We start from the raw sequence: 56811 nt of genomic DNA, 5'->3' as shown, positions 1-56811 counted from the left end.
TCCGAGATACCAGACGCCCTGCGGCGGACTCGGCAGATAGGCCAGAACGGACGCAGTAGATGTCACGAGTGCACGTTAGCGGAGCGAACGCCCTTCGCGAGATCCCGAGTCAGTGCGAGCAACGCGTCGGGCCCTTCGGCGACGGCGGAGACCAGCGCCGAACCGACGATCACGCCGTCGGCGTAGCCCGCGATCTCCGCGGCCTGGGCACCGTTGCGCACACCGAGACCGACACCGACCGGGATGTCGGAGTGCGTGCGCACCCGGGCGACGATCTCCGGCGCGCGGTTGTCGACGCTGTCGCGGGCGCCGGTGACACCCATGGTCGAGGTGGCGTAGACGAAGCCGCGGCACTTGTCGAGGGTGGTCGCGAGGCGCTCGTTGGTCGACGACGGTGCGACCAGGAAGATCCTGCCGAGTCCGTACTTGTCGGCCGCGGCGATCCATTCCTCCGCCTCGTCCGGGACGAGGTCGGGGGTGATGATGCCGAGTCCACCCGCGGCCGCGAGGTCGCGCGCGAAGTTCTCGACACCGTACTTGAGCACGAGGTTCCAGTAGGTCATCACGACCGCGGCGCCGCCGGCGGCGGTGATCGCCTCGACGGCCGGGAAGACGTCGCGGACCCGGACGCCGTTGGCGATCGCTTCGAACGCCGCGTTCTGGATGGTGGTGCCGTCCATGACCGGGTCGCTGTACGGGATGCCGACCTCGATGAGATCGCAGCCGCCCTCGACGAGCGTCTTCATCGCCTCGACGGAGCGCTCGACGGTGGGATAGCCGACCGGCAGGTAACCGACCAGTGCGGCGCGGTTCTCGGCGCGGCAGGTCGCGAAGATCTCGGTCAGGCGTTCGTGCGGGGCGCTCACTGGGCTGCTCCTTCGGGGCCGGTCCGGTCGGCGGACTCGTCGGTCGGCAGGTAACCGAACCACTTGGCGGCGGTGTCGACGTCCTTGTCCCCGCGGCCGGAGAGGTTGACCAGGACGATGGCGCCCTTGCCGAGTTCGGGGCCGAGCTCGACGGCACCGGCGACGGCGTGGGCCGACTCGATAGCGGGGATGATGCCCTCGGTGCGGCACAACAACGCGAAGGCCTCCATGGCCTCACTGTCGGTGACGGCGCGGTACTCGGCCCGGCCGGTGTCGGCGAGCCAAGCGTGTTCGGGGCCGACGCCGGGATAGTCGAGCCCCGCGGAGATCGAATGCGATTCGATGGTCTGGCCGTCCTCGTTCTGCAACAGGTACGAGAACGCGCCGTGCAGAGCACCGTGAGTGCCGCCGCCGATGGTGGCGGCGTGCCGTCCGGTCTCCACCCCGTCTCCCCCGGCCTCGCAGCCGACGAGCTTGACGGACGGGTCGTCGATGAACGGGTGGAAGATGCCGATCGCGTTCGATCCGCCGCCGACGCAGGCGACGACGGCGTCGGGCAGGCGACCGGTGAGTTCGCGGATCTGTGCGCGGGCCTCGAGGCCGATGATGCGCTGGAAGTCGCGGACCATCGCCGGGAAGGGGTGCGGGCCGGCGGCGGTGCCGAAGCAGTAGTAGGTGTTGTCGGCGTTGGTGACCCAGTCGCGCATCGCCTCGTTGATCGCGTCCTTGAGGGTGCGCGAGCCGGTCTTGGCGGCGATGACCTCGGAGCCGAGCAGACGCATGCGCGCGACGTTGAGGGCCTGCCGTTCGGTGTCGACCTCGCCCATGTAGACGCGGCATTCGAGACCGAGCAGCGCGCATGCGGTGGCGGTGGCGACGCCGTGCTGGCCGGCGCCGGTCTCGGCGATCACGCGGGTCTTGCCCATGCGCTTGGCGAGCAGCACCTGCCCGAGCACGTTGTTGATCTTGTGCGAGCCGGTGTGGTTGAGATCCTCGCGCTTGAGGAAGATGCGCGCTCCGCCGGCGTGTTCGCTCAAGCGGGTGGCCTCGTAGACCGGGGACGGGCGGCCGGTGTAGTCGCGCTGCAGGCGGTCGAGTTCCGCGAGGAAGCCCGGATCGACGCGTTCCTTCTCGTAGGCAGCGGTGACCTCCTCGATCACCGCCATGAGCGCCTCGGGCACATAGCGGCCACCGAAGACTCCGAAATGGCCGCGGACGTCGGGTTCGTGCGCGGTCGGAGTGGCGAGGGCTTCGCTCATCGAGGGAAGCCCTCGGCCTTTGGCGGAAAGTGCGGAATCGTCTGCAGTCACGCGTCCAGTCTGCCCCACCACGCGATGCGGATCACGTGGGGGTCCGGACCGGCCGGGACGGTCAGCGTGCGGGCTTGGGGCACGACGGATGCGTGCCCACCGTCACCAGTTCGGCGACTGCCTGGCGCGGATCCCCACTGGTCACCAGTCCCTCTCCGACGAGCACCGCGTCGGCGCCGGCACCCGCGTACGCGAGCAGATCGGCCGGGCCGCGGACACCGGATTCGGCGATCTTGAGCACGTTGCTGGGCAGGCCCGGCGCGATGCGCGAGAAGGTCGTCTTGTCGACCTCGAGGGTCTTGAGGTTGCGGGCGTTGATGCCGATGACGGTGGCGCCGGCCTCGAGGGCACGGTCGGCCTCCTCCTCGGTGTGCGCCTCGACCAGCGCGGTCATGCCGAGCGACTCGACGCGGTCGATCAGCGCCGTCAGGACGGTCTGCTCGAGGGCCGCGACGATGAGGAGCACGATGTCGGCGCCGTGTGCCCGCGCCTCGTGGATCTGGTAGGGACCGACCACGAAATCCTTGCGCAGTACGGGAATACGGACAGCGCGACGGACGGCGTCGAGGTCGGCGAGGCTGCCGTGGAATCGGCGTTCCTCGGTGAGAACGCTGATGGCGCGAGCGCCTCCGGACTCGTACGCTGCTGCGAGCTCGGCAGGATCGGCGATGTCGGCGAGAGCACCCTTCGAGGGGCTGGCACGCTTCACTTCGGCGATGACCGCGATGCCCGGTTCGCGCAGCGCGGCCTTGGCGTCGATCGGTGGGGGCGCGGCTGCGGCGGCAGCCTTGACGGACGCGAGATCGAGGGCCGCCTCACGGGCGGCGACGTCTGCTCGCACTCCTTCGAGAATCGAATCGAGAACTGTCATCGTGGCTCGAGTCCTTTCCCACCCTGCTCAATCCCGATGTGATCAAGCTCATCGGATCTGTCCAGAAGAGTAGTGAAGTGGTTTACAGCGGTCACCGGCGGGTGCCCGTATCACCCTCGCCACCGTCGTCGGTGGGATCCTCACCTGCGTCCAGTGCGTCCCACAGACCGCGTTCGGACAGGGGTTCGTCGTTCTCGGCGCGCCGGGCGGCCGCCTCGCGACGTGCTGCCGGGGCGTCGTACTTCGACGACAGTCCGGCCGCCTCGCGCGGGGTGCGCCACAGCGTCACCGCCGCGGCGAGGGCCGCGACGGCGCCGACGATCGCAAGGACGGCGGGCAACGGATAGGTCTCGACGGCGGTCACGGTCGCGCGGTCGGGCAGCGCGGCGACACCGGCCGCGGTCTCGGGGTCTGCGTCGCCGGTGAGCAACCGGACGGCGGGGATCGCGGCGGCGACGGCGACGGCCGCGACCACGAGCGAGACGAGACGCAGCGCGAGTCCGCGCACCGCGAAGACGGCGGCGACCGCCGCGAGCAGCACGAGAGCGAGCGGGGTCAGTGCCGCCGCCCAGCGGCCACCCTCGAGGTCGTCGACGCGGTCGATCCCGAGTCCGTCGGACGAGACCGCGGTGACCCATGTCATTCGGCTCGACGCCCAGAGCAGGGCCGCACCGACCCCGAGCAGCAGGGCGGCGATCACGGTCGGCCGGCGCCGGCGTCCGGTGGTGGGGCCGGCGTCCGGCGTCTCCGCGGTCACCGTGCGTCACCGCCGTAGGTGGTGAGGGTGGACGCGGCGGCCACTGCGGCGAGGGCGGACATGGCCTTGTTGCGGGCCTCGGTGTCCTCGGCCTCCGGATCGGAGTCGGCGACGATGCCGGCACCCGCCTGCACGTAGGCGACGCCGTCCTTGACGAGCGCGGAGCGGATCGCGATGGCGGTGTCGGCGTCGCCCGCGAAGTCGAGATAGCCGACGATGCCGCCGTAGATGCCGCGGCGGGTGGGTTCGAGTTCCTCGATCAGTTCCATCGCGCGCACCTTCGGCGCCCCCGACAGGGTCCCGGCGGGGAAACACGCCGTGACAGCGTCGAGGGCGTGCTTGCCCTCCGCGAGTCGCCCGGTGACCGTGGAGACGAGGTGCATCACGTGGCTGTACCGCTCGATGTGGCGGTAGTCGTGCACCTCGACGGTGCCCGGCGTGCACACCCGGCCGAGGTCGTTGCGGCCGAGATCGACGAGCATGAGGTGCTCGGCGTTCTCCTTCTCGTCGTGGACGAGGTCCTTCTCGAGCAGGATGTCCTCCTCCTCGTTCGCGCCGCGCCACCGGGTCCCTGCGATGGGATGGGTGGTGGCCACCCCGTCCGAAACCGTCACGAGCGCCTCCGGGCTCGATCCGACGATCGAGAAGGCCGTCTCACCGTCCGGGCCGGGGATGTGGAGCAGAAACATGTACGGGCTGGGGTTGGACGCGCGGAGCATCCGGTAGACGTCGATCGGCTCTGCGTCGCAGTCGATCTCGAAGCGCTGCGAGAGCACCACCTGGAAGGCCTCACCGGCCTCGATGTCGCCGATCAGTTTGCGGACGTCCGTGCAGAACGACTCGGTGGTGCGCTGGCGGCGGTAGTCGGGTTCGGGCCGCGAGTAGGTCGCGACGGTGGCCGGTGCGGGCGCGGCGAGGGCCGCGGTCATCCGGTCGAGGCGGGCGACGGCGTCGTCGTAGGCTTCGTCGACGCGCTCGTCGGAGCCGTCCCAGTTCACGGCGTTGGCGATGAGCCAGATCATGCCCTCGTGGTGGTCGACGGCCGCGAGGTCGGTGGCCAGCAGCATCACCATTTCGGGGATCTGCAGATCGTCCTCGGCGAGCGTCGGCAGCTTCTCGAGATGGCGGACGACGTCGTAGCCGAGATAACCGACCATGCCGCTGGTCAGGGGCGGCAGTCCGTGGATGCGGTCGGTGTGGAGCAACTGGAGGGTCTCGCCGAGGACGTCGACGGGGTTGCCACCCGTGGGCGCGCCGGCCGGGACGTTGCCGTACCAGGCAGCGTCGCCATCGACGACGGTCAGCGCGGCCGGGCTCCCGGCGCCGATGAACGACCACCGCGACCACGACCGGCCGTTCTCCGCCGACTCGAGCAGGAAGGTTCCGGGGCGGTCGGCCGCGAGCTTGCGGTAGGCCGACAGCGGGGTCTCCGCGTCCGCGAGCACCTTGCGGGTCACCGGGACCACGCGGTGCTCGGCGGCCAGCTGGCGGAACTGCTCGCGGGTGGTCGTCGAATCGGAACGGCCGCCACCCGAGGAGTCGGTGGTGGCTGCGGGAATGGTGGTGGGCTCGCCGGACATGCGCCCCATCATCCCAGGGACCTCGTCCGGCTCTGCAGCCGCCGTCAGGCGACCTGGAACGAGCGCTTGGCCAGGCCCATCCAGAAGCCGTCGACGACCTGGTCGATGCCGCGGCCGGGGGCATCGGAGGCGCCGAGGGTGACGAACAGCGGAGCGAAGTGCTCGACCGACGGATGCGCGTAGGGCATGCCCGGTGCGCGGTGCCGGAAGTCCAGCAGAGCGTCGACGTCGCCGCGCGCGAGTTGCTCGGCGGTCCAGTGGTCGAACTCCGACGACCAGCCCGGCGCGGCGGCCTCGGGCCGCGGGTCGCGCAGGAAGGGCAGACCGTGCGTGGTGAACCCGGACCCGATGATGAGTACGCCCTGCTCACGCAGCGGACGCAGCCGGGCGCCGAGGTGCAACAGCCGTTCCGGGTCGAGGGTGGGCAGGGAGATCTGCAGCACCGGGATGTCGGCGTCCGGGTACATGACGGTCAGCGGTACGTAGGCACCGTGGTCGAGTCCTCGGTTCGGCTGCTGCACCACCGGTTCGTCGTCGGGCATCAGTGCCGCGACCTGCCGGGCCAGTTCGGGCGCGCCGGGGCTGGTGTAGGTCACCTCGTAGAAGCGGCGCGGGAAGCCGCCGAAGTCGTACACGAGCGGGGTGCCGGTGATCGTCGACCCGATGGTCAGCGGAGCGGATTCCCAGTGCGCCGAGACCACGAGGATCGCTGTGGGTCGCGGCAGGTCGGCCGCCCAACGCTGCAGCTGCGAGACCCACAGTTCGCTGTCGACGAGCGGCGGGGCGCCGTGACTGAGGAACAGGGCGGGCGTGGTCGCGGAATCGATGGTCATGACATCCCCTCAAGTTGAAGCTTCAAGTATCATAGAGGAGAACCCGTCGCGCGGCCATTCCCATTCCCCGACCGGGTGCGACAGCGAAACCGAACGAGCGAGGAGCAGGCATGAGCAACGAGGACCCGCAGTGGCTCGATGCGGCGCAGCAGAACGCCTGGCGAGCGCTCGTCTCCGTTGTCACGCGCCTGCCGGCCGCGCTCGACACCCAGATGCAACGCGACTCCGACATGACGCACTTCGAGTACTTCGTCCTCGCACTGCTCTCCGAGAACCCCGAGCGTCGACTGCGTCTCAACGCCCTCGCCGCCGAGGCCAACGCGTCGCTGTCGCGGCTCTCGCACGTCGTCACGCGCCTCGAGAAGCGCGGCTGGATTCGACGCGAACCCGTTCCGGGCAGTCGCGGTTCGTACGCAGTGCTCACCGATGCCGGCTACGACACAGTAGTCGAAGCGGCACCGAGCCACGTGAAGGCGGTGCGCAGGCTCGTGTTCGACGGCCTCGACGACAACCAGGTCCGCGCGCTCGCGCGCCTGGGCTCCGCCCTGGTCGAGCAGATCGACGAAGGTATCGCCGGCGGTATCGGCAAGGCCTGAGCCGCCGCTCGACGACCCTCCCGCGCGTGTTCGTAGGTCACGCCGATCCCGTCGTGGATCCGGATGCAGTCCTGCACCAACTCGCTGCCGTACTGCCCGATGTAGGCCTTTGCGGCACAGAAGAGTTCGTCCGCATCGGGGCTCGATGTCGCGACCGCACGCCCCTTCACCCCGTCGTCAGAAGACAGCACTCTCAATACAGAGAACACTAGTCTCATCGGATAAGAAACGGGTACGCGAGGACGGACTCGGGTGGACCGAGTCGGTTCAGCCGAGCGGAGTTCCGCCCACGCCCCAGTTCTCGCGGGGCACCTCGGTGATCGTCACCCACACCGACGACGGATTCTTGCCCGAGGCCTCGGCGTACGCGCGGGTGACCGCGGAGATCACCTCGGCCTTCTGCTCGTCGGACAGGCCCGGCGTCTGACTGATCTGGATGAGAGGCATGCGGGCATTGTTGCAGCCCGTCGCACGACCCGCTGATCGGTCCTGCGCCGTGTCCGTCACGGTACGATCCGGACCTCCGTCGTCCGCGGATGCTCGACGAGCGCAACCATCGCATCGACGAACGGGACACCGTCGACCACCGGCGTCGAATAGTGCTGGCGCAGAGCGCAATAGCCCTCGATGCGGCCCGCGGCGCCCGTGGGATCCGACAGCGGATCGACCATGTCGCACACGGCGTCGCCGGCGGCGCACAGGGTGGCCACCGGAACGTCCCCGAAGCCCGCTCGCGCCCCGCTCGGCGAGATACCGGGCAGGGCGGCGGGCACCACGACCTCCGCGCCGGTCCCGGACGTCCGCGCATCGGCGATGAGCAGACCGGAGAGATCGGCCGGTCGGTCGGAGGCGTGCGCGAGGTCGGCGAGGACGTCACCGGCCACAGCGGCGCCCTGCGAGAAACCGACGATGCGCACCGCGGCCTCAGGGCACTCCGTGTGCGCCCGCGCGACCTGCCGGTGGAGTTCGGCGACCGGCTACTCGGCGATCTGCGGTGCCTCGAGCAGGACGTCGGTGTCGAAGCAGGTGTGCGTGCCGGTGTGGCAGGCGGCGCCGACCTGGTCGACGACGAGCAGCACCGTGTCGCCGTCGCAGTCGAGACGCACCTCGTGCACGTACTGGGTGTGCCCGGACGTCTCGCCCTTGACCCAGTACTGCTGCCGCGACCGCGAGTAGTAGGTGGCCTTGCGGGTCGCGAGGGTGCGGGCGAGCGCCTCGTCGTCCATCCACGCCATCATCAGCACGGCGCCGGTGGCCCGCTCCTGCACGACGGCAGCGAACAGGCCGTCGTCGTTGCGCTCGAGCCGGGCGGCGATCGCCGGATTCAGGATGCCGCTCATCGGACCGTGATCCCTTCCACGCGCATCGCGTCCTTGACCTGACCGATGGTCAGCTCCCGGAAGTGGAAGACGCTCGCGGCGAGCACCGCGTCGGCACCGGCCTGCACCGCGGGCGCGAAGTGCTCGACGGCGCCGGCACCACCGGAGGCGATGACGGGCACGTGCACGTCCTTGCGCACGGCCTCGATCATCTTCAGGTCGAAACCGTTCTTGGTGCCGTCGGCGTCCATCGAGTTGAGCAGGATCTCGCCGACGCCCAGTTCCTCGCCGCGGCGGGCCCACTCGACCGCGTCGATGCCCGTCCCGCGACGACCACCGTGCGTGGTGACCTCCCAGCCGCTCGGCGTGGGTTCCTGTCCTGCGGGCACGGTGCGCGCGTCGACCGAGAGCACGATGCACTGCGAGCCGAACCGCTCGGACATCTCGCGCAGCACCTCGGGCCGGGCGATGGCCGCGGTGTTCACCGAAACCTTGTCGGCGCCGGCGCGCAGCAGACGATCGACGTCCTCGACGGTGCGGACGCCGCCTCCGACCGTGAGCGGGATGAACACCTGCTCGGCGGTGCGCGTGACGACGTCGAGCATGGTGCCGCGGTCACCGCTCGACGCGGTGACGTCGAGGAAGGTCAGTTCGTCGGCGCCCTGTTCGTTGTAGAGGGCGGCGAGCTCCACCGGATCACCCGCATCGCGCAGGTTCTCGAAGTTGACACCCTTGACCACCCGCCCCGCGTCCACGTCGAGGCACGGGATGACCCGCACGGCCAGCGTCATGTTCGATCTCCTTCGGAACCCAACTGCTCGGCCACGGACCGTTCCGTCGCCGACTGCACAATCTTCAGTATCTCGCCGTGCACTCCGGGCGCTGCAGCGACCACCGATCCGGACCCGATCCGCCAGGGCCGGCCCGCGAAGTCGGTGGCGATGCCACCGGCGGCCCGCACGAGTGCGACACCAGCGGCGTTGTCCCAGGGGTGGTGGCCGAACACGACGGCACCGCCGATCGCGCCTCCCGCGGTGAACGCGAGGTCGGCACCGGTGGAGCCGTGCATCCGCAGCCGGGCGACGCGCCGGCTCAGCTCGGTGATGACGGCGAGACGCCGGGTGCCGGGCACCCGACCGCGACTGTCGATGTCGAAACTGCCGACCGCGATCATCACGTCCTCGAGCCGCGCCGGTTGCAGCGGTTCGGTGGGCTCGCCGTTCACGAGCAGCGGCCCGTCGGCGATTCCCGCGAAGCGCTGATTCGTCAGCGGCAGCCACGTGAGGCCGAGGACCGGTTCGCCGTCCTCGACGAGAGCGAGGAGGATCCCGGCCATCGGCAGCCCGGCGGAGTAGTTGATGGTGCCGTCGATCGGGTCGAGCAACCAGACGGTGCCCTCCCCCGCGGACGGGCCGCCGAACTCCTCACCGTGCACGGGGATACCGGTGCGCTCGGCGAGGGCACCGGAGATCCGCCGCTCGAGTTCGAGATCGAGGTCGGTCGCGAAGTCGTTCGGCCCCTTGTCGACGGAACGCGGCGCACCGTGCCCGGCGACGAACCGTTCCGCGACCTCGTCGAGTACACCGCTCGCGACGGCGAGCAGCCGGTTCAGGTCTGCGGGATCGGTCATCGGTCAGCGCGAGACGGCGTCGAGCGCCTCGGTCAGCGTGAATCGGCCCGCGTACAGCGCCTTTCCGATGATGGCACCTTCGACACCCTCGTCGACGAGCGTCGCGATGGCACGCAGGTCGTCGACGGTCGAGACGCCACCGGAGGCGACGACCGGCGATTCGGTGGCCGCGCACACCTCGCGGAGCAGGTCGAGATTGGGGCCGGAGAGGGTGCCGTCCTTGGTGACGTCGGTGACGACGTAGCGCGAGCAGCCGTCGCGTTCGAGGCGTTCGAGCACCTCCCACAGGTCGCCGCCGTCGGAGACCCAGCCGCGGCCGCGCAGCCGCCACTGGCCGTCGAGGAGCTTGACGTCGAGGCCCACGGCGATGCGGTCGCCGAACTCGCCGATGACGCGCGAGCACCACTCGGGATTCTCGATCGCGGCGGTGCCGAGGTTGACGCGGGCGCAACCGGTCGCGAGGGCGGCGGCGAGGGTCTCGTCGTCACGGATGCCGCCCGACAGCTCGACCTTCACGTCGAGTTCGCCGATGACCTCGGCGAGGAGGGCGCGGTTGTCGCCGCGACCGAACGCCGCGTCGAGGTCGACCATGTGCACCCATTCGGCTCCGGCGTTCTGCCATTCGAGGGCGGCGTCGCGGGGCGAACCGTAGCCGGTCTCGCTGCCCGCCTCTCCCTGAACGAGGCGAACTGCTTCACCGTTGACGACGTCGACTGCGGGCAAAAGGACCAGGCTCACTGCGTACACATTAGTGCCTGTACCTGTGACATCGCCAAACGCGTGGCCGGGGCGCCGGGAAAGCGCCGTGCGTCATGCCGACCGTGCTGCGTCGAGGGTCCGGCAGGTCGGGGTCGGACGGCCGGTGTACTCGTCGACGGACCCCTCGTACAGCACGGTGCCGCCGTGCCGTCCCGGTCCCGGCCCGAGGTCGACGATGTGGTCGGCGTGGCGCATCACGTCGAGGTGGTGCTCGATGACGACGACCGTGTGCCCTCGGTCGACGAGGCCGTCGAAGACGTGCAGGAGGGTGCCGACGTCCTCGGCGTGCAGGCCGGTGGTCGGCTCGTCGAGGACGTAGAGGGTCGGCGTCTTCACTCGTCCGAGTTCCTTGGCGATCTTCACCCGTTGGCACTCGCCACCCGAGAGCGTGTCGAGCGACTGCCCGAGGCGGAGGTAGTCGAGACCCACCCCGGCGAGCGCACTCAGTCGGCGCGCGATCTCCGGGTGCGGCAGTTCCTCGAGGGCGCGACCGACAGTGAGGTCGTCGACATCGGCGATCGACAGGCCGTTCACGGTGTGCCCGAGCACCTCGGCGGTGAACCGGCGGCCATGGCAGGTGTCGCAGACGATCTCGTGTCCGTCCATGAAGGCGAGGTCGATGTACACGACACCGGACCCCGTGCAGGTCGGGCACGCACCCGCCGAGTTCGCGCTGAACAGGCTCGCCGGCACACCGTTGTGTTCGGCGAACATCCGCCGCAGGGCGGGTGCGATGCCGGCGTAGGTGATCGGGGTGGAGCGGCGATTGGTGCTCACCGGCCGCTGGTCGATCACCGTGGCGTCGTACTGGTCGACGAGTTCGGCTGCGAGACTGGACTTTCCCGATCCGGCGACGCCGGTGAACACGGTGAGCACCCCGGTGGGGATCCGCACCGTCAGGTCGCGGAGGTTGTTGCGACACGCATCGGCGATCGTGAGACGACCGGTCGCCTCGCGGGCGGGGCCACCGCGGCCGATGTCGCGCCGCAGCGATCGGCCGGTGGGGGTGTCGGCCGTTCGCAACCGGTCGAAGGTGCCCTGGAAGACGAGGCGACCACCGGACGAGCCCGCACCGGGACCGATCTCGATCACCTGGTCGGCACGGGCCATCACGGCCGGGTCGTGTTCGACGACGAGGACGGTGTTGCCGCTGTCGCGGAGACGTTCGAGGAGGTCGATCATCGACTCCACATCGGCGGGATGCAGACCGACCGTCGGTTCGTCGACGACATAGGTCATCTCCGTCAGGCTCGACCCGAGGTGCCGGACCATCTTGATCCGTTGCGATTCGCCGCCCGAGAGCGTGGTGGTCGCCCGGGCGAGCACGAGATAGCCGAGGCCGATCGTCACCATCGCCTCGAGCCGGCCCACCAGTGCGGACACCACAGGTGCGGCGCGCTCGTCGTCGATCGTGCGCACGAACTCGAGCAGTTCGGTGATCTCGAGGCGGGACAGCTCCCCGATCGTGCGGCCGCGCACGGTGACCGCCCGCGCGGCCGCGTTCAGTCGTTCTCCGGCGCAGTCCGGGCACGTCTCGGCGCGGGTGAAGCGCCGGATGACGTCCTGTTTGCGTTCGGAGAGGTTGTCGGAGGTGTGCAGGTGGATGCGCTCGAACCTCTCGACGACACCCTCGTAGCCGTCCGGCGGTTTATGGCCCAGCGCCGCGGCGGCCTCGCCGCCGTAGAGCAGTGCCTCCCGCTCGGCGGGTCTCCACTCGCGCAGGGGTGTGTCCGCGTCGAAGGAACCGATGTCGGCGTACTGGGAGTACCAGTACCCGCCGTTGCCGAAGCCGGGCACCAGGATCGCGCCCTCGGCGAGGGACCTGTCGAGATCGAGGAACCGCTCGACAGCGCTGACGACGATCTCGCCGAGCCCGGAGCAGGCCGGGCACATCCCGGTGGGGTCGTTGAACGAGAAGCGGTTCGACTCCCCGAGGACGGGTGTGCCCACCCGGGAGTACAGCAGCCGCAGATAGGTCCAGGTGTCGGTGATGGTGCCGACCGTCGATCGGGCGTTGCCGCCGAGCCGACGCTGGTCGACGACGATCACCGGCGTCAGACCGTCGATATGGTCGACGTCGGGTCGTGTCCACTTCGGCAACCGATTGCGCGTGAACGGCGGGTACGTCTCGTTGAGCTGGTAGCCGGCCTCCGCGGCGATCGTGTCGAAGACGAGCGACGACTTCCCGGAGCCGGACACCCCGACGATCACCACGAGCCGGTTGCGCGGAACGGTCAGATCGACGTCGGCCAGGTTGTGGGTGCGGGCGCGGCGGATCGTGATCGCGCAGCCTCGCACTGCCGCCTCGGTGGTCGTGACGGTGGTGGTCATGGGTTCGACGCTACGACCGGTTGCGGCCGGATCCTGACCGCAACCGGTGGGAGGATGACGGCATGGCGGACGTCACCGAGCGGATGCTCGCGTTGTTGTCGATCCTGCAGACCGGACGCGCGATCGGCGGGGACGAACTGGCCCGGCGGCTGCAGGTGAGCCGCCGGACGCTCCGCCGCGACGTCGACCGTCTGCGCGGCTACGGGTATCCCGTCGAAACCCGTTCCGGGCCCGGCGGTTTCTATCGCCTCTCGTCGGGACGCTCGATGCCGCCGCTGGTGCTCGACGACGACGAGGCCGTCGCGGTGCTGCTGGGGCTCGGCGCTCTCGCTGCGACCGGACCGACCGAAGGTGGACTGGACGACGCCGCGACCCGCGCCTACGGCAAGCTCGACCAGTTCCTGCCCGCGCGGCTGCGCCCGCGAGTCGCGGCCGTCCGCAGCGCGGTGGAGACGAGTGCGCTGCAGGCTCCCAGCGTGTCGGCGGAGCTGCTCGGCACCGTCGCGGAGGCAATCGCACGGTGCGACACGCTCACCTTCGACTACGTCGACGCGCAGGGCTCGCCCACCTCTCGCCGGGTCGAGCCGTACAGGCAGGTGCACCACCTGCTGCGGTGGTACCTCCTCGGATGGGACGTCGACCGCGAGGACTGGCGTGTCTTCCGCCTCGACCGTGTGCGCGACCTGCTCCTCACCGGCAGCCGGTTCGCACCCCGCCCGCTTCCCGCCGGGTCCGCCACGGAATACCTGCGGCAAGGACTCCGGCAGGGGCGGACACCGGTACATCTGGACGTGGCGGCCTCGGCCACGCACGTCGCCGACGCGCTGAAGCACCAGGACGCCGAGATCCGCCCGACGGGTGACGACCGGACCGAGGTACACCTCGCGGTCGAGTCGTGGCAGTGGCTCGTCCTCGCGCTCGCCACCCTCGACGCCGACATCCGAATGCGCGCGGACCCGGAGATCGTGCGGTCCTGCGCGGTGTTCGCCGATCGTCTGCGCGCGGCGGCGCAGGACGCCGTCGTCCCCTCCGAGGACGGCGCGAGGTGAATCTGGGCGCGGCAGATCGATTTCGAGTCTGCACAGCTGCGTTACCGAACACCTCGCGCGCCCAACCGGGGTTCGCTACCGCAACACGCCGGGCGAAATCCGGTTCGGCGCGTCAGCTTCCGGGGCGGTCGTCCTCGGCGGGACCGAAGGCGCGGCGGGCCGACCGCGTCGACACGACACCCATCGCCACGACGGCCACCACGATGCCGACGAGTGCGATGACGAGCCCGACGACCGGCGTGGGCCGGACCGCCACCACGACGATCGCGGTGACGAGCAGGACGACGGTCGCCGCGCCGACGGACATCAGCGCGTGACGGCCGAAGGAGAACTCTCCGCTCGGCCGTCCGCGCCGCGGCTCGGTCACAACGAGCTGACCCAGTTCTGCAGCAACTGTGCGCCGGCGTCGCCGGACTTCTCCGGGTGGAACTGGGTGGCCGAGAGCGGACCGTTCTCGACGGCAGCGACGAAGCGGCTGCCGTGCTCGGCCCAGGTCACCTTCGGCGGGGCGAGACGCTCGGGAGCGTCGAGTTCCCACTTGCGGGCGGCGTAGGTGTGGACGAAGTAGAAGCGGGTGTCGGCGTCCATGCCGGCGAAGAGCACCGAATCGGCGGGAGCCTCGACGGTGTTCCAGCCCATGTGCGGCAGCACCGGCGCGTCCAGACGCTCGACCGTGCCCGGCCACTCGCCGCAGCCCTCGGTCTCGATGCCGTGCTCGACGCCGCGTTCGAACAGGATCTGCATGCCGACGCAGATGCCGAGCACCGGGCGTCCGCCGGCGAGGCGGGTGCCGATGATCTTGTCTCCGCCGACGCTGCGCAGGCCCTTCATGCACGCGTCGAAGGCACCGACGCCGGGGACGACGAGTCCGTCGGCGGCGAGCGCGATCTTCGGGTCGGCGGTGACCTCCACGTGCACGCCGGTACGGGCGACTGCCCGCGTGGCGGAGTGGAGATTGCCCGAGCCGTAGTCGAGGACGGCGACCGTGGTTGCGCTCATGATGTCGATTCTATGTGGTGGGACGGGGACGTTCCGACGGCCCGGCCAGTCGGGCCAGCAACGGCAGCGCCGGAACCAGGACGGCGGCCGCGGCGAAGGCCGCGGAGTATCCGGCCACGGCTGCCACCGCGCCGAGGGCGAACGAACCGGCGCCGGTGCCCGCATCGAAGCCGATGTTCCAGGCGGCGCTCGCCGAGCCGGTGTTGCCGGCCCCGGCGCGACTGAACGCGACGAGCAGCGCCTCGTTCTGCACGACACCGAAGCCGAAGCCGAAGGCGATCGCGGCGACGATCAGCAGTATCGCTCCCCCTCGGTCGTCGGCGACGAGTGCGAAGGGAATCATCGCCAGCCCCGCCAGGCCGAGACCGACGGGCAGCAATTTGCCGGCGCCGATCCGGTCGGCGACCGAACCGGCCGCGTACCGTCCGATCAGCGAGGCCGCGCTGAGCACGGCCAACGCCGCCGCGACGGGCAGACCGGCGACCGCGATACGCAACAGCGAGGTGAGACCGCCGTAGGCGATCGCACCCGCGCCGACCGCGACCAGCGGGAACAACAGCACGACCGGAGGCACTCGTCGCGCCGTCCGGGATTGTTTCGCGGTCAGCCGTGGCAGACGGATCGCGGCGAGCAGACCGGCGGACGAGATGATCGCGCCGAGCACGAACACCGGCGTGGTGGAGAACCGCTCGGCGATCGCCAGCCCGGCGGGCAGACCGATCGTCTGGGACGCGGCGATGGCGATGCCGAGCATGCCGGTGGCCCGGCCGAGCAATCGCGGCGGCGCGAGTTCGCCGATGAGGGCGGCCGCCGCCACGGTGATCATGCCGAAGCCGATACCGCGCAGCGCGGAGATTCCGAGCACGGCCGCCGGGGCCATCGACACGAGGAACAGCAGCGACGGCGGCCCCAGGAACAGGCAGCCGGCCACGAGCGTCGCGCGGTGACCGAACGCGCGCAACAGTCGCGGCATCGCGAGCTGGGTGAGGACGGTGGTGAACATGAACACCGCCGTCACCGACCCGGCGAGCATGTCGCTGCCGCCGGCCTCGGCGATCGCCCACGGCACGACCGGCAGCAGCAGCGAGAAGCCGCCGAAGGCCGCAGCGGACGTCGACCACGCCGGGATCAGACCACGAACGGTGAACAGTCCTTGTTGTTCCGCCACGTCAGAGCAGCCGGAAGACGCCCGCGGCGGCGGCCAGCACGGTCAGAGCCAGCAGCACACCCGCGAACAACGTGTTGCGCGCCTTCCACATCGACCACGTTCCGCCTGCCGCGAATCCGGCCACGATGAAGCACAGGTAGGTGAGGACGACATCCATATGTCAGAGACTGCCCTTCGTCGACGGGATGCCGGTCACACGCGGGTCGGGTTCGACGGCCTCGCGCAGCGCGCGGGCGACCGCTTTGAACTCGGCCTCGGTGATGTGGTGCGGGTCGCGGCCGTAGAGCACCCGCACGTGCAGGGCGATGCGGGCGTGGAAGGCGAACGACTCGAACACGTGCCGGTTGATCACCGTCGAGTAGGGCACGCCGGGATATCCCCCGATCACCGAGTGCACCATGTAGTCGGGTTCACCGGTGAACACGCAGTAGGGACGGCCGGAGACGTCGACCGACGCGTGCGCGAGGGTCTCGTCCATCGGAATGAAGCAGTCGCCGAAGCGCCGGATGCCGCGCTTGTCGCCGAGGGCCTGACCGAAGGCTTGGCCGAGGACGATGGCGGTGTCCTCGACGGTGTGGTGGGCCTCGATCTCGATGTCGCCCTGCGCCTGCACGGTGAGATCGAACGAACCGTGCTGGCCGAGCGCGGTGAGCATGTGGTCGTAGAACGGGATCCCCGTGGAGATCTCGGTGCGGCCGGTCCCGTCGAGGTCGATCTCGACGGTGATGCTCGATTCCTTGGTGGTGCGTTCGACGCGCGCGATGCGGTCGCTCATCGGGTTTCCTCGATTTCCGTGGCCGCGAGCTTCTCGCTCACTCGCAGCAACTCGTCGTTCTCGTGGGTCAGGCCGATCGTGGTGCGCAGGTAGCCGGGGATCCCGACGTCGCGGATGAGTACACCCTCGTCGAGATACCGCTGCCAGGTGGCAGGGGCGTCCGCGAAGCGGCCGAACAGGATGAAGTTGGCGTCGGAGGGGATCACGTCGTAGCCGAACCGGGCGAGTTCGGCGGCGACGCGGTCGCGCTGGGCGGCCAGTTCCGCAACCGACGCGAGAGTTTCGGCGGCGTGCCGCAGGGCCGCACGCGCGGCGGCCTGGGTGATGACCGACAGGTGGTAGGGCAGGCGCACGAGCAGCAGCGCGTCGATCATCGCGGGGGCTGCGGCGAGATAGCCGAGCCGTCCACCGGCGAAGGCGAACGCCTTGCTCATCGTCCGCGAGACGACGATCTTCGTCGGGTACTCGTCGATCAGCGACAGAGCGCTCGGCTGCGAGGAGAACTCGACGTACGCCTCGTCGACGATCACGATGCCGGGGGCGGCGTCGAGGATCACCCGCAACTGGTCGAGCGGGATGCTGTGTCCCGTCGGGTTGTTGGGGCTGGTGACGAAGACGACGTCGGGCCGCCGCTCGCGCACGGCGGCGGCGGATGCGTCGACGTCGAGGGTGAAGTCGTCGCGCCGGTAGGTGGCCAGCCACTCGGTCTGGGTGCCGTCGGCGATGATCGGGTGCATCGAGTACGACGGCACGAAGCCCATCGACGTGCGCCCGGGGCCACCGAAGGCCTGCAGGAGCTGCTGCAGGATCTCGTTGGAACCGTTCGCGGCCCAGACGTTCTCGACGCCGAGGGGAACACCGGACGCCTTCGTCAGATAAGCGGCGAGGTCGGTGCGCAGCGCGACCGCGTCGCGGTCGGGATAGCGGTGCAGCTGCGTCGCCGCCTCACGCACGGCCTCGGCGACGTCGTCGACGAGCGCCTGCGTGGGCGGGTGCGGGTTCTCGTTGGTGTTGAGCTGGACGGGCACCGTCAGCTGCGGTGCACCGTAGGGCGACTTGCCGCGCAGATTCTCGCGCAACGGCAGGTCGGCGAGGGTGATGCGGGAGCCGGGGATCTGGGTCACTTCAGCGCCTCGAATCGCAGACGGACGGCTTCACCGTGGGCGGGCAGGTCCTCGGCGTTCGCGAGGGTGATGACGTGACCGGAGACGTCCTTCAGGGCCGCCTCGGTGTACTCGACGACGTGGATGCCGCGCAGGAAGGTCTGCACGCTCAGGCCCGACGAGTGCCGGGCGCAGCCGGCGGTGGGCAGCACGTGGTTCGATCCGGCGCAGTAGTCGCCGAGGGAGACCGGTGCCCACGGCCCGACGAAGATCGCGCCCGCCGACCGGACACGCGCGGCGACCTCGGAGGCGTTCTCGGTCTGGATCTCGAGGTGCTCGGCGGCGTAGGCGTTGACGACCTTCAGGCCCTGCTCGATGTCGTCGACGAGGACGATGCCGGACTGGCTGCCGGACAGCGCGGTGGTGACGCGCTCGCGGTGCTCGGTGAGCTCGAGCTGCGCGGCGAGCGCGGTATCGACGGCGTCGGCGAGGTCGGTGCTGGTGGTGACGAGCACCGAGGCGGCCATGACGTCGTGCTCGGCCTGACTGATCAGGTCGGCGGCGACGTGCACCGCGTCGGCGGTGTGGTCGGCGAGGATCGCGATCTCGGTGGGACCGGCCTCGGCGTCGATGCCGACGACCGCGCGGCACAGCCGCTTGGCGGCGGTGACGTAGATGTTGCCGGGGCCGGTGATCATGTCGACCGGGGCGAGTTCGGCGCCGTCGGTGTCGGTGCCGCCGTAGGACAGTAGTGCGACACCCTGTGCGCCGCCGACGGCCCACACCTCCTCGACGCCGAGCAGGGCCGCGGCGGCGAGGATCGTCGGGTGCGGCAGTCCGCCGAAGTTCTTCTGCGGCGGCGAGGCGATGACGAGCGATTCGACGCCGGCGGCCTGCGCCGGCACGACGTTCATCACGACCGACGACGGGTAGACCGCGTTGCCACCCGGCACGTAGAGGCCGACGCGTTCGACCGGCACCCAGCGTTCGGTGACGGTACCGCCGGGGACGACCTCGGTGGTGACGTCGGTGCGGCGCTGGGCCGCGTGCACGACGCGCGTGCGCGCGATGGCCTCCTCGAGAGCGGCACGGACGGCGGGGGCGAGTTCGGCCAGCGCGCGGCCGAGTTCCGCGGCGGGAACACGTACCGAGGCGGGGCGGACCCCGTCGAACTTCTCGCAGTAGTCGAGCGCGGCCTCGGCGCCGCGATCGCGGATGTCGTCGACGACGGGACGGACCTGATGGAGCACCGCGTCCACATCCACTCCGCCGCGGGGCAGTGCGCCCCTGAGCTCCGCAGTGGTGGGAGTACGACCGCGCAGGTCGGTGCGGGCAAGCATGAGGTGTCCTCTCTCGTCGAACAGGGGTCACCTTCTACTATCTCGCATCGAGTGGTGACGTTCGAAGTCGCGCCCGCGTGAGGATGCTCTCGACACGGATCACCGTGCTTATGCTGACGGCATGGACGAGGACGAGTCGCGCCCGAGCACGTTGGGCGAATTGATCCGCCGCCAGCGTGAGCTCGCAGAACTGCCCATGCGTCAACTCGCGGCGATGGTGGGCATTTCGAATCCGTACCTGTCGCAGATCGAGCGGAACCTGCGGGCGCCGAGCGAGCGTGTGCTGCAAGCGATCGCCGAACAGTTGCACCTGTCAGCGGACACCCTCGCGACCCACGCGCAGACCGACGACGGAGCGGAGTCCGCGGTCCTGCGGGCGATCCGCGAGGATCCCGACCTGACCAATCCCCAACGGCGTTCGCTCGAGGAGATGTACGAGGCGTTCCGTGAGGTCACCGTCGGGCGCCGTCGGCGTGGTGGAGGACGCGAACCCGACGAGAAGTGAGCATTCTCACAATCGGTACCGAGTGCGTTCGTGCGCCACCCAGCGTCCGAGGTCAGCCCGATTTCGTCGCCTCATCGACGAACATGCAGGTAGCACGTACCTGGGGGTAAGGTGCGCACCTTTCTCGGCGACGTCACCATCGGCTCCGGACCATTCACCCAGTTCTGGAGTTGCTCGGTGCTCAACCATCTGCAGAAGAAGCTCACCTCCTCCCTCGACCCGATCGGGTGGGGACCGGCCGTCGCATCCGTCGCCGGCCGTGCAGTGAAGAATCCGCGGGCCGTGGCCGGCGCGACCACGGAGTACGCCACCCGCCTGGCGAACATCCCGGCAGCGGCGACACGCGTGTGGAACGCCGTCGATCCGCAGCCCCCGGTGCAGCTGGATTCGAAGGACCGCCGGTTCTCCGATGCCGCCTGGAAGGAGAACCCGGCCTACTTCTCGCTGCTGCAGAGCTATCTCGCCACCCGCGAGTACGTCGAGGATCTCGCCGACGCCGGCTCGGGCGATCCCGTGCAGGACGGCAAGGCCCGCCAGTTCGCGAACTTGATGTTCGACGCACTCGCCCCCTCGAACTTCCTCATCAACCCGGGTGTGCTCGTGCGCGCGCTCGACACCGGTGGCGCGAGCCTGTTCCGCGGCGCGAAGTACGCCATCGAGGACGTCGTGCACCGGAAGGGCCTGCCGCTCAAGGTCGACCGCGAGGCGTTCACCCTCGGCGAGAACATGGCCGCGACCCCCGGCAAGGTCGTCTTCCGCAACGACCTCATCGAGGTCATCCAGTACGCCCCCCAGACCGGTGAGGTGCACGAGATCCCGATCCTGGCGGCGCCACCGTGGATCAACAAGTACTACATCCTCGATCTCGCGCCGCAGCGCAGCCTCATCGAGTGGGCCGTGCAGCACAACCGCACCGTGTTCGCGATCTCGTACCGCAACCCGGACGAGTCGATGCACGAGATCACGATGGACGACTACTACCGGCAGGGTGTCGCGGCAGCTCTCGACGCCGTCGAGGAGATCACCGGATCCTCGCGTATCGAGGTGCTGTCGATCTGCCTGGGCGGCGCGATGGCGGCGATGGCCGCGGCCCGCATGGGCAGGCTGGGCGACAAGCGGATCAGCGCGTTCACGATGCTCAACACACTCCTGGACTACAGCGAGGTCGGCGAGCTGGCACTGCTGACCGACCCGGCCACACTCGACCGCGTCGAGTTCCGGATGAGCAAGCAGGGCTTCCTCTCCGGCAACGAGATGGCCGGCAGCTTCGACATGATCCGCGCGCGCGATCTGATCTTCAACTACTGGGTGTCGCGGTGGATGAAGGGCGAGAAGCCCGCCGCCTTCGACATCCTCGCGTGGAACGAGGACAGCACCCGCATGCCGGCGAAGATGCACTCGCACTACCTGCGGTCGCTGTACGGCCGCAACGAGCTCGCGCGCGGCGTGTACGAGCTCGACGGCGAGGTCCTCGACCTGTCGGACATCACGTGCGACACCTATGTGGTGGGCGCGATCAACGACCACATCGTGCCGTGGACGTCATCGTATAAGGCCACGGGCCTGCTCGGCGGGTCGGTCCGGTACGTCCTGACCAGCGGCGGCCATGTGGCCGGCGCGGTCAATCCCCCCAACCCGAAGGCTTGGTTCGAGGCCGTCGGCGCGCCCGACGGCGAGAAGATGCCGACGCTGCCCGAGGACCCGAAGGCGTGGTCGGAGAAGGCCACTCGCACCGCCGGGTCGTGGTGGGAGGACTGGACCGCATGGTCGACGAAGCGCGCCGGTGAGCTGGTCGCTCCCCCGGCGATGGGCAGCGCGCAGCATCCGCCGCTGTGCGATGCCCCGGGAACCTATGTCTTCGAGTGACGTTGCGCGTTAGCTATCATATTGCTAACCTGCTAACAGCGCTGATCCGAGCGCACCCCACAGGGGAAGCCCCGCTCCTGTCACGAGCGCCCACGGAAGGTACACACCATGACCGCACCGACCAAGACCACCGCCGCCAAGGCCACCGATGCCGCGGCAAAGGCGACCGAAGCCGCCACGAAGGCCGCCGCCGAGGCCACCGCAACGGCCCAGCAGTCGGCCGAAAAGCTGACCTCGACGGCCGCTGCGGTTGCCGACAAGGCCGCGACCGAGTTCACCAAGACCGTCGACGAGGCCACCGAGCGCTTCCAGGAGTTCAACGCGAAGTTCGTCGACGCCGCGAAGCAGAGCGGAAACCTCGGTGTCGACACCTACGAGAAGGCTGTCTCGAGCCTCCTGGATCTGCAGGAGAAGGTCGCCGACGCCACCCCCGTCGAGTGGGTCGCCGATCTCGCCAAGGCGCAGGTCTCCTTCGCTCGCGAGCTCACCACCACCGTCACGAGCACCGCTCGCGACCTGCTGAAGTAATCGTCGACTCACTCGATGCAGTCGATACCGAACACCGCATCAGCGGACGTTCTCCGGTGCAGTGCATGCTGACACTGACACCAGCCCGGATCGCCGCGGCCCCGTTTCGTCTCGGGACCGCGGCGATCGCCGGCTGGAGCGGCTATCTCGCCGGCCTCGTACGACGCGGCGCCACGCCGTGCACGCTGATTTCCGACGCGAACCGGTACAGCCGCGCCCTGACATCGGCCACGCCGCCGCGCTGGACCACGGACTGGCCGGTCGTGCGCCGGTGGCCCCTCGGAGGTCTGCGTGATTGCAGCACCTCCGACCCCGCACGCGACGAGATCCCGACGCTGCTGTTGCCGCCGCAGGCGGGCACCCATTCGTGCATCGTCGACCATTCCGCCGACCGCAGTCAGGTCGAAGCCCTCCGAGCCGGTGGCCTGACCCGCCTGCACTGTCTCGACTGGGCGCCCGCGACCCTCGCGACGGACGGCTGCTCGATCGACGATCACCTGGCGGTCGTCGCCGAGGCCGTCGACCATCTCGGTGGCCGGGTGAACCTGATCGGCGACAGCCAGGGCGGGTGGCTCGGCACGGTCTACGCGGCGTTGCATCCCGAGCGCGTGCACTCGCTGACCGTGGCGGGAGCACCCATCGACTTCCACGTCGACCAGCCGGCGTTGTCGGTGCTGGCCCGCGCGCCCCACGGTGCCGCGGCCACAACGATCGACTTCTGGTACGGGGCGGCTCGGGCCGTCGGAGTGCCGACCACCGATCCGATCGGTGAGATCGAACGAGCGATGACGCTGCTCGCCCTGCTCCACGATCCCGACGAAGTGGCGCGCTGGGAGGCCGAACGGCATTGGTTCACGTGGAAGCAGGAGATCCCTTCGGCCTTCCGCGCGTGGATCATGCGCCACCTGTTCGTGGGCAACGAACTCGTCGCCGGCAGCCTGAAGGCCGAAGGACGCGTCGTCGATCTCGCGGCCATCGACTGCCCGGTCCATCTGATCGCCGGCTCCGCCGACCCGATCGCGACTCCCCGGCAGGTCACCACGCTCGCGGAGTACGTATCGACCCCGCCGCAGAGGATCACCACCACCGTCGCCGACGCCGGTCACATCGGGCTGTTCATCGGCCGCCGCACCCTCACCGAAGTGTGGACGCCGCACGCCCGCCGTGTGGCGGCGACGTCCTGACTCATCCCGGGCCGTTCGGCGATGCGGCGCGCCGATTCTCGAAACGGCACGGTCAGTCGTTCCCGGCGTCGTCCTCCCCGCTCTCCTCGTCGTCGACCTCCACCCGGACGCCGAGGGCGGATTCCAGCGCCTCGAGTTCCTCGTCGAAGCGATCGAGCAGCCAGACGAGATCCGGGACCGTGCGACCGCACGCCGTGAGACCGAAGGCGATCTCGTCGTCGGTGCTCGTGCACGTGATGTTCAGCGCCTGCCCGTCGACGGGCACCGACAGCGGATACAACGCGTCGACGCGCGCACCGTTCCAGTACAACGGCGCATCGGGACCCGGCACGTTCGAGACGATCACGTTGAACGGCGGCCGCGGCAGCGCCCGGTTGCCGGTGAGTACTCCCACCGCCAGAGGCGCCACACCCACCGCGCTCGTCGCGAGACGACCGAGCTTCGACATCGAGTTCATCGCGTGCTTGCCCTCGATCATCGAACCACGCACGCGCGCAAGACGTTCCACCGGATCCACGCACTGCGTCCCGAGCGTGCACATGAGAATGCCGATCTCGTTGCCCGACGAGCTCCTGCTCTGACGCAACGAAACCGGGACCATCGCCACCAGCGAATCCTCCGGCAACGCATCGTGTTCGGAGAGATACGCCCGCAACGCCCCACCGGACAGTTCGAGGACGACGTCGTTGAGCGTCGCGTCGGCCGCCTTGGCCGCCATTCGCAGTCGCTCGATCGGCCAGGACCGGGCCGCGAATCTGCGCGATCCGGAGATCTTCCGGTTGAGGATCGTGTTCGGAGCGCCCAGCGACAACGAACCACCGCGATTGTGCAGGGCACGGTCGACGGTGCCGACGAGCGCCGGAACCAGAGCGACCGCCTCGGACACGACGTTCACTGCATCGTTCACCGCACCGGTCGCCGCGCGGACGACGGCGCCGGGGAACCCGATCGCGGTACCCATCACCGAGCGGCTCGACGACTGCGCGTCTGCGACCGCCCACGGGGCCGGCATGTCGGTGCGGCCCGGGTCGGTGCTGAGCACACGGCGCAGCAGGCGCATCGCCCCCACCCCGTCGGCGACCGCGTGGTGGATCTTCACGTAGAGGGCGTAGCGACCGTCGGCCAGCCCTTCGATCAGGTGCATCTCCCACAACGGGCGGGTGCGGTCGAGCAGCGACGCGTGCAGGCGGGAGACGAGTTCCCACAGATCGTCCATCGTGCCCGGGGACGGCAGCGCGTTGAACCGGACGTGGTAGTCGATCGAGAAGCGCGGATCGTCCTCCCAGGCCCACTGCCCGAGGGTGAACAGCGAGCGGGTGGGCCGCTTGCGCCACAGCGGCCCGGCGGGTTCCTCCCGGGCGAGCGCCTCGGCGAACATCGACTTCAGGTCACTCGCGTCCTTGCCCTCCGGCGGCTGGAACAGCAGGAGACCGCCGACATGCATCGGGTGGTCGCGCGACTCGCCGAGCAGGAACATCGAGTCGGTCGGTGACATCGGTAACCGCATCGTGTTCTGTCTTCCTCCCCCACCCGGCACCGGCGACAACCGGAGCACCGCCCCTACGTGACCGGTACCGGCACGTCGATGTGCTGTCAGTTCTACCCCAGAAAGCGCACGTGCGGGGACCGTCTCACCGACGGATGTTCCGGTGGCGCGTCCGATTCATCCGTGCCGCGACCTGCGACCTACACGCTCACATGTCGAGGCCGAAGTCCAGGACGGTCACAGAGTGGGTGAGCGCACCCACCGCGAGGAAGTCGACGCCCGTGCGCGCGTAGTCCGCGGCGACGTCGAGGGACAGGCCGCCGGAGGATTCGAGTCGTGTCTGCGGCGCATGGGTGTTGCGCCGCTGCACCGCGATCTGCGTCTGCCACAGCGGGAAGTTGTCGAGCAGGATCGATTCCACGTTCTCGGCGAGCACCTCGTCGAACTGTTCGAGGGTGTCGACCTCCACCTCGCACGCGATGTCGGGGGCATGCTCGCGGACGGCTCGCAGCGCCGCGACCACCGAACCGGCCGCCGCGACATGGTTGTCCTTGATCAGCGCCTCGTCGCCGAGCCCCATTCGGTGGTTGACGCCGCCACCCATCCGCACCGCGTACTTCTGCAGCGCGCGCATTCCCGGCAGTGTCTTGCGGCTGTCGCGGATCTTCGCCTCGGTGCCCGTCACCGCATCGACCCAGTGCGAGGTCGCCGTCGCGATGCCCGACAGGTGACACAGGAGATTGAGCATCGTGCGCTCGGCGGTGAGCAGGCCGCGGGTCGGCGCCTCGACGGTCAGGACCGAATCGCCGGGCAGCACCCGCTCCCCGTCGGACCTGCGATCGAGCACGCCGTAATGATCGGCACCGATGACCTCGTCGAGGACGAGCAGACCGACGTCCAGACCGGCGAGGGTGCCGGCCTGCCGCGCGACCACCGAGGCGGTGGCGACAGCGTCGGCGGGCACGGTGGCGTCGGTGGTGACGTCCGGTCCGTAGCGCAGATCCTCGTCGAGCGCCTTCCGGACCAGCTCGCGGGTCTCGGCGAGGTCGAGTCCGTCGGGCAGGGCGGTGGTCATCTCAGTTGACTCCTGTCAGTTCCGGTGTGGTGAAGGACAACTCGCCGTCATCGTCGATACGCAACTCCAGGCTGCGAGCCTGCGCCGGGTCGGTGTCCGGATGATCGCTGCGGGTGTGGCATCCCCGCGATTCGGTGCGGCGCTGCGCCGCGAGCAGCAGGGCCCGCGCGGTGACGGTGAGCGCCGCGTCCTCGAGCCGCTCCGCGTCGGCACACGCCGTGGCGACGCTCGCGCCGTCGAGTTCGACTGCGGCAGCGGACAATCCGTCGGCGTCGCGCACGACCAGCGCGTGCCGGGTCATGAGTTGCTGCAGCACCGTCCGATCGCAGACGGTCGGGGCGACGACGGGAATGCCGTCGGTCTCGACACGCGTTCCGGTCCGTTCGATCGCTGCGGCCACCCCGGCGCGCTCGCCGAGGACGAGCCCTTCGAGAAGGCTGTTGGAGGCGAGCCGGTTCGCGCCGTGCAGGCCGGTACGTGCCACCTCACCGGCCGCGTACAGACCGGGAATGCGGGTGCGGCCGTGCACATCGGTGACGACACCGCCGCACGAATAGTGCGCGGCGGGAGCGACCGGAAGCAGATCACGGGCCGGATCGAGACCGGCGTCGGCACACATCGCCGTGATGGTCGGAAAACGCGTGGCAAAGCCGTCGAGGTGACGGGCGTCGAGGTACACGTGATCCTCACCGAGTGCAGTGAGTCGCTCGGCGATGGCCCGCGAGACGACGTCGCGGGGTGCGAGGTCGCCGAGCGGATGCACACCCTCGGTGATCGATCGGCCGCGGGAGTCGACCAATCGTGCTCCCTCCCCGCGCACTGCTTCGCTGATGAGCGGCCGACGTCCGGTGCCCCCTTCCGCGAACAGCACGGTCGGGTGGAACTGGACGAATTCGAGGTCGGCGACACCGGCGCCGGCAGCCAGGGCCAGCGCGATGCCGTCGGCGGTGGCGCCGGGCGGATTCGTGCTGCACGCGTACAGCTGCCCGAGGCCACCGGTCGCGAGCAACACGGCCGGGGTGTGGACGACGCCGTACCCGCGCTCGTCGAGGACGAGCAGTCCGGTGACGCCCCGCGCATCGGTGAGGATCCGGGCGGCAGCGGCGCCGAACAGGACGGGCAAGCCCGCCTCGCCGAGGGCGCGCTGAACTTCGGCGCCGGTCGCGTCGCCACCGGCGTGAATGATGCGGCGGGTGCTGTGCCCACCCTCGCGGGTGCGGGCGATGTCGCCGTCTCCGGCGGTGTCGAACACCGCGCCGAGATCGCGCAGAGCGGTGACGGCATCGGGGCCGGCGGTGACGATCGAGCGCACCGCGTCCTCGTCGCACAGTCCCCCGCCCGCCGCGAGGGTGTCGGCGACGTGGGCGTCGACGCTGTCGCCCACGGGCGCCACCACGGCGATACCGCCCTGGGCGTACTGGGTGGCCGTGTCGGTGGGGCCCCCTTTGCTCACCGTGAGCACCCGCGCGCCGCGCCGGGAGGCGGCGCGCGCGGCCGTGAGACCGGCGACGCCACCCCCGACGACCACCAGGTCGGCGTGGTCCTCCCACGCGACCGTGATGGCGGTGGTCACTCGCCGCTGCCCGGGTTGCCGATGGCGATCATGCGCTGCACCGACAGGCGGGCCCGCTCGGCGACGTCGGCGGCGACGTGGACCTCGTCGCGTCCCTCCTGCAGGCAGCGCAGCAGCGCGGCGGGCGTGATCATCTTCATGTAGGGGCACGACGCCCGGTCGTTGACCGCCTGGAAGTCGATGCCGGGCGCGGCCTTGCGGAGCTGGTGCAGCATGCCGACCTCGGTGGCGACGAGGACCTGCTTCGCGCCGGTCTCCCGCGCGGCGTCGATCATGCCGCCGGTGGACAGGATTCTGACCTTGTCGTCGGGCACGAAGCCCTCCCCGGCGAGGTAGAGCGCCGAGGTGGCGCAGCCGCACTCGGGGTGGACGAACAGGTCGGCGTCGGGGTGCGCCTTGGCCTGCGCGGCGAGCTCGTCGCCGTTGATGCCCGCGTGCACGTGGCACTCCCCGGCCCAGATGTGCATGTTCTCGCGGCCGGTGACGCGCTTGACGTGGGCGCCGAGGAACTGGTCGGGCAGGAACAGCACCTCGCGGTCGGGGTCGATGGACGCGACGACGTCGACGGCGTTCGACGAGGTGCAGCAGATGTCGGTCAGGCCTTTGACCTCGGCGGTGGTGTTGACGTACGAGACGACCACGGCGTCGGGGTGGTCGGCCTTCCACTCGCGCAGCTGGTCGGCGGTGATCGAATCGGCGAGCGAGCAGCCGGCGCGCTCGTCGGGGATGAGCACCGTCTTGTTCGGGCTGAGGATCTTCGCGGTCTCGGCCATGAAGTGCACGCCGCAGAAGACGATGGTGTCCTCCTCGGCCTCGGCGGCGATACGCGAGAGCGCGAGCGAGTCGCCGACGTGGTCGGCGACGTCCTGGATCGCGGGAAGCTGGTAGTTGTGCGCGAGCAGCGTGGCGTTGCGCTCACGGGCCAACCGGCGGACCTCCTCGGCCCACTCCGGCGTCGCCTCGACGCCCGTGTATCCGCCGGGGCCGTCGACGATGGTGGCGGCTCCCGCCCACTCGGTCGTGGTCATGGCCTAGCTCCTTCGAGGGTGTCATCCCGGCGGGTTCTACCGGAATTGCCGTATTCGAGGTTTTCGACTTAGGATCGAAAACATGACACATGGTAACACCCGTCACGAAGTGCTCATCGCCGTGTTCCAGGTTCGCCGCTTCCCGGACGCCTCGGGAGCCCTCCGCGAGGAGCCCGAACTCGGGGTGCTGCTGTGGCAGCGGGCCCTCGATCCGCAGGTCGGCACGTGGTCGCTCCCCGGCGGCCAACTACGCAACGACGAGGACCTCACGACGTCGGCGAGGCGGCAACTGGCGGAGAAGGTCGACGTCCGCGAGGTCGCGCACCTCGAACAGCTGTCGGTCTTCTCCGCCCCGGATCGGGTGCCGGGACCGCGCACGATCGCGTCGACCTATCTCGGTCTGATCCCCCTCACCTCGGATCCCCAACTGCCGTCCGATACGGCCTGGCATCCGGTCTCGGACCTTCCCGCGATGTCCTTCGACCACGGGGTGATGGTGGCGAACGCCCATGCGCGCCTTGCCGCGAAGCTGTCGTACACGAACATCGCATTCGGCCTCGCACCGGCGGAGTTCTCGATGTCCACGCTGCGCGACATCTATTGCGCTGCATTGGGTTACGAGGTGGATGCCACCAATCTCCAACGGGTGCTGGCGCGCCGGAACGTGCTCACCCGCACCGGCAACACCGCACCGTCCGGCAAAGCGGGAGGTCGCCCCCCGGCGCTCTACCGCTTCACCGATTCCAGGCTGCGCGTGACGGACGAATTCGCCGCCCTGCGACCGCCGGTGTGAACCTCCCGGAGGAGATCAGAAAGGCCGTCCCATGATGACCTCGAGCAACTGCAGCGGCATCGTCAGGAAGGCCGACCCGACGAACAGCGCCGAGCGCAGCGGGTCGCCCGCCAGATAACCTTCGCGGATCCATTCCAGAACATCGACCGAACCCATGCTGCCTCTCCCCTGATCGTCATGTGATTCCGACGTGTGTGTCGGGCAGGAGGAGTCGTACGTTACAGATCGGCGGACCGGTCGCCCTCGGACGGACGCGTCAGGCCGGAGAGAACGGTCTCGACCAGAGTGCGGACATAGTCGTCCGACGGGGGCTCGCCGGCGGTCGACCACTTCTGAGCGACAGGCGCGAACAACATGTCCACGGCGACATCGAGATCGAGGTCGTCCGGCAGTTGCCCCGCACTCTGCGCGGCCCGTAGTCTGGCCTTCTTCATCTCCCGCATCGGCGCGTCGAGGCGGTGTTCGTATTCCGCTGCGAGCCCGGGGTCTTCGAGTACCGCCACGGTCAACGCACGCAGCGGGACGGCGAACGTCGGATCACGCAGCTCCGCCACGGTGGCCTGCAGCACCGCGACGAGGTCCGCGCGGAGATCGCCGGTGTCGGGCAGCGAGGCCTCGTCCCCGGCATCGCCCTGCGTATGTGCCAGATACGCGTCGAGGAGCACGGCTCCTTTCGACGGCCACCAGCGATAGATCGTCTGCTTCCCCACGCCGGCCCGGGCGGCGATCGCCTCGATACCGAGTTTCGAGTAGCCGACCTCGGTGACCAGGTCGAAAGCGGCATCGAGGATCGCTTTCCGCGAGGCGGGGTTCCGCCGGGAGTGTCCGGTTTCGGGACGTGGGGGCATGGGACGACGATATCTCATCGAGACGAGACGTTGCGTCTTGACAGGCGCCCTCCGGAGGGTCATCCTCAAATGAACGAGACGGACCGTCTCGTCTCACTCAGGAGGTATGCATTGAAGACCCAACCGACGACCGCGCCCCCCGCCACCCCCGGCGTCCGTCCCCGCACTTGGTTGATCACCGGCGCGAGCCGCGGTCTGGGCAGGGAGTTCGCCCGTGCGGCGCTGTCGAGAGGCGACAACGTCGTGGCCGTCTCCCGATCGATCGAATCGGCCGATCTCCCCCGGGATCCGGAACGTCTCCTCCGACTCCCGGCCGACGTCACCGACCGCACGGCGGTGTTCGCCGCTTTCGACACCGCCCGCGAGCATTTCGGAGGCCTCGACATCGTCGTCGACAACGCGGGCACCATGGCCTACGGATTCGTCGAGGAGTTCACCGAGGAGCAGGCGCGTGCACAGTTCGAGACGAACTTCTTCGGAGCGATGTGGGTCAGCCAGGCCGCCATGGCGGCCTTCCGGAGCCGAGGACGCGGGCATCTCGTGCAGATCTCGAGCATCGGGGGCGTACTGAGCGGGCCCGGCACAGGGCTGTACAGCGCGAGCAAGTTCGCCCTCGAAGGACTCAGTGAAGCCCTGGCGGTCGAGGCCGCGCATTTCGGCATCGACGTGACGATCGTCGAGCCGGGCGGCTACTGGACCGACCTCTACACCACCATGACGGTGAGCACTCCGCGATCGGACTACGATTCGCTGCGAGCCGAGATCGAGGAGCAGAGCGCGTCCACGAGCATCGACAGCCACCCCGCCCTGGCCGCGCGGGCACTCCTCGAGGTCGTCGATGCCGACCGACCGCCGCGACGCATCGTCCTGGGCAGCGCCGTCCTGGATGCGGCCGTTGCCGCCACCCGGGAGAAGGTCGACACCTGGCTCGAGTGGGAGTCGGTGAGCCGTGCCGCGGAAGATGCCGTACCGGCACCGGAATCCTCGGGTGGGGCACGATCCGCGATCTAGAATGGGTGGATCGTGTGTCGGGCGGAGCACAGGTCGGGTGATCCCATGAACGTCGACGACATCTGGAACACCATCGACGAGCAGCGCGCACGAACTGCTGACCTGCTGGAACAACTGACCGAGGACGAGTGGAGCCGGCCGTCGCTGTGCGAGGGCTGGACCGTGCGCGACGTCGCGGCCCACCTCACGCTACAGCAGCTCACCGTGGTCGACCTCGTTCGGATGGCGCTGCGTCATCCCGGTGGCGTGAACACGATCATCCGTGAGTCCTCCCGGCACCGCGCCCGACAGCCGACGGCCGAGTTGATCGCCGACCTCCGGGGAATGATCGGCTCCCGCCGGCACAACGTGGGCATCCTCCCGCTCGAGACGATGATCGATCTGCTCGTCCACGGCCAGGACATCGCGATACCCCTGCAGCGCGACCTGCCGATGCCGCCGGACGCCGCAACAGCGGGCGCCACTCGGTTGTGGTCCACCCGCGGGACCGGGAAGGCCCGGGTCTTCGCCGACCTCCCGCTCGACGGATTCCGTCTCACCGCAACCGATGCCGAGTGGTCCTCCGGTTCCGGACCCGAGGTGCGGGGACCGATCTCCGCGATCCTGCTGCTGCTCTCGGGCCGTCGCGCGGGGTTGTCCCGATTGGAGGGCGACGGCGCCGGCGAACTGCGCCGCCGGCTGGCGCACGCGTGATGGCACGATGGGAGGCATGAGTGCCGACACCCGCGTCCTGTGGACCATCGGCCACTGGACGTGCCCGCAATCGGTCCTGCTCGACACGCTGGCCTCGGCCGACATCGAACTCGTCGTCGACGTGCGGAAGATGCCCGGTTCGCGCCGCAGCCCGCAGTTCGACGCCGACGAGATGCCCTCCTGGCTCGACAGCGCCGGGATCGGCTATCTGCACCTCACCGAACTCGGTGGCAGGCGCCCCAAGCAGAAGGGCATCGATCCGGCCGTCAACGCGGGCTGGAAGAACGCGAGTTTCAAGAACTACGCCGACTACACCCTCACCGACGACTTCGAGGCCGGATTGGAGCGCCTTACCGAACTGGCCGAGCATCGGCACGTCGCGATCATGTGCGGCGAGCCGATGCCGTGGCGCTGTCACCGACTGTTGATCGCGAACACCCTCGCCGCACGGGGATGGACCGTCGTGCATCTCGTCAACAACGCGAAGCCGCGACAGCACGAACTGGGACAGTGGGGCGCGACGCCGTCGGTGGGTTCCGACGGGATCGTGACCTATCCTGCCGAAGAACGTGAGCTCCCGTAGCGTTCCGAGCCTCGCAGAGGCCCGCGTGCTCGCCCCGCCCGGGAGACAGCGACAACACGCATCATCCGAGATCCCGTGAGTAGTGCACGGCGAGGGCTTCCGCCCCCGACGGAGTGACGGTCCGAGTTCGGTCACCGCGGATGTAACCACACCGCTCGAGCACGCGCTGTGATGCTTCGTTCTCGGGGAGGGTGCGCGCGGTCAGGCGAAGTAATCCGCTGCGCCGCGCGAGCTCGGCCGCAAGTTCGAGTGCATCGGCAGCGAGCCCTTTCCCACGACCGTGCGGATGCAACCAGAATCCGACTTCTGCCTCCTCGTCGACGATGTCGAACAACACCAGGCTGCCGGCGAAGCGATCGGTCTCCGGATCGACGATCGTCAGTACGGCCAGATCTCCGCGCTCCAGCCCGTGCCGAATCTCGCCGTCTATCAACGCTGCGACGGACGCTTCCGTATACGCCGGTTCGGGCAGGTGCGCGTACCGGCGCACGAGTGGATCTGCCGTCCCGGCGGCGTAGGCGGCCGCGTCGTCGCCGATCATCGCCCGCAGCTGTGCTCGGTCGTTGCGTAACGGCAGCAGTCGAGTATTCAGCATGCACACGAAGTTACATCCTTCGGTCGCCGTAACTTTCGCGAATCGGTCGCGCAGTCGGCCCGGCACGATCCGAGACGCGCCACGGTAGGTCAGCGTTGTTCGCTCATCACCGAGTCGACGGTCCCGTGGCGCGAGCACCGTGCCCACCACCCGTCCGGCGCGATCTGGACGATCATCCGGCGACCGCACTGCGCGCAGAAGCGTGGCGGTTCGAGTCCGAGTTGCACTGCTGCGGAATGGGTTCGGACCGTCCCGTCGACGATCGCTTCGCCGGTGAACGGATCGAACATCAGATCGTCTCGCCGAGGGCCTTGATCGGCATCTTGAGTTCGCCGAGCAGATCGAGGTCGGTCTCTGCCGGTCGGCCGAGCGTGGTGAGGTAGTTGCCGACGATGACGGCGTTGATCCCGCCGAGGATCCCCTTCTGCGCGCCGAGGTCGCCGAGCGTGATCTCGCGGCCACCGGCGAACCGGAGGATGGTGCGCGGCAACGCCAATCGGAAGGCCGCCACCGCCTTGAGCGCCTCGGTGGCGGGCAGCACCTCGAGATCGCCGAAAGGGGTGCCGGGGCGCGGATTGAGGAAGTTCAGCGGCACCTCGTCGGGTTCGAGCGCCGCGAGGTCGGCTGCGAATTCGGCTCGCTGCTCGACGGTTTCACCCATTCCGAGGATGCCTCCGCAGCACACCTCCATACCCGCCTCGCGGACCATGCGCAGCGTCTCGAAGCGCTCCTCCCAGGTGTGGGTGGTGACGACATTCGGGAAGTGCGAGCGGGCGGTCTCGAGGTTGTGGTTGTAGCGGTGCACACCCATCGCGACGAGTCGGTCGACCTGTTCCTGGGTGAGCATGCCGAGCGAGCACGCGATCTGGATGTCGACCTCGTTGCGGATCGCCTCGATACCGGCCGCGACCTGCGCGAGGAGGCGTTCGTCGGGTCCGCGCACGGCCGCGACGATGCAGAACTCGGTTGCTCCGGTCTTGGCGGTCTGCTTCGCGGCCTCGACGAGCGACGGGATGTCGAGCCGGGCGGCCCGCACCGGGGAGGCGAACAGGCCGGACTGCGAGCAGAAATGGCAGTCCTCGGGGCAGCCACCGGTCTTGAGGCTGATGATCCCCTCGACCTCGACCTCCGGTCCGCACCACGCCATGCGCACGTCGTGGGCGACCGCCAGCAGGTCGTCGATGCGATCGTCCGGCAGCTGCAGGACCTCGAGGGTCTGGTCGCGGTCGAAACCGATGCCGCGACGGAGCACCTGGTCGCGAGCGATGTCGAGGATGTCGGTACGGGCGGGCGCCTGGGTCACTGCCGTCTCCTGGGGTGGCGAGAACTTGAACATCGTTCAATTGAACAGCGTTCAGGTTAGGGCGAAGCGTCCGATAGTGTCAAAGGCACGAATCCTTCGGTTCGGATCCCCGGTGGCGCGGTACCGCCGCGGGCAGTGGGAGAAGCGGGAGCAGAAGAGCAGTGCAGTTGCGACGCGGCGACGTCCTCGACGGCGCCATGGCGATCCTCGACGAGTACGGGCTCGGCGACCTGACGATGCGCAAGCTCGCGTCGTCGCTCGGCGTCCAGCCCGGTGCGTTGTACTGGCACTTCCCGAACAAGCAGACCCTGCTCGGCGCCATGGCGGACCGCATCCTCGATGGTGTCGACGAGCCGCCCGCGAGCGATGCCTGGGACGACGCCCTCTCCGAGCTGGCGCACCGTTTCCGCGCCGCGCTGCTCGCCCATCGCGACGGCGCCGAACTCGTCGCCTCGAGCTACGCCTCCCGGCTGACCACTTCCAGGGCCCGCGACGCCTTCGTGGCCACCGCCGAACGCGCGGGTCTGTCCCGGGCGTACGCAGAACTGACCGGCTACGCGCTGCTGCACTACGTGCTCGGCCACACCGTCGACGAGCAGTCCCGCGCGCAACTCGAGCAACTCGGTGCGCTCACGCGCGCACCTCTCTCCCCCGATGTCGCGACCGAACAGCCGGCCGAGGCCGACGACGACCTGCTCGACGGCGACCCCGCCGTCCGGTTCGAATTCGGTCTGCGGTTGTTCGTCGACGGCATCCGCGCACGTCTGGAGACCCGTGCGACATCCTGATCCCGCCGTTCCTGTCGGACCCGTCTCCTACCTTCGACGCTCGTGACCGCCCCCTGGACCCTCCAGCAGATCAACGCCGTCGCGCCCGATCCGTCCTCGATGACGGCTGCGCGCGGCGTCGCCTCCGCATGGCTCGAGACCGGTCACGACACCACCGCCCTGTGGGGACTGTGCCGCGGACGCGGCACCACGCCGTACCGCACGGCGATCGACCCGAGCGCTCCCGCCTACACGTGCACGTGCCCGAGCCGGAAGCTGCCCTGCAAGCACGCCCTGTCACTGCTCGTGCGCTGGTCCGAGGGTGCCGTGCCGGCCGCGCAGGCGCCCGACTTCGTGACCGGATGGCGCGCCGCCCGCATCGCGTCCACCACACTGCCCGCACCGGCGGACGAGCCGGTCAAGGCGCCCGACCCTGCGACCGCCCGGCGTCGCGCCGAGCGGGTCGCGGCAGGACTCGACGACCTCGACCGCTGGCTCACCGACCGCATCCGGCACGGCCTCGGGGCGGTGGATCACGGCTACGACATCTACGAGGCGATCGCTGCCCGCATGGTGGATGCCCAGGCTCCCGGCGCGGCGTCGGCACTGCGCGCTCTGGCCGCCGTCGTGAACGACGAAAACGATTGGCCCGCCAGGCTTCTCGAAGAGTATGCGCGCCTGCACCTCATGGCCGTGGCGTACCGGCAGCGCGACGAGCTGCCGAGGCCGCTCCTGCGTGCGCTGCAGACCCATCTCGGTTTCGGCACCCGCAGCGAGGAGGTCCGCGCCGAACCGGCTGTGCGCGACCGCTGGCAGGTCCTCGCCGTGCGCGTCACCGAGGAGAGCCGGATGTTCGCCCGCAAGACGTGGCTTCGGGGGAGGCCGAGCGGACGCTGGGCGATCCTGCTCGACTTCGCTCACGGCACAGCGCGTTTCGCCACGCCCCTCCCCTTCCCCGGTTCGCTGGTCGACGCCGATCTGCACTTCTACCCCGGCGCGGCCCCACTGCGAGCCGTACTCGGCCGGCAGCACGGGGAGACGGAGCCGTTCACGACCCTGCCCGCCACCGGACTCGACGCTGCGCTGGACGAGTACGCCCGCATGCGCGGAGCAGATCCGTGGTTGCGCACCTGGCCCGTCCTGCTCGACGCGGTCACTCCCACCGACAGCGAGGACGGCTGGTACGTCGTCGACCCGTCCGGACGGGCACTGCCGCTGGCCGGTGACGACGACAGCCGCTGGCGGCTGCACGCCGTCGCGGGAGGCCGTCCCGTGACGGTCTGCGGCGACTGGGACGGAACCGCTCTCACTCCCGTCTCACTGTTCACCGGAGGACAGGTGATGACCTGGTGACCGCCTTGCCCGAATCGCTGACGGCCGCAGCACTTCTCGGAACGGCACGCTCCGCTCCGGAGTTCGGCGCGCTGCACACGGCCGGTGCCGCGGGCGAACTCGCCGGAGACCCCGCCGCGACACTGCTCGCCGCTGCCGCCCTGGAGGCGACCTTCCTCACCGCCGCGACCGTGCCGGTGATCCGCGAGCTGCCGTCGCCGGCCCCGGACGACGACCGTCCCGTCCTGCCCGGCGCGGCTGCCGAACGCCTGCGCGCGCTGCTCGCCGTCCGCTCCCCGCTACTCGACGAATGGTTCGAGGTGGCGGCCCGGCTCCGCGCGTCGCACGACATCGTGGTCGACCTGTTGATCGTCGCGACCACCGACGCGGTGCACCGCGACCGGCTGATCGCTCTCACCGGCGCCCGCGGGCGCTGGGTGGCCGCGCGCCACCCGGAATGGGCCGATCTGCTGCCACCCGACCCGCTCGACGACACGCCCTGGCACGTCGGTCCGCCCGCCCGGCGACGCCGATGGTTGGAGGTGCTCCGCGCGCACGATCCGGCCGCGGCGACAGCCACGCTCGCGGCGTCATGGGGTGCGCAGACCGCCGCCCAGCGGGCCGAGCTCGTCGCCCTGCTCGCGGTCGGTCTCGGCCCGCACGACGAAGACCTGCTCGAGCGCGCCCTCGACGACCGTAGCCGCAAGGTTCGCGCCGTCGCGCTCGACCTTCTTCCCCGCCTCCCCGACTCCGCGTTCGCGCGACGCATGGCCGAACGAGTGCGGCAATGGCTGCTCGTCGACGGCTCGACCGTCACCCTCGCCGTCCCCGAACGGCCGGACGAGAGCGCACTCCGCGACGGTCTCTCCGACGGTCCGGCCCGCGATCTGCTGGTGGCGGCAGTCGCGGCCGCTCCGCTGTCGGTGTGGCGCGAGCACGTCGGAGACGGGGTGCTGCCGGAGTTCGACGTCGACGACGCCCTCCGCACGGCACTGACGGACGCGTGGGGCCGCGCGGCGGTCCGGCAACGCGACAGCGGATGGGCCGCGGCGTTGCTGCGACGCGACGGCACCGGCGACACATCGGTCGCCCGGGTCGTACCTCGTGACATCCTGCTCACGCACCTGCGCGAGGCGTCGCCGCCCGCGGTTCTCGACGACGCGTTGCTCGCCGCGCTCCCGGCGCCGTGGCCGCGCGATGTCGCCGAGAAGGTGCTCACCGCGCTGTACACGAAGCTGACGACCACCCGTCTGGTGCGCGACGTCCTGACGCTGCTCGCCCACCGGGCACCGTTCGAGCTGGCCGATCTGCTGGCCGACGCCGCGAACCGCACCGACGATCTCGGTCGCCTGCACCTGTTCGCGAGCGCAGCCGACACCCTGACCCTCCGCAAGACGATCCACGAGGAGCTGAGTTGACCGACTTCGAGTCGACCCCTGCAGTTGTCGGCACCGACGAGGCCGCGATGCCCGAGACGGGCACGTCCGAGACCGCCGGGTCCGGCACCGACCTGCTGCGCCCACACGCCGAGCAGCAGTACGCGCACGAACTCGCGGCGCTCGCGCGACTCGACGACCGGCCGCGCCCGCCGTCGTGGCAGCTGTCGCCGTGGGCGGTGGTGACCTACCTGCTCGGCGGCGAACTGTCCGACGGCACCGTCATCACCCCGAAGTACGTCGGCCCGCGCCGTTTGATGGAGGTCGCCGTCGCGACCCTGGCGACCGACCGGGCACTGTTGCTGCTCGGTGTGCCGGGTACCGCGAAGACCTGGGTGTCGGAGCATCTCGCCGCCGCGATCAGCGGTTCGTCGACCCGGCTCGTGCAGGGAACAGCGGGCACGACCGAGGAGTCGGTGCGCTACGGCTGGAACTACGCGCGGCTGCTCGCCGAAGGGCCGAGCTCCGCCGCGCTGGTCGCCTCCCCGGTCATGACGGCGATGCGCGACGGCGCCGTGGCACGTATCGAGGAACTCACCCGCATTCCCGCGGACGTGCAGGACGCGCTGATCACCATCCTGTCGGAGAAGACTCTGCCCGTCCCCGAACTCGGCACCGAGGTGCAGGCGACGAAGGGGTTCAACGTCATCGCCACCGCCAACGATCGCGACCGCGGGGTCAACGACCTGTCGTCCGCGCTGCGCCGACGGTTCAACACCGTCGTGTTGCCGTTGCCGGCGAGCGAGGAGGACGAGGTCGCGATCGTCACCCGCCGCGTCGAACAACTCGGCGCCGCACTCGAACTGCCCGCCGTGCCCGCGGCCGCGGAGGAGATCCGCCGCGTCGTCACGGTGTTCCGCGAGCTGCGCAGCGGCGTCACCACCGACGGCCGCACCAAGCTGAAGTCCCCGTCGGGCACGCTGTCCACCGCCGAGGCGATCTCGGTCGTGACGGGTGGTCTGGCACTGTCGGCGCACTTCGGCGACGGCGTGCTGCGTCCGTCCGATGTCGCGGCCGGCATCCTCGGTTCGGTGGTCAAGGACCCGGTTTCCGATCGCGTCGTCTGGAACGAATATCTCGAGGCCGTCGTCCGGGAACGCGGAGACTGGACCGACTTCTACCGGGCGTGCCGGGAGATCACCGGGTGACCGACGCTCTCTTCGACCGCGCGGATGCGCCCGCGGAGATCCGGGTCTTCGGCATCCGGCACCACGGGCCGGGTTCGGCGCGCGCGGTCCTGCAGGCACTCGCAGAGTTCGAACCCGACACCGTCCTCATCGAGGGTCCGTCGGACGCCGATCCGGTACTTGCGCTCGCCGCGGCCGACGACATGGTTCCGCCGGTCGCACTGCTGGCCTACGCTCGCGACGAACCGGCGCGGGCGGCGTTCTGGCCGGTCGCGGCCTTCTCGCCCGAGTGGCAGGCGTTGCGCTGGGCGTATCTGCACGATGCCGACGTGCGGTTCTGCGACCTTCCGGCGGCGATGTCGCTCGCCGCCGAACGCGAGGTCGGCGACCGCGCGACCGACGATCTGCTCGGCATGCTCGCCCGCGCCGGCGGCTACGCGGACTTCGAGCAGTGGTGGGACGCCGTGGTCGAGCACGGCACCGCACAGGCCTTCGACGAGATCACCGACGCGATGCGGACGCTGCGAGAGGACGTCGGGATCGACGACCACACCGCGCGACGCGAGGCGTACATGCGGCAGGTGCTGCGCGCGACAGTCAAGGCCGGGGCCCGCGCGATCGCCGTGGTGTGCGGAGCGATGCACGCACCCGCGCTGACCGGCCGGCTCGGACCGGCAGCGCCCGATGCGCGCCTGCTCAAGGGCATGCCCAAGGTCAAGACCACCCTCACGTGGGTGCCGTGGAGCCACTCCCGGTTGTCGCTGTCGTCGGGCTACGGCGCCGGCATCACCTCACCCGGCTGGTACCACCACCTGTTCACACAGCCCGCGGACACGACCGCACGCTGGTTCACCCGCGTGGCCCGTGTCCTGCGCGAGGAGGATCTACCCGTCTCGAGCGCCCACATCATCGAGGCGACACGTCTCGCTGACACGCTCGCGGCGTTGCGCGGTCGCGCGGTGGCCGGACTCGACGAGGTCGTCGAGGCGACGCGGTCGGTGCTGTGCGACGGCGACGACGTCCTGCTCGGTCTCGTCTCCCGCCGGCTCGTCGTCGGTGAGGCACTCGGTTCCGTCTCCGAGGACACCCCCACCGTCCCGCTCGACACCGACCTGCAGCGGAATGCGAAGTCGTTGCGTCTCAAGCGGTCCGCCGAAGCCAGGCATCTCGATCTGGACCTGCGCCGGGAGATCGACGTCGCCCGGTCGCGACTGCTGCACCGCCTGGCGCTGCTCGGTATCGACTGGGGTAGACCGGCGGAGAGCGAGGTGCGCTCGACCGGCACCTTCCGCGAGACCTGGACGCTGCGGTGGGAACCGGAGTTGTCGGTGGCGATCGTCGAGGCGTCGCGGTGGGGCACGACGGTGGAATCCGCAGCGGGCGCCACGGTGGCCGACCGTGCCACTCGTTCCGGGATCGCGCTCGCCGACCTCACCGAACTGCTCGAACGGGCGTTGCTCGCCGACCTGCGGACCACGATCCCGTCGCTGGTGACGGCGATCGACGCGGCGGCTGCACTCGATCACGATGTGCTGCACCTGATGAGCGCCCTGCCGACCCTCGTGCGCACCGTCCGTTACGGCGATGTGCGGGGCACCGATCTGTCCTCCCTGGAACATGTCTGCGACGCCCTGCTCGCGCGTGTGTGCGCCGGTCTCCCGGCGGCGGTCACCGGTCTCGACCACGACGCCGCCGATGCACTGCGCACCGCGATCGACGACGTGCATCTCGCTCTCGCGCTGCGTGAGGACCCGACCGCGACCGTCCGATGGCTCGACACACTGACGTCGGTGAGCGAGCGTGACGACATCGACGGTCTGCTCGTCGGCCGCACCACCCGGATGCTGCGCGACACCGGCCGACTCGGCGAGTACGAGGCGTCCGTGCGGGTCGCGCGAGCGTTGTCGGTGGGGTCATCGGCACCCGCGAAGGCGCGCTGGATCGACGGGTTCCTCGGCGGGGGCGGACTCCTGCTCGTCCACGACAGCGCACTGTTCGATCTCGTCGACGAGTGGATCAGCGGTCTCACCGACGACGATTTCGTCGACGTCCTGCCCGTCCTCCGGCGCACCTTCGGGTCGTTCGCCTTCGGTGAGCGACGCCTGCTCGGGCAGACGGTGCGGGGCGAACGCACCCGCCGCACGGAGGCACCGCCCGCCGTGGATCGCGGCCGGATCGCTTTGACCGCCACCGCGTCGATCCTGGGAGTGTCGGCATGACAACCGAATCCGGAGACACCGAACGTCTGCGCCGCTGGCGGCTCGCACTCGGCGAGGCCGCGGAGGACTCCACGGGCTCCCTGTCCTCGGCCGACGACAACGCCATGGACGCCGCGCTCGCCGCGCTGTACGACACCGCGCCCGGCGACGGCACCGCACCGCGCACCGCAGGTCTCGGCGCGTCCGCGCCCCGGGTGGCGCGCTGGCTCGGCGACATCCGCACCTACTTCCCGACATCCGTCGTCCAGGTGATGCAGCGCGACGCGGTGGATCGGCTCGGGTTGACCCGGCTGCTCCTCGAACCCGAGATGCTCGAGGCCGTCGAACCGGACGTGCATCTCGTGGGCACGTTGCTGAGCCTGAACCGCGTGATGCCGGAGACCACCAAGGCGACGGCACGGACGGTCGTCGAGAAGGTCGTGCGCGAGATCGAGGCTCGCATCGCGCAGCACACCCGTGCCGCCGTCACGGGTGCGCTCGACCGGTCGTCGCGGACGTCGAACCCGAAACTCCGCGACATCGACTGGGATCGCACGATCCGCGCGAACCTGGCCCACTACCTGCCGGAGCATCGCACGGTGGTGCCCGAGAAGCTGGTGGGCTACGGGCGCCGCTCCCAGGCGGTGAAACGCGACGTGGTGCTCGCGGTGGACCAGTCCGGGTCGATGGCGTCGAGCGTGGTGTACGCGTCGGTGTTCGCGGCGGTCCTGGCGTCGATGCGGGCACTGCGCACCTCGTTGGTCGTCTTCGACACCGCGGTGGTGGACCTGACCGACAAGCTCGCCGACCCGGTGGACGTGCTGTTCGGCACCCAGCTCGGCGGCGGCACCGACATCAATCGGGCGATCGCCTACAGCAGGTCGCTGATCACGCGCCCGGCCGATTCGCTGTTCGTGCTCATCTCGGATCTGTACGAGGGCGGCATCCGCGCCGAGATGCTCTCGCGCATCCGGGAGATGCTCGCCGCGGGTGTGCAGGTCGTGGTGTTGCTGGCTCTGTCCGACGCCGGGGCGCCGTCCTTCGACCGCGACAACGCGGCGGCACTCGCCGAACTCGGAGTTCCTGCCTTCGCGTGCACGCCCGACCGTTTCCCGGAACTGCTCGCCGTCGCGCTCGAGCGGGGTGACGTCGGACGCTGGTCGCAGTCGTTCTGACCGCCTGACCGACCCGGACTGCGTGAGGATCCGGGTTCAGTGGGCCGGTTTTTCCGACGAGTCGACCGCCGCGTCACCGTCCTCCTCGGCGTACCGTTCGAGCAGCGCGATCTCGGCCGAGCGTGAGGGGAACGCAAGGGCCACCAGCGCCGCTCCGACCAGCACGATCGCGATCGCGGCCGTGTAGGCGCGGGTGTCGCCGTCGAGGAAGGCCGACCGCGCGGCCTCGATGATCTGCTGCGCGTACTGCGGATAGTGCTCGGCGATCCCGACGGCACCCGCGAACGACTTCTCCAGTGCGGTCTCGGTCTGCTCGTCGACGGCCGTGGCCTGAGGACTCGCCGCGATCGTCACGGCGAGGGAGGCCGAGTATCCGGCGGTGAGCAGGGCGCCGAGGATCGACTGGACGATCGCGCCACCGAGATCGCGTTGCAGATCGGCCGTGCCGGAGGCCATCCCGGCACGGGCGACCGGCACCGAGCCGGTGAGCGAATGCGAGGCCGGGGTACCGGCGAGACCGACACCGGCTCCGAGACACATGTATCCGAGGGCGATCACCCAGTAATGCGCGTCCTCGTCCCAGAGCATCAGTGCGACGACGAGTCCGGCCACGATCGCCACGTAACCGGACAGCAGCGTGAAACGGGAGCCGCGCGACCCGACGAGTTTCGCCGACTGCGGCGCCACCAGCACCATCACGAAAGCGGCGGGCAGCGCCGCCGATCCAGCTGCGAGAGTCGAGTAGCCGAGCACGTTCTGCAGGTACTGCTGACTGATGTACATCGTGCCCATCAGGGTGCCGAACACGATGATGCCCGCGACGGCCGCGACCCAGAACACGCGACGCCGGGCGACCCGCAGGTCGAACAGAGGATTCGCCGCGCGCAGCTGGCGCATGACGAAGAGGATCACCGCGACGAGAGCGATCACGAGAGCGGACACCGCGATGGTCTCCATCCCGTCGACGGGCACGAAGTTGATGCCGAGGACGAGCGAGCCGACCAACACGATCGAGACCGCACCGCCGAGATGATCGACCGGATCGGTCGATTCGTTGACGTGGCTGGGCACGAATATCCAGGTCAGGGCGAAAGCGATCAGCGCGAGCGGGATCGTCACCAGGAAGACCGAACCCCAGAAGAACTGTTCGAGCAGGGTGCCGGCGACGAGCGGGCCGAGCGCGGTCAGGCCACCACCGATCGACGACCACAACGCGATCGCGCGCGTGCGGGCTGCGCCCGACCACAGTGCAGTGATCAGGGCCAAGGTGGTGGGGAACGCCAGACCGGCGGAGACACCGCCGAGCACCCGCGACGCGAACAGCACCTCGGTGTTCGGCGCGAACCCGGCGACCGCCGATGCGGGAACCGACAACGCCATGCCGAGCAGCAGCATCGTCTTGCGTCCGTAACGGTCGCCGACGGCACCGAGGTAGAGCACGGACGCGGCGAGACCGACGGAATAGCCGACTGCGACGAGGTTGAGCTGGGTCTGGCTCGCGTCGAACGCCTTCCCGATGTCGGGCAGTGCCACGTTCGCGACGGCGAGGTTCAAGTTCGCCACGGCGGCGACGAGGATCAAGGAGGCCAGGACCGGTTTCGCCCGTGCCGGCCGACCGTCGTCAGGTGGGGTCACGGACACATAGTGCGCGCTCGAGCGGCTGCCCTGCGCGGTTTCCGGCGGGTTTTCACCTTCGGTCACCCCGCCGGGTTAGGATCGCCTCACTTGTTGTTCGACAGACTCGAGGCCCGTCATGACACGCCGATCCGCTGCGTTGCTCCGTTCCGCCGCTCTGTTCACGGCCACCGCGATCGCGCTGACCGCGTGTGGATCGTCCGACACGGAGTCCGACTCCGGTTCGGCACCGGCCGACGGCGCCTTCCCCGTCACGGTCGACACGAAGTTCGGGGAGGTCACCATCGAGTCCGCCCCCGAACGCGTCGCGGCTCTGGGCTGGGGCGACGCCGAAACTGCACTGGCACTCGGCGTTCAGCCGGTGGCGGCGAGTGACTGGCTCGCCTTCGGCGGCGACGGCGTGGGGCCGTGGGCGCAGGGGCTGTACGACTCGCCGCCGGAGCTCATCGGCACGATCGAGCCGTCCTTCGAGATGCTCGCGGCGCAGGAGCCCGATCTGATCCTCGACACCAAGAGTTCCGGTGAGCCGGCCCGCTACGAGACGCTGTCGGGGATCGCCCCGACCGTCGGCGGTCCGGAAGGCAGCGACGCCTACCTCACGTCGCTCGACGACCAGGTGGCCACCGTGGCAGCGGCGCTCGGTGTCCCGGACAAGGGTGCCGAACTGCTGTCGCAGATCGACGCGGATTTCGAGCAGGCCGCCGCCGACAATCCTGAGTTCGCGGGCAAGACCGTCACTGTCGCCTCCTACACGTCGGAGGGGTGGGGCGCCTACGTCGTCGGCGACTCGCGCGTCGACTTCATGACCGAGCTCGGCTTCGTGAACAATCCGCAGGTGCAGGCCGCGGCGACGGACGATTTCTTCATCACCGTCTCCGACGAGAACCTGGGCATGCTCGACTCCGACCTGCTGATCGTGCTGCCGATCTACGTGCCGGCCGCCGAGGTGACCGACAATCCGGTCTTCCAGCAGATCCCGGCGGTGCGCGACGGCCGGTTCCTCGTGCTCGACAGCGATTCCGACATCTCCGCGGCGTTCTCGACGAACTCGGTGCTGTCGGTGCCGTTCGCGCTCGACGAGCTGGTTCCGCTGGTCGCCGAACGCGTGAACTGAGCCGGTCCCTGCGTCCGGCCCGGTCCCTGTTCCCTGCTCAGCGCCGGAACAGCTTGTTGCCGAGCCAGACGATCGGGTCGTAGCGGCGGCCGGCGACGCGTTCCTTCATCGGGATCAGCGCGTTATCGGTGATGTGGATGTTCTCCGGGCACACCTCGGTGCAGCACTTGGTGATGTTGCACATACCCAGGCCGTGCTCGTCCTGCGCGACGTCGCGCCGGTCGGCGACGTCGAGCGGGTGCATCTCGAGTTCCGCGATGCGCATGAGATAGCGGGGACCGGCGAAGACCTCCTTGTTCTCCTCGTGGTCGCGCACCACATGGCAGACGTTCTGGCACAGATAGCATTCGATGCACTTGCGGAACTCCTGGGAGCGCTGCACGTCGACCTGCTGCATCCGGTACTCCCCCGGCGCCAGATCCGGAGGCGGCGCGAAAGCCGGTATCTCGCGTGCCTTACGGTAGTTGAACGAGACATCGGTGACGAGATCTCGGATGATCGGGAAGGTGCGCATCGGGGTCACGGTGATCGTCGCGTCGGGATCGAACAGCGACATGCGGGTCATGCACGTCAGGCGCGGGCGACCGTCGACTTCCGCCGAACACGATCCGCACTTGCCCGCCTTGCAGTTCCAGCGCACGGCGAGATCCGGTGCCTGGGTGGCCTGCAGACGGTGCAGGATGTCGAGGACGACCTCCCCTTCGTTGACCTCGACGGTGTAGTCCCGCAGTTCCCCGCCGTCGGCGTCGCCCCGCCAGATCCTGAACGCCGCTTGGTATCCCATCTCAACCCCTCCGTCCGGGATGATCCGCGAGTTCCTCGTCGGTGTAGTACTTCCCGAGTTCGTCGATGTCGAACAGCTCCAGCAGGTCGGGACGCATCGGTTGCTGCCGTTCGGTGGTGACCGTCACGTCGGGGACGAACGGGTCGCCGCCGTCCAGGCGACAGGCGAGCAGGGTGCGACGCCATTCGGGGTCCATCGACGGATGGTCGTCGCGGGTATGTCCTCCGCGGCTCTCGGTGCGCTGCAACGCGGCCCGCGCGACGCACTCGCACACGAGGAGCATGTTCCGCAGGTCCAGGGCGAGATGCCAGCCCGGGTTGAACTGACGGTGTCCCTCCACCGCGACGTTGCGGATCCGTGTGCGCAGGGTGTCGAGTTCGCGCAGGGCACGTTCGATCTCGTCCGCGCGCCGGATGATGCCCACGAGATCCTGCATGACCTGCTGCAGGTCGGTGTGCAGGGTGTACGGGTTCTCGGCGCGATCGGTGTCGGCCGGATCGAAGGGCGAGAGCGCCGCACGGGCGGCGGCGTCGATGTCGGCGTCGCCGACGATCGGCCGCGAGGTGAGGCTCTGCACGTAGTCGGCGGCGCCGAGACCTGCCCGGCGACCGAAGACCAGCAGATCGGACAGCGAATTCCCGCCCAGCCGGTTCGATCCGTGCATGCCACCGGAACATTCCCCGGCGGCGAACAGCCCCGGGACTGCCGCAGCGGCGGTGTCGGGGTCGACCTCGATGCCGCCCATCACGTAGTGGCAGGTCGGGCCGACCTCCATGGCCTCGGCGGTGATGTCGACGTCGGCGAGTTCCTTGAACTGGTGATGCATCGACGGCAGGCGGCGCATGATCTCGTCAGCCGGCATCCGCGAGGCGATGTCGAGGAAGACTCCGCCGTGCGGAGTCCCCCGGCCGTCCTTGACCTCGGAGTTGATGGCGCGGGCGACCTCGTCGCGCGGGAGCAGGTCGGGCGTGCGGCGATTGTTCTCCTGGTCCTCGTACCAGCGGTCGGCCTCCTCCTCTGTCTCCGCGTACTGGCCTTTGAACACCGGCGGGATATAGGAGAACATGAACCGCTCCCCCTCGGAGTTCTTCAGCACTCCGCCGTCGCCTCGCACACCCTCGGTGACGAGGATGCCCTTCACGCTCGGCGGCCAGATCATCCCTGTCGGGTGGAACTGGACGAACTCCATGTTGATCAGGGTGGCGCCGGCACGCAGGGCGAGGGCGTGACCGTCGCCCGTGTACTCCCACGAGTTCGACGTGACCTTCCACGACTTGCCGATACCACCGGTGGCGATGACGACCGCGGGCGCCTCGAACAACACGAAACGCCCGGTCTCGCGCCAGTATCCGAACGCACCGGCGATGCGTCCCTCGTCGTCCTTCAGCAGTTCGGTGATGGTGCATTCGGCGAAGACCCGCACCCGGGCCTCGTAGTCGCCGTGCTCGGCGTGGTCCTCCTGCTGCAGCGACACGATCTTCTGCTGCATCGTGCGGATGAGTTCGAGTCCGGTGCGGTCGCCGACGTGGGCGAGTCGCGGATAGGTGTGGCCGCCGAAGTTGCGCTGGCTGATCCGTCCGTCGGGGGTGCGGTCGAACAGCGCTCCGTAGGTCTCCAGCTCCCACACGCGGTCGGGGGCCTCACGGGCGTGCAGTTCGGCCATCCGCCAGTTGTTGAGGAACTTGCCGCCGCGCATCGTGTCCTGGAAGTGCACCTGCCAGGAGTCGCGGGGGTTGGCATTGCCCATCGCGGCGGCACATCCGCCCTCGGCCATCACGGTGTGGGCCTTGCCGAACAGCGACTTGCACACCACGGCGACGGAGAAGCCGCGTTGCCGCGCCTCGATCACCGCGCGTAGCCCGGCGCCGCCTGCTCCGATCACGACGACGTCGACCTTGTGCCGTTCGACATCCACCATCCGTGTTCCCCCTCCTCCGGTGCGGCCGGTGTCGTGCCGTGCGCGTCAGCCGATGAACCGCAGATCGGCGATGGTGTCGCTCGCCACGAGCATGATGTAGAAGTCCGTGAGGATCAGGGTTCCCAGCGTGATCCACGCGAACTGCATGTGCCTGGTGTTGAGTTTCGAGACGAACGTCCAGATCCGGTAGCGCACGGGGTGTTTCGAGAAGTGCCGCAGCCTACCTCCGGTGACGTGCCGGCAAGAGTGGCATGACAACGTGTAGCCCCAGAGCAGCACGACGTTGATCAGCAGGATCAGGTTGCCGAGTCCGATGCCGAACCCGCTCGGACCGCGGAAGGACAGGACGACGTCGTAGGTGTTGATCAGCGACACCACGAAGCCGGCGTAGAAGAAGTAGCGGTGCGAGTTCTGCAGGATCAGCGGGAACCGCGTCTCCCCGGTGTAGTGCCGGTGCGGTTCGGCGACCGCACACGCGGGCGGCGACAACCAGAACGATCGGTAGTAGGCCTTGCGGTAGTAGTAGCAGGTCAGCCGGAAGCCGAGGAGGAACGGCAACGACAGGAAGGCGAGCGGGATCCACATCGGGAGTTCGCCGACCCACGTGCCGAAATGGCGGGCGCCGTCCACGCAGGACGCGCTCACGCACGGCGAATAGAACGGCGTGAGGTAGTGGTAGTCCTCGACGTAGTAGGCGCTGCGCACGAACGAACGGATCGTCGCGTACACCACGAACACACCGAGACCGAGGACGGTGAGTGCGGGTGTCTGCCACCAGCGGTCGGTCCGCAGCGTCCGCGCGGTGATCCGTGCGCGGCCCTCGGATCGGACGCCGGTGGCCGGCTCACCGCGCGCCGCCGGCGTCGCCTCGGAGGTGCTCACCGCGAGCCGTGCAGCCCGCCGAGACCTTCGTCGTCCGTATCCGTTCCGCGGAACAACGAGTCGTCGTACGGCGTATCGGGAATCGGGATGCGTTGACCGAGGCTGTTGACGACCTCGCGCGGAGGATGTTCGGCGAAGTCGCGTATGTCGATGTCGAGACGTTCGACGTCGTTCGACAGCCTCTTCACCGGGGCTGCGTCCCCGTAGCGCGATCGTAGGGATCCGAGGCATTGGCGCAGGTGGGCGGCGGTGCGCTGAAGTTCCTGCAATTCGCTGATGGACATCCGTACCTCCGGGCCGAGCGGTCGACATGTCCCTTCCGTAGCGGGTATCGGCATGTCGCGCCGGCCGACACGATGGGAACAGGCCAGTTGCAATGTGGCATCCATCACAGTACAGCGGAAGATCCGCCCGCACGCCGTTTCGTCGGGAGCGGCAGATCCGACCACCGAGAGGCACGGGTGGCGAAGACGCGGGCGTCGAGAGCGCCGCTGCCGGCCGGGATCCTGCCCACGATGGGGACGCCGGTGACGTCGGGGAGGTCGTCGAGGTTGCACTGCTCCGCCAGATCCGGTGCAGCAGGCCAGGATCCGACGATGACCCCCGGACATTCGATCCCCGCCGAGCGGAGCGCGGCCACGGTGAGCGCGGTGTGGTTGAGCGTGCCCAGTCCCGCGGCGGCGACGATCACCGCCGGCGCTCCGAGCGCGGCCGCGACGTCGGCGAGGGTGAAACCGCCCGCGCCGAGCCGGACGAGCAGACCTCCCGCCCCCTCGACCAGGGTGAGGTCGTACTCGGTGTCGAGAATCCGGACGGTGTCGACGATCTCCTCGAGGGTGAGCATCGGGCGTCCGCTGCGCCGCGCGGCGGTATCCGGTGCGAGCGGATCGGGATACCGCGCGAGTTCGACGAGCCGGACACGGTCCCCGGCCAGTCGCCGGATCTCCTGCAGGTCGCCCGACCCGTCGTCCGTCACGCCCGTCTGGGCGGGTTTGCACACCGCGACCCGCAGTCCCGCGGCCACGGCGTTCGCGGCGAGTGCCGCGGTCGCGACGGTCTTGCCCACATCGGTCGACGTGCCGGTGACGACGAGGATGCTCACGCCCGGGCTCCCGCGAGGACGTCGGTGAGCACCTCGTCGACGAGGGCGCGTTCGTCGTCGGTGAGGTTCGCGCGTGCCGTCAGGCGCAGCCGCGAGGTACCGGCCGGAACCGAGGGCGGCCGGAAGCAGCCGACGTGCACGCCGCGGTCGCGGCACCGCGCCGCGGCGTCGGCGGCGACGCGCGGGTCGCCGAGGATCACCGACACCACGGCGGACGGCGGCGCCTCGACGCCCGTGAGACGAGCCAAGCACGCGGCCTGCTCGAGCACGGCAGCGGCACGTGCGGGTTCGGCGCGCAGCACCTTCAGCGCACCCCGGGCGGCACCGACGGCGGCCGGGGCGAGTCCGGTGTCGAAGATGAAGGTGCGCGCGGTGTCCACGAGATGTTCCCGCACACGCCCGTCGGCGAGGACGGCTCCGCCCTGGGAGGCAAGGGATTTCGACAGCGTCGCGGTGACGACCACATCGGGCTCGCCGGCGAGGCCCACTTCGTGGACGAGTCCGCGGCCCCCCGCGCCGCGGACTCCTACCCCGTGGGCCTCGTCGACGAGGAGCAACGCGCCGTGCGCTCGGCAGACGCGATGCAGTTCCCGCAGCGGCGCGAGGTCGCCGTCGGTGCTGAACACCGAGTCGGTCAGGACGAGCGCGCGGGCCTCGGTGCGGGTCGCGAGGGCGTGCGCGACCGCGTCGACGTCGTTGTGCGGGGTGACGACGATCCTCGAGCGGGACAGCCGGCACGCATCGACGAGCGAGGCGTGACCACCGGCGTCGGAGACGATCAGTGCGTCCTTGCCACCGAGGGCGGCGACGGCACCGAGGTTCGCGGCGTATCCGCTCGAGAACACCAGGCCGCTGTCGGCCCCGACGAAGTCGGCGAGTTCGCGTTCGAGGAGTTCGTGTTCGGCGGTGGTGCCGGTGACCAGCCGCGATCCGGTGGCGCCGGCTCCCCATCGCCGCAGGGCAGCGGTCGCTCCCGCGAGGACCTCGGGATGGCGGGTCAGGCCGAGATAGTCGTTGGAGGCGAGGTCGACGACGGTCGTGCCGGGGGTTCGGACGACGGGGTCGCGGTGCAGGCCCGCTGCGCGTCGCGCCGCTGCGGTGTCGTCGAGCCACGCCAGGGCGGGATGTGCGGTCATGAGCGGTGACCATACTTGAACACCGTTCAAGTCGTCACGTCGGTCGGCTCGGGTCGTAGGCTCGGACGGTCCGGCAGACCCCGACGAACGGCATGGGAGGTGGTCGTCCACATCGAATCCCGGGACGGAACGACGATCGGATTCCGCAAGCTCGGGCAGGGTCCGGGTCTCGTCGTCGTGCACAGCAGCATCGCGACCGGGGACGAATGGTCGCGTATGGCATCCGCCCTGGCGGACCGCTTCACCGTCCATCTCGTGGACCGGCGCGGGCGCGGCCTCAGCGGCGACGCCGACGCGTACTCGATCGATACCGAGATCGCCGACATCGCCGCGGTCCTCGACGCCGCCGGACCGGACGCCTCGCTCGTCGGGCACTCCTACATCGACGGTCACGGGCCGGACGTCACGAGGTACGCCTCGGTCACGACCCCGACCCTCCTCCTGCCGGGCTCGCGGACCGCACAGCACCACCTCGTGGCCACCGAAGCCCTGCGCGTCATGCCCGGCACCCGGCTGGTCGAGTTCGCGGGGCACGAGTACTTCGCGCAGGTCACCACCCCGACGCCGGTGGCCGACGCGATCGCGGGGTTCCTCACCGCCGTCCGCTGACCCCTTCGGTCACCGGGCATTCGCGCCGACGGCGGCGATCATCCCCGAGGTGATCGCCGCGAGATCGTCGGCCGAGCAGATGTAGGGCGGCATCGCGTAGACGAGATTGCGGAACGGCCGCAGCCACACCCCGGCCGCCACGGCGGCGTCGGTCGTCGCGCGCATGTCCACCGGATCGGTGAGTTCGATCACGCCGATGCCTCCGAGGACGCGGACGTCCGCGACCCCCGGCAACTCGCGTGCCGGCGCGAGTCCCTCCGTCAGTCCCGCGTTCACCGCCGCCACCTCGGCCCGCCAGTCGCGGGAGAGCAGCAGTTCGACCGCCGCGACGGCGACGGCGCACGCGAGCGGGTTGCCCATGAAGGTCGGGCCGTGCATCACACCGCCACCCTCCCCCGCGCTGATCGCTTCGGCGACGGCCCGCGTGCACAATGTCGCCGCGAGGGTCATGTATCCGCCGGTGAGTGCCTTGCCCACGCACATCACGTCCGGGCTCACTTGCGCGTGGTCGGCGGCGAAGAGTTCGCCTGTGCGCCCGAAACCGGTCGCGATCTCGTCGAAGATCAGTACCAGTCCGTGCTCGTCGCACATCCTGCGCAGCTCGCGCAGATACCGCGGGTCGTGGAAGCGCATGCCGCCGGCGCCCTGGACGACCGGTTCGACCACGATCGCGGCGAGCTCGTCGACGTGCTCGAGCAGGATCGCCTCGAAGTGCGCGACGTAGTCGGGATCGAAACGGGCCGGTGGGGCGGGGGTGAAGACCTGCCGCGCGAGCATGTCGGTCCACAGTGCGTGCATGCCGCCCTCCGGATCGCACACGCTCATCGGGGCGAAGGTGTCGCCGTGGTAGCCGCCGCGCCAGGTGAGCAGGCGACGCCGTCCCGGCCTGCCGACGGCACGCTGGTACTGCACCGCCATCTTCACGGCCACCTCCACCGACACCGAGCCCGAGTCGGCGAGGAAGACGGTGTCGAGACCGGCGGGGGTGATGTCGACGAGCAGTTCCGCGAGCCGCGCGGCGGGCTCGTGGGTGAGGCCGCCGAACATCACGTGGCTCATCCGGTCGAGCTGATCGCGGACGGCCGCGTCGAGCACGGGATGCCCGTATCCGTGCACCGCGGCCCACCACGAACTCATGCCGTCGACCAGCTCACGACCGTCGGCGAGGACGATCCGGGTACCGTGGGCACGGTCGACCACCAACGATTCGGTGGTCGCCGGAAACGCGCCGTAGGGGTGCCAGAGGTGCCGAGCGTCGAGGGTGCGGATCCGCTCGACCGGGAGAGGAGAGTTGCCCACGCCCAAACTGTAGGCGGTTGGAGGTCGCCGCCCGCAGCCGCGTAGTCTGCCCGAGTTGCCGTGAACGACGCTCACGGCAATCGGCCGGTGCGTTCGTCGCCCGGTTCGCAGCACAGCCGCACACGTAAGACACCGGGGGTATCCGTCACATGTCCGTCCACACCTCGGGACCGGAACTCGAGAGTGGCGCGCGGACAGCAGGCAGGCGCCCCGCGCGTCGTGCCGACATCGACGGATTGCGCGGTCTCGCGATCGCGCTCGTGGTGATCTTCCACGTCTGGTTCGGTCGCGTCTCCGGTGGTGTCGACGTCTTCCTGGCGCTCTCCGGCTTCTTCTTCGTGGGCACGCTCCTGAGGACCGCCGACTCCTCGGCCCCGCTCGATCCGCGTCCCGTCCTGCGGCGGATCGGCCGGCGTCTGCTGCCTCCGCTCGTCGTTGTGCTCACCGCTGTCGCGGCCGCCACGGTGGTGCTGCGGCCGTTCACGCAGTGGCTCGAGGTGGCCGACCAGACCGGGGCGTCGCTGCTGTTCTTCCAGAACTGGTATCTCGCCCGCACGGCGAGCGACTATCTGGCCGCGGATCCGATGGTCAGCCCGCTCCAGCACCTGTGGTCGATCGCCGTGCAGGGCCAGTTCTACATCGCGGCGCTCGTGGTGGTGTTCGGCTTCGCGTGGCTATTGCGGCGGATGTCGGTGCCTGTCCGCCTGCCCCTGACGGTGCTGCTGGCCGCCCTCACCGCGGCGTCGCTGGCGTACGCGGTGCTCGCCGACCGGCCGCAGTCGTGGATGTACTACGACAGCGCCGCCCGTGCCTGGGAGCTGACTCTCGGCGGACTGCTGATGTGCCTGTCGCCGTGGCTGCGGGTTCCGCGCGCGCTGCGGATCGTGCTCGGTGCGCTCGGACTCGCGGTGCTGCTCGCGTGCGGCTTCGTCCTCGACGGCAACTCCCTCTTCCCCGGGCCGTGGGCGCTCGTCCCCGTCGGTGCGGCCATGGCGCTCGTCGTCGCGGGTATCCGCTCCGGCTCCGGCTCCGGCCCTGACTCCGGCTCCGGCTCCGAGCACGACACGCCGTCGGCGCGACTGCTGGCATCCGCGCCCATGGTGCGCCTCGGGGCGATCGCCTACGCGCTGTACCTGTGGCACTGGCCGATCCTCATCGGTTACCTGATCGTGCTCGGGCACCCGTCGGTCGGCCTGGTGGGCGGGCTCATCGTGATCGCCCTGTCGCTGCTGCTCGCAGAGGCGTCGACCCGGTGGTTCGAGGACCCCATCCGCCGCGTCGAACCCCCTCGGCCGTCCCGCACCGCGCTCGTGGGTCTCGTGACGGTCCTGGCCGTCACCCTCGTCGGGGCCGCGAACCTCTGGCACACCCACGTCGACCGTTCGACGGAGGCCCTCGAGGGCGTCGCCGCCCTGCCGACGGAGCTGTACCCCGGCGCTGCGGTGTTCGATCCCGCCGTCTCCACCGAGCCGCAACCGGTGCAACCGCCGCTGCTCGTCGCCCATCGCGACCTGCCTCCCGCGACGCTCGACAACTGCATCGCCCAGCACACCAATCGCGCACCGTTGACCTGTACCTACGGCGACCCGCTCGCGACCCGCCGCATGGTGATCGTCGGGGGGTCGCACTCGGAGCACTGGCTCGCTGCGCTCGACGCGCTCGGCATCGAACACGGTTTCCGCCTCGACACCTATCTCAAGGTCGGGTGCCCGCTCTCCGATCCCCTCGCCCCGCTCGTCGAGGAGTCCCCGACGGTCGAGTGCGACACATGGTCGACCGCCGTGCTCGCCGAACTGCGCGCGGATCCGCCCGACTACGTGTTCACCACGTCGACGCGCACCAAGGACCAGGGCGAAGGGCCGGGCGACTTCGTTCCGTTCTGGTACGTCGATCTGTGGGAGACGCTCGCCGACTACGGCATCCCGGTGGTGGCGATCCGCGACAACCCGTGGCTGTTCCGCGGCGATCTCGCCTATCGGGCCGCCGACTGCCTTGCGGGGGGCGGCACCGCGGAGACGTGCGGGGTGCCGCGCGAGGAGGCGCTGGACCCGATCGACCCGGCCGTCGCCGCATCCGCGCACCTGCCCACCGTGTCGCTGCTCGACCTGTCCGACAAGTTCTGCCGGCAGGATCTGTGCCGGGCGGTGGAGGGAAACATCCTCATCTATCGTGACGAGAACCACCTCACCACGACCTACGTCCGGACGCTGACGCCCGAGCTCGGACGACAACTCGGTCCCGCCACCGGCTGGTGGTGACGCGCTCACCCGGTGCCGGGACCGCCGGAAGACTACTGTTGGCGGGCATGGAGACCACCGAAGCGAGCGCCAGCGACGAGATGCCCGAGCCCCTGGAAGTGTGGCCGGGATCCCCCTATCCCCTCGGCGCGACCTACGACGGGGCGGGCACGAACTTTGCACTGTTCTCCGAGATCGCCGAGAAGGTCGAGCTGTGCCTGATCTCCCGTGACGGGACCGAGACCCGCATCCCGCTCGAGGAGGTGGACGGTTACGTCTGGCACGCCTACCTTCCGACGGTCTCCCCCGGCCAGCGTTACGGCTACCGCGTGCACGGTCCGTTCGATCCGGAGAACGGTCACCGGTGCGATCCGAGCAAGCTGCTCCTCGACCCGTACGGGAAGGCGTTCGACGGGTCGTTCGACGGCGACCCGTCGCTGTTCTCGTACCCGCTGCCCGGTGCCGAGCCCGTGGCCGACAGCGCCTCGGACGAGAGCACGGACGACACCGAGGACACCGACACCGAGGACACCGAGGACACCGACACCGGCGACGCCGTGTCCACCGACGACGCCGAGCCCGAGGCGATCGCGACGGGGCAGACCTCCGACGCCGCCGCAGAGCTTCCCGGCCTGGATTCGCTGGGCCACACCATGACGACCGTGGTGATCAACCCGTTCTTCGATTGGGCGACGGATCGTCATCCCCGCCGCCCCTACAACGAGACGGTCATCTACGAGGCCCACGTCAAAGGCATGACGGCCACGCATCCGGACGTCCCCGAACACATGCGGGGCACCTACGCCGGTCTCGCGCACCCGGCGATCATCGACCATCTCCTCGATCTCGGCGTCACCGCGATCGAACTGATGCCCGTGCACCAGTTCATGCACGACCAGGTGCTGCTCGACCAGGGGCTGCGGAACTACTGGGGGTACAACACCTTCGGGTTCTTCGCGCCGCACGCCGAGTACTCGTCGTCGACCAAGCCGAGCGCCGTGGTCGCCGAGTTCAAGGCGATGGTGCGGGCCTTCCACGAGGCGGGCATCGAGGTGATCCTCGACGTGGTCTACAACCACACCGCCGAGGGGAACCATCTCGGTCCCACCATCTGCTTCCGCGGCATCGACAACGCCGCCTACTACCGCCTCGTCGACGACGACAAGGCCTACTACATGGACTACACGGGAACGGGCAACAGCCTCAACGCCCGTCACCCGCACACCCTGCAGCTGATCATGGACTCGCTGCGCTACTGGGTGACCGAGATGCACGTCGACGGCTTCCGGTTCGATCTCGCGTCGACCCTGGCGCGCGAGCTGCACGACGTCGACCGGCTGTCGGCCTTCTTCGATCTCGTCCAGCAGGATCCGGTGGTCTCGCAGGTCAAGCTCATCGCCGAGCCGTGGGATATCGGTGAGGGCGGTTACCAGGTGGGCAACTTCCCCGGTCAGTGGACGGAGTGGAACGGCAAGTACCGCGACACGGTCCGCGACTACTGGCGCGGCGAACCGTCCACCCTCGGCGAGTTCGCGTCGCGCCTGACCGGCTCGTCGGATCTGTACGAGGACACCGGCCGCCGTCCCGGCGCGTCGGTCAACTTCGTCACCGCCCACGACGGGTTCACCCTTGCGGATCTGGTGTCGTACAACGAGAAACACAACGATGCCAACGGCGAGGGCAATCGCGACGGTGAGTCGCAC

The 56811-nt window shown here is 69.6% G+C and carries 57 protein-coding genes and 1 pseudogene (2 of these 58 running past the window's edge); 20 read left to right on the top strand and 38 right to left on the bottom strand.

Annotated features, from left to right (window positions below; translation table 11 throughout):
- From lgt to NVV99_RS14460, 7 genes are all read right to left on the bottom strand, one after another.
- Positions 1-66 carry the 5' end (the start) of a prolipoprotein diacylglyceryl transferase gene (gene lgt / locus NVV99_RS14490; protein WP_024101206.1) on the bottom strand. Its footprint begins 972 nt before the window's first position, so only the first 66 of its 1038 coding nucleotides appear in the window; it begins with the start codon at positions 64-66; its stop codon lies off the left edge, out of view.
- Positions 63-866, bottom strand: a complete 804-nt coding sequence (trpA, locus tag NVV99_RS14485) for a tryptophan synthase subunit alpha (protein ID WP_006554059.1) — start codon at positions 864-866, stop codon at positions 63-65. Before trpA ends, lgt begins: the two co-directional genes overlap by 4 nt.
- A complete protein-coding gene (trpB, locus tag NVV99_RS14480) occupies positions 863-2125 on the bottom strand; it encodes a tryptophan synthase subunit beta (RefSeq protein WP_006554060.1) in 1263 nt (420 codons plus the stop codon). Before trpB ends, trpA begins: the two co-directional genes overlap by 4 nt.
- Positions 2126-2237: 112 nt before the next feature.
- Positions 2238-3047, bottom strand: coding sequence for an indole-3-glycerol phosphate synthase TrpC (gene trpC, locus NVV99_RS14475; protein WP_016696041.1), 810 nt, complete (start codon positions 3045-3047; stop codon positions 2238-2240).
- Between the two features lie 91 nt (positions 3048-3138).
- Positions 3139-3804, bottom strand: a complete 666-nt coding sequence (locus NVV99_RS14470; RefSeq protein WP_006554062.1) for a TIGR02234 family membrane protein — start codon at positions 3802-3804, stop codon at positions 3139-3141.
- Positions 3801-5384, bottom strand: coding sequence for an anthranilate synthase component I (locus tag NVV99_RS14465; RefSeq protein ID WP_024101208.1), 1584 nt, complete (start codon positions 5382-5384; stop codon positions 3801-3803). Before NVV99_RS14465 ends, NVV99_RS14470 begins: the two co-directional genes overlap by 4 nt.
- 44 nt (positions 5385-5428) lie before the next feature.
- Complete coding sequence (locus NVV99_RS14460; protein WP_024101209.1) at positions 5429-6217, bottom strand: dioxygenase; 789 nt, start codon at positions 6215-6217, stop codon at positions 5429-5431.
- Between the two features lie 110 nt (positions 6218-6327).
- Here NVV99_RS14460 and NVV99_RS14455 point away from each other — a divergent pair, with 110 nt between their 5' ends.
- Positions 6328-6813: a MarR family winged helix-turn-helix transcriptional regulator gene (locus NVV99_RS14455; RefSeq protein ID WP_024101210.1), complete on the top strand. Its 486-nt coding sequence runs from the start codon at positions 6328-6330 to the stop codon at positions 6811-6813.
- Positions 6814-7080: 267 nt separating this feature from the next.
- On the opposite strand, the gene NVV99_RS14450 is transcribed toward NVV99_RS14455, so the two are convergent.
- From NVV99_RS14450 to NVV99_RS14420, 7 genes and pseudogenes are all read right to left on the bottom strand, one after another.
- Entirely contained in the window at positions 7081-7260 is a 180-nt protein-coding gene (locus tag NVV99_RS14450; protein WP_016935788.1) for a 4-oxalocrotonate tautomerase family protein, read from the bottom strand.
- 56 nt (positions 7261-7316) lie between these two features.
- Positions 7317-7769: pseudogene (locus NVV99_RS14445) on the bottom strand (cutinase family protein); the annotation flags it as partial.
- A 21-nt stretch (positions 7770-7790) separates the two neighbouring features.
- Positions 7791-8153, bottom strand: coding sequence for a phosphoribosyl-AMP cyclohydrolase (hisI, locus tag NVV99_RS14440; protein WP_024101212.1), 363 nt, complete (start codon positions 8151-8153; stop codon positions 7791-7793).
- On the bottom strand, positions 8150-8923 hold the full coding sequence (hisF, locus tag NVV99_RS14435; protein WP_024101213.1) for an imidazole glycerol phosphate synthase subunit HisF: 774 nt from the start codon (positions 8921-8923) through the stop codon (positions 8150-8152). The genes hisI and hisF overlap by 4 nt, the downstream gene beginning before the upstream one ends.
- Entirely contained in the window at positions 8920-9762 is an 843-nt protein-coding gene (locus NVV99_RS14430) for an inositol monophosphatase (RefSeq protein ID WP_024101214.1), read from the bottom strand. The genes hisF and NVV99_RS14430 overlap by 4 nt, the downstream gene beginning before the upstream one ends.
- A 3-nt stretch (positions 9763-9765) precedes the next feature.
- On the bottom strand, positions 9766-10500 hold the full coding sequence (priA, locus tag NVV99_RS14425) for a bifunctional 1-(5-phosphoribosyl)-5-((5-phosphoribosylamino)methylideneamino)imidazole-4-carboxamide isomerase/phosphoribosylanthranilate isomerase PriA (protein WP_006554069.1): 735 nt from the start codon (positions 10498-10500) through the stop codon (positions 9766-9768).
- 72 nt (positions 10501-10572) lie between these two features.
- Complete coding sequence (locus NVV99_RS14420; RefSeq protein ID WP_260782921.1) at positions 10573-12852, bottom strand: excinuclease ABC subunit UvrA; 2280 nt, start codon at positions 12850-12852, stop codon at positions 10573-10575.
- A gap of 62 nt (positions 12853-12914) precedes the next feature.
- On the opposite strand from NVV99_RS14420, the gene NVV99_RS14415 reads away from it, so the two are divergent.
- Positions 12915-13901: a YafY family protein gene (locus tag NVV99_RS14415; protein ID WP_024101215.1), complete on the top strand. Its 987-nt coding sequence runs from the start codon at positions 12915-12917 to the stop codon at positions 13899-13901.
- Positions 13902-14013: 112 nt separating this feature from the next.
- Here the strand turns inward: NVV99_RS14415 and NVV99_RS14410 are convergent, their stop codons facing one another.
- Genes NVV99_RS14410 through hisD form a run of 7 tightly spaced genes read right to left on the bottom strand, consistent with a single transcriptional unit; the run spans position 14014 to position 19286 of the window.
- The gene (locus NVV99_RS14410) at positions 14014-14268 is read right to left on the bottom strand and encodes a hypothetical protein (protein ID WP_024101216.1); all 255 of its coding nucleotides are present in this window, start codon (positions 14266-14268) and stop codon (positions 14014-14016) included.
- Positions 14265-14900 (bottom strand): imidazole glycerol phosphate synthase subunit HisH, encoded by a 636-nt coding sequence (gene hisH, locus NVV99_RS14405; RefSeq protein WP_024101217.1) that lies wholly within the window; start codon positions 14898-14900, stop codon positions 14265-14267. Before hisH ends, NVV99_RS14410 begins: the two co-directional genes overlap by 4 nt.
- A 10-nt stretch (positions 14901-14910) precedes the next feature.
- A complete protein-coding gene (locus NVV99_RS14400; RefSeq protein ID WP_024101218.1) occupies positions 14911-16068 on the bottom strand; it encodes an MFS transporter in 1158 nt (385 codons plus the stop codon).
- Between the two features lies 1 nt (position 16069).
- Positions 16070-16225, bottom strand: coding sequence for a hypothetical protein (locus NVV99_RS14395; RefSeq protein ID WP_016696019.1), 156 nt, complete (start codon positions 16223-16225; stop codon positions 16070-16072).
- A 3-nt stretch (positions 16226-16228) separates the two neighbouring features.
- The gene (gene hisB / locus NVV99_RS14390; protein ID WP_006554074.1) at positions 16229-16843 is read right to left on the bottom strand and encodes an imidazoleglycerol-phosphate dehydratase HisB; all 615 of its coding nucleotides are present in this window, start codon (positions 16841-16843) and stop codon (positions 16229-16231) included.
- Entirely contained in the window at positions 16840-17967 is a 1128-nt protein-coding gene (locus NVV99_RS14385; RefSeq protein ID WP_006554075.1) for a histidinol-phosphate transaminase, read from the bottom strand. Before NVV99_RS14385 ends, hisB begins: the two co-directional genes overlap by 4 nt.
- Positions 17964-19286, bottom strand: a complete 1323-nt coding sequence (gene hisD / locus NVV99_RS14380; RefSeq protein ID WP_006554076.1) for a histidinol dehydrogenase — start codon at positions 19284-19286, stop codon at positions 17964-17966. The genes NVV99_RS14385 and hisD overlap by 4 nt, the downstream gene beginning before the upstream one ends.
- Positions 19287-19407: 121 nt before the next feature.
- Between hisD and NVV99_RS14375 the strand changes: the two genes are divergently transcribed.
- The 4 genes from NVV99_RS14375 (at position 19408) to NVV99_RS14360 (ending at position 23369) form a co-directional block, all read left to right on the top strand.
- Positions 19408-19791 carry a helix-turn-helix domain-containing protein gene (locus NVV99_RS14375; RefSeq protein WP_024101219.1) on the top strand — a complete coding sequence of 128 codons (384 nt, stop codon included), beginning with the start codon at positions 19408-19410 and terminating at the stop codon, positions 19789-19791.
- A gap of 111 nt (positions 19792-19902) precedes the next feature.
- Entirely contained in the window at positions 19903-21657 is a 1755-nt protein-coding gene (locus NVV99_RS14370; RefSeq protein ID WP_024101220.1) for an alpha/beta hydrolase, read from the top strand.
- A 108-nt stretch (positions 21658-21765) separates the two neighbouring features.
- Positions 21766-22185, top strand: a complete 420-nt coding sequence (locus NVV99_RS14365; RefSeq protein ID WP_019289712.1) for a hypothetical protein — start codon at positions 21766-21768, stop codon at positions 22183-22185.
- A 65-nt stretch (positions 22186-22250) separates the two neighbouring features.
- On the top strand, positions 22251-23369 hold the full coding sequence (locus tag NVV99_RS14360) for an alpha/beta fold hydrolase (protein ID WP_024101221.1): 1119 nt from the start codon (positions 22251-22253) through the stop codon (positions 23367-23369).
- 52 nt (positions 23370-23421) lie between these two features.
- Here the strand turns inward: NVV99_RS14360 and NVV99_RS14355 are convergent, their stop codons facing one another.
- The 4 genes from NVV99_RS14355 to nadA all read right to left on the bottom strand — a co-directional run bounded on the left by NVV99_RS14355 (position 23422) and on the right by nadA (position 28531).
- Positions 23422-24864: a wax ester/triacylglycerol synthase family O-acyltransferase gene (locus tag NVV99_RS14355; protein ID WP_041803388.1), complete on the bottom strand. Its 1443-nt coding sequence runs from the start codon at positions 24862-24864 to the stop codon at positions 23422-23424.
- Between the two features lie 199 nt (positions 24865-25063).
- Positions 25064-25930 carry a carboxylating nicotinate-nucleotide diphosphorylase gene (gene nadC, locus NVV99_RS14350; protein WP_024101223.1) on the bottom strand — a complete coding sequence of 289 codons (867 nt, stop codon included), beginning with the start codon at positions 25928-25930 and terminating at the stop codon, positions 25064-25066.
- A 1-nt stretch (position 25931) separates the two neighbouring features.
- The gene (locus NVV99_RS14345; RefSeq protein ID WP_024101224.1) at positions 25932-27503 is read right to left on the bottom strand and encodes an L-aspartate oxidase; all 1572 of its coding nucleotides are present in this window, start codon (positions 27501-27503) and stop codon (positions 25932-25934) included.
- On the bottom strand, positions 27500-28531 hold the full coding sequence (gene nadA, locus NVV99_RS14340; protein ID WP_019289717.1) for a quinolinate synthase NadA: 1032 nt from the start codon (positions 28529-28531) through the stop codon (positions 27500-27502). The genes NVV99_RS14345 and nadA overlap by 4 nt, the downstream gene beginning before the upstream one ends.
- 82 nt (positions 28532-28613) lie before the next feature.
- On the opposite strand from nadA, the gene NVV99_RS14335 reads away from it, so the two are divergent.
- Entirely contained in the window at positions 28614-29324 is a 711-nt protein-coding gene (locus NVV99_RS14335) for an NUDIX domain-containing protein (RefSeq protein ID WP_024101225.1), read from the top strand.
- A 15-nt stretch (positions 29325-29339) separates the two neighbouring features.
- On the opposite strand, the gene NVV99_RS14330 is transcribed toward NVV99_RS14335, so the two are convergent.
- The gene (locus tag NVV99_RS14330) at positions 29340-29480 is read right to left on the bottom strand and encodes a hypothetical protein (protein WP_006554085.1); all 141 of its coding nucleotides are present in this window, start codon (positions 29478-29480) and stop codon (positions 29340-29342) included.
- Positions 29481-29542: 62 nt separating this feature from the next.
- Positions 29543-30172, bottom strand: a complete 630-nt coding sequence (locus NVV99_RS14325; RefSeq protein ID WP_024101226.1) for a TetR/AcrR family transcriptional regulator — start codon at positions 30170-30172, stop codon at positions 29543-29545.
- A 111-nt stretch (positions 30173-30283) separates the two neighbouring features.
- On the opposite strand from NVV99_RS14325, the gene NVV99_RS14320 reads away from it, so the two are divergent.
- The 3 genes from NVV99_RS14320 to NVV99_RS14310 are packed head-to-tail and all read left to right on the top strand — an operon-like array spanning position 30284 to position 32459.
- Positions 30284-31183 carry an SDR family NAD(P)-dependent oxidoreductase gene (locus NVV99_RS14320; RefSeq protein WP_024101227.1) on the top strand — a complete coding sequence of 300 codons (900 nt, stop codon included), beginning with the start codon at positions 30284-30286 and terminating at the stop codon, positions 31181-31183.
- Positions 31184-31228: 45 nt separating this feature from the next.
- A complete protein-coding gene (locus NVV99_RS14315; protein ID WP_024101228.1) occupies positions 31229-31876 on the top strand; it encodes a maleylpyruvate isomerase family mycothiol-dependent enzyme in 648 nt (215 codons plus the stop codon).
- 16 nt (positions 31877-31892) lie between these two features.
- Complete coding sequence (locus NVV99_RS14310; protein WP_024101229.1) at positions 31893-32459, top strand: DUF488 family protein; 567 nt, start codon at positions 31893-31895, stop codon at positions 32457-32459.
- A gap of 61 nt (positions 32460-32520) precedes the next feature.
- Here NVV99_RS14310 and NVV99_RS14305 read toward each other — a convergent pair whose 3' ends face one another.
- From NVV99_RS14305 to bioB, 3 genes are all read right to left on the bottom strand, one after another.
- Positions 32521-33054 (bottom strand): GNAT family N-acetyltransferase, encoded by a 534-nt coding sequence (locus tag NVV99_RS14305; protein ID WP_024101230.1) that lies wholly within the window; start codon positions 33052-33054, stop codon positions 32521-32523.
- An 89-nt stretch (positions 33055-33143) separates the two neighbouring features.
- Positions 33144-33344 carry a hypothetical protein gene (locus NVV99_RS14300; protein WP_024101231.1) on the bottom strand — a complete coding sequence of 67 codons (201 nt, stop codon included), beginning with the start codon at positions 33342-33344 and terminating at the stop codon, positions 33144-33146.
- Positions 33344-34357 carry a biotin synthase BioB gene (bioB, locus tag NVV99_RS14295; protein WP_019289721.1) on the bottom strand — a complete coding sequence of 338 codons (1014 nt, stop codon included), beginning with the start codon at positions 34355-34357 and terminating at the stop codon, positions 33344-33346. Before bioB ends, NVV99_RS14300 begins: the two co-directional genes overlap by 1 nt.
- Positions 34358-34518: 161 nt before the next feature.
- Here bioB and NVV99_RS14290 point away from each other — a divergent pair, with 161 nt between their 5' ends.
- Genes NVV99_RS14290 through NVV99_RS14265 form a run of 6 tightly spaced genes read left to right on the top strand, consistent with a single transcriptional unit; the run spans position 34519 to position 42392 of the window.
- Complete coding sequence (locus NVV99_RS14290) at positions 34519-35145, top strand: TetR/AcrR family transcriptional regulator C-terminal domain-containing protein (protein WP_006554093.1); 627 nt, start codon at positions 34519-34521, stop codon at positions 35143-35145.
- 42 nt (positions 35146-35187) lie between these two features.
- On the top strand, positions 35188-36477 hold the full coding sequence (locus NVV99_RS14285) for an SWIM zinc finger family protein (RefSeq protein WP_024101232.1): 1290 nt from the start codon (positions 35188-35190) through the stop codon (positions 36475-36477).
- Positions 36474-37874, top strand: coding sequence for a DUF5691 domain-containing protein (locus tag NVV99_RS14280; protein ID WP_024101233.1), 1401 nt, complete (start codon positions 36474-36476; stop codon positions 37872-37874). The genes NVV99_RS14285 and NVV99_RS14280 overlap by 4 nt, the downstream gene beginning before the upstream one ends.
- Before the next feature lie 47 nt (positions 37875-37921).
- Positions 37922-39040, top strand: a complete 1119-nt coding sequence (locus NVV99_RS14275) for an AAA family ATPase (RefSeq protein WP_024101234.1) — start codon at positions 37922-37924, stop codon at positions 39038-39040.
- Complete coding sequence (locus NVV99_RS14270; RefSeq protein WP_024101235.1) at positions 39037-41238, top strand: DUF5682 family protein; 2202 nt, start codon at positions 39037-39039, stop codon at positions 41236-41238. Before NVV99_RS14275 ends, NVV99_RS14270 begins: the two co-directional genes overlap by 4 nt.
- Complete coding sequence (locus tag NVV99_RS14265) at positions 41235-42392, top strand: VWA domain-containing protein (RefSeq protein ID WP_024101236.1); 1158 nt, start codon at positions 41235-41237, stop codon at positions 42390-42392. The genes NVV99_RS14270 and NVV99_RS14265 overlap by 4 nt, the downstream gene beginning before the upstream one ends.
- A gap of 36 nt (positions 42393-42428) precedes the next feature.
- Here NVV99_RS14265 and NVV99_RS14260 read toward each other — a convergent pair whose 3' ends face one another.
- Positions 42429-44033, bottom strand: a complete 1605-nt coding sequence (locus NVV99_RS14260; protein WP_197539132.1) for an MFS transporter — start codon at positions 44031-44033, stop codon at positions 42429-42431.
- Between the two features lie 112 nt (positions 44034-44145).
- On the opposite strand from NVV99_RS14260, the gene NVV99_RS14255 reads away from it, so the two are divergent.
- Positions 44146-45141 (top strand): iron-siderophore ABC transporter substrate-binding protein, encoded by a 996-nt coding sequence (locus NVV99_RS14255; RefSeq protein WP_051424831.1) that lies wholly within the window; start codon positions 44146-44148, stop codon positions 45139-45141.
- A 37-nt stretch (positions 45142-45178) separates the two neighbouring features.
- Here NVV99_RS14255 and NVV99_RS14250 read toward each other — a convergent pair whose 3' ends face one another.
- From NVV99_RS14250 to NVV99_RS14225, 6 genes are all read right to left on the bottom strand, one after another.
- Positions 45179-45925 (bottom strand): succinate dehydrogenase/fumarate reductase iron-sulfur subunit, encoded by a 747-nt coding sequence (locus NVV99_RS14250; protein ID WP_006554101.1) that lies wholly within the window; start codon positions 45923-45925, stop codon positions 45179-45181.
- A 1-nt stretch (position 45926) separates the two neighbouring features.
- Positions 45927-47843, bottom strand: coding sequence for a fumarate reductase/succinate dehydrogenase flavoprotein subunit (locus NVV99_RS14245; protein ID WP_024101239.1), 1917 nt, complete (start codon positions 47841-47843; stop codon positions 45927-45929).
- Between the two features lie 45 nt (positions 47844-47888).
- A complete protein-coding gene (locus tag NVV99_RS14240; protein ID WP_006554103.1) occupies positions 47889-48725 on the bottom strand; it encodes a hypothetical protein in 837 nt (278 codons plus the stop codon).
- Positions 48722-49009 (bottom strand): hypothetical protein, encoded by a 288-nt coding sequence (locus NVV99_RS14235; protein WP_024101240.1) that lies wholly within the window; start codon positions 49007-49009, stop codon positions 48722-48724. Before NVV99_RS14235 ends, NVV99_RS14240 begins: the two co-directional genes overlap by 4 nt.
- Positions 49010-49113: 104 nt before the next feature.
- The gene (gene bioD / locus NVV99_RS14230) at positions 49114-49827 is read right to left on the bottom strand and encodes a dethiobiotin synthase (protein WP_024101241.1); all 714 of its coding nucleotides are present in this window, start codon (positions 49825-49827) and stop codon (positions 49114-49116) included.
- Complete coding sequence (locus NVV99_RS14225) at positions 49824-50963, bottom strand: 8-amino-7-oxononanoate synthase (RefSeq protein ID WP_024101242.1); 1140 nt, start codon at positions 50961-50963, stop codon at positions 49824-49826. The genes bioD and NVV99_RS14225 overlap by 4 nt, the downstream gene beginning before the upstream one ends.
- A gap of 99 nt (positions 50964-51062) precedes the next feature.
- Here NVV99_RS14225 and NVV99_RS14220 point away from each other — a divergent pair, with 99 nt between their 5' ends.
- The gene (locus NVV99_RS14220; RefSeq protein WP_024101243.1) at positions 51063-51572 is read left to right on the top strand and encodes an alpha/beta fold hydrolase; all 510 of its coding nucleotides are present in this window, start codon (positions 51063-51065) and stop codon (positions 51570-51572) included.
- Positions 51573-51581: 9 nt separating this feature from the next.
- Here NVV99_RS14220 and NVV99_RS14215 read toward each other — a convergent pair whose 3' ends face one another.
- Positions 51582-52871 carry an adenosylmethionine--8-amino-7-oxononanoate transaminase gene (locus tag NVV99_RS14215; protein WP_024101244.1) on the bottom strand — a complete coding sequence of 430 codons (1290 nt, stop codon included), beginning with the start codon at positions 52869-52871 and terminating at the stop codon, positions 51582-51584.
- A gap of 149 nt (positions 52872-53020) precedes the next feature.
- Between NVV99_RS14215 and NVV99_RS14210 the strand changes: the two genes are divergently transcribed.
- On the top strand, positions 53021-55129 hold the full coding sequence (locus tag NVV99_RS14210; RefSeq protein WP_024101245.1) for an acyltransferase family protein: 2109 nt from the start codon (positions 53021-53023) through the stop codon (positions 55127-55129).
- 47 nt (positions 55130-55176) lie between these two features.
- Positions 55177-56811: the 5' portion of a glycogen debranching protein GlgX gene (gene glgX, locus NVV99_RS14205; RefSeq protein WP_024101246.1), read on the top strand. It continues 672 nt past the right edge of the window; 1635 of the gene's 2307 nt are visible here — the first part of the coding sequence; the start codon lies at positions 55177-55179; the stop codon falls past the right edge of the window.

It is taken from the genome of Rhodococcus sp. PAE-6, assembly GCF_025290685.1.
In the GTDB taxonomy this organism is placed as follows: domain Bacteria; phylum Actinomycetota; class Actinomycetes; order Mycobacteriales; family Mycobacteriaceae; genus Rhodococcus; species Rhodococcus pyridinivorans.
This window is presented reverse-complemented; position numbering and strand designations above follow the sequence as displayed.

Coding starts and splice junctions, on each gene's coding strand:
- trpB (WP_006554060.1), bottom strand. CDS start 2,125: ATGAGCGAAGCCCTCGCCACTCCGACCGCGCACGAACCCGACGTCCGC.
- trpC (WP_016696041.1), bottom strand. CDS start 3,047: ATGACAGTTCTCGATTCGATTCTCGAAGGAGTGCGAGCAGACGTCGCC.
- NVV99_RS14465 (WP_024101208.1), bottom strand. CDS start 5,384: ATGTCCGGCGAGCCCACCACCATTCCCGCAGCCACCACCGACTCCTCG.
- NVV99_RS14460 (WP_024101209.1), bottom strand. CDS start 6,217: ATGACCATCGATTCCGCGACCACGCCCGCCCTGTTCCTCAGTCACGGC.
- NVV99_RS14455 (WP_024101210.1), top strand. CDS start 6,328: ATGAGCAACGAGGACCCGCAGTGGCTCGATGCGGCGCAGCAGAACGCC.
- NVV99_RS14450 (WP_016935788.1), bottom strand. CDS start 7,260: ATGCCTCTCATCCAGATCAGTCAGACGCCGGGCCTGTCCGACGAGCAG.
- hisI (WP_024101212.1), bottom strand. CDS start 8,153: ATGAGCGGCATCCTGAATCCGGCGATCGCCGCCCGGCTCGAGCGCAAC.
- hisF (WP_024101213.1), bottom strand. CDS start 8,923: ATGACGCTGGCCGTGCGGGTCATCCCGTGCCTCGACGTGGACGCGGGG.
- NVV99_RS14430 (WP_024101214.1), bottom strand. CDS start 9,762: ATGACCGATCCCGCAGACCTGAACCGGCTGCTCGCCGTCGCGAGCGGT.
- NVV99_RS14420 (WP_260782921.1), bottom strand. CDS start 12,852: ATGACCACCACCGTCACGACCACCGAGGCGGCAGTGCGAGGCTGCGCG.
- NVV99_RS14415 (WP_024101215.1), top strand. CDS start 12,915: ATGGCGGACGTCACCGAGCGGATGCTCGCGTTGTTGTCGATCCTGCAG.
- hisH (WP_024101217.1), bottom strand. CDS start 14,900: ATGAGCGCAACCACGGTCGCCGTCCTCGACTACGGCTCGGGCAATCTC.
- NVV99_RS14395 (WP_016696019.1), bottom strand. CDS start 16,225: ATGGATGTCGTCCTCACCTACCTGTGCTTCATCGTGGCCGGATTCGCG.
- hisB (WP_006554074.1), bottom strand. CDS start 16,843: ATGAGCGACCGCATCGCGCGCGTCGAACGCACCACCAAGGAATCGAGC.
- hisD (WP_006554076.1), bottom strand. CDS start 19,286: ATGCTTGCCCGCACCGACCTGCGCGGTCGTACTCCCACCACTGCGGAG.
- NVV99_RS14375 (WP_024101219.1), top strand. CDS start 19,408: ATGGACGAGGACGAGTCGCGCCCGAGCACGTTGGGCGAATTGATCCGC.
- NVV99_RS14365 (WP_019289712.1), top strand. CDS start 21,766: ATGACCGCACCGACCAAGACCACCGCCGCCAAGGCCACCGATGCCGCG.
- NVV99_RS14360 (WP_024101221.1), top strand. CDS start 22,251: ATGCTGACACTGACACCAGCCCGGATCGCCGCGGCCCCGTTTCGTCTC.
- NVV99_RS14355 (WP_041803388.1), bottom strand. CDS start 24,864: ATGTCACCGACCGACTCGATGTTCCTGCTCGGCGAGTCGCGCGACCAC.
- nadC (WP_024101223.1), bottom strand. CDS start 25,930: ATGACCACCGCCCTGCCCGACGGACTCGACCTCGCCGAGACCCGCGAG.
- nadA (WP_019289717.1), bottom strand. CDS start 28,531: ATGACCACGACCGAGTGGGCGGGAGCCGCCACCATCGTCGACGGCCCC.
- NVV99_RS14335 (WP_024101225.1), top strand. CDS start 28,614: ATGACACATGGTAACACCCGTCACGAAGTGCTCATCGCCGTGTTCCAG.
- NVV99_RS14330 (WP_006554085.1), bottom strand. CDS start 29,480: ATGGGTTCGGTCGATGTTCTGGAATGGATCCGCGAAGGTTATCTGGCG.
- NVV99_RS14325 (WP_024101226.1), bottom strand. CDS start 30,172: ATGCCCCCACGTCCCGAAACCGGACACTCCCGGCGGAACCCCGCCTCG.
- NVV99_RS14315 (WP_024101228.1), top strand. CDS start 31,229: ATGAACGTCGACGACATCTGGAACACCATCGACGAGCAGCGCGCACGA.
- NVV99_RS14310 (WP_024101229.1), top strand. CDS start 31,893: ATGAGTGCCGACACCCGCGTCCTGTGGACCATCGGCCACTGGACGTGC.
- NVV99_RS14305 (WP_024101230.1), bottom strand. CDS start 33,054: ATGCTGAATACTCGACTGCTGCCGTTACGCAACGACCGAGCACAGCTG.
- NVV99_RS14300 (WP_024101231.1), bottom strand. CDS start 33,344: ATGTTCGATCCGTTCACCGGCGAAGCGATCGTCGACGGGACGGTCCGA.
- NVV99_RS14275 (WP_024101234.1), top strand. CDS start 37,922: ATGCCCGAGACGGGCACGTCCGAGACCGCCGGGTCCGGCACCGACCTG.
- NVV99_RS14265 (WP_024101236.1), top strand. CDS start 41,235: ATGACAACCGAATCCGGAGACACCGAACGTCTGCGCCGCTGGCGGCTC.
- NVV99_RS14255 (WP_051424831.1), top strand. CDS start 44,146: ATGACACGCCGATCCGCTGCGTTGCTCCGTTCCGCCGCTCTGTTCACG.
- NVV99_RS14250 (WP_006554101.1), bottom strand. CDS start 45,925: ATGGGATACCAAGCGGCGTTCAGGATCTGGCGGGGCGACGCCGACGGC.
- NVV99_RS14245 (WP_024101239.1), bottom strand. CDS start 47,843: ATGGTGGATGTCGAACGGCACAAGGTCGACGTCGTCGTGATCGGAGCA.
- NVV99_RS14235 (WP_024101240.1), bottom strand. CDS start 49,009: ATGTCCATCAGCGAATTGCAGGAACTTCAGCGCACCGCCGCCCACCTG.
- NVV99_RS14225 (WP_024101242.1), bottom strand. CDS start 50,963: ATGACCGCACATCCCGCCCTGGCGTGGCTCGACGACACCGCAGCGGCG.
- NVV99_RS14210 (WP_024101245.1), top strand. CDS start 53,021: ATGTCCGTCCACACCTCGGGACCGGAACTCGAGAGTGGCGCGCGGACA.